This window comes from Microtetraspora sp. AC03309 (assembly GCF_020826795.1).
Classification (GTDB): domain Bacteria; phylum Actinomycetota; class Actinomycetes; order Streptosporangiales; family Streptosporangiaceae; genus Microtetraspora; species Microtetraspora glauca.
On the sequence record NZ_JADDIL010000051.1, the window covers coordinates 1 to 57,125 of the forward strand.

The window sequence follows — 57,125 nt, forward strand, 5'->3', positions numbered from 1 at the left end:
CGCGAGCGGAGCCGACGCGGGAGAGAGAACGCGGGGAAGGGAACGCGGGGAAGGGAACGCGGGAGAAGAGGACGCGGGAGAGAGACGGAGAGCGGCGACCCGGACCGGGCTCTGGCGACGCAAGGCAGCGGTCCGGGAGACAAGGCAGGCGGCGGGCCGGGAGAGAAGGTGGGCGGCGGGGCGAAGGCGGGCGGTGCACGTCGACGAAGGGCTGCGGCCAAATGTGGCGCGGCGGAGCAAAGAAGATCTGCAGGGCGGGCGGCGGGAGCGGCAGGCGCACGACAGCGGCCGCGGCCTCGTCGGCAAGCGGCAGCAGATCGGCCCGAACGTGAAGCTTATGGTGCCCAAGACACGGACGGGGATCGCGGTGCGCAAAGCCGTCGCCCGGCTGCCGCTGCTGCGTGCCGCGGCCGCGGTCGAGCGGCGCTACCGGACGCAGGCGCCGACGCTGCCGCAGTACGCCCCAGCGCACGATCATTCCGCGTGACGGGTGCCGCGGCGCAGCCGCCCGACAGCGGGGTGAGGAGGATCCGCGACGGCTGACCACACCGCTTACGGATCAGGCGCCGAATTCCGTGCGGCAGGCGTCGAGGCCGTGGATCTCGACGGGCACGGGGGAGACGAAGTCCTCCCGGAAAAGCCGGAACCGCTGATCGGCGATCCGCCGGCCGCGTACGGCGACATAAGCGAACCCGTTGGGCCGGTAGCCGAGTTTGCGCGTGACGGTGAGTGACGCCTCGTTGCCGGTCAACGCCGAGCTGGTCGCGCTCTCCGCCCCGAGTCCCGCGAAGGCCAGATGCAGTACGGCGGCGCGCATCTCGGTGCCGATGCCCTTGCCCTGGTACGCCATGCCGATCCAGGAACCGGTGCTGACCTCACGGGTCGTCGCGAAGTCGGTCGCTCTCAGCCCTTGGGTGCCGACGACCTTTCCCTCATGGACGACCACGAAGTTGCAGCGCCAGTTGTCGGGCGTCCAGTTCGCCAGACAGGCGAGCTGGTGCCGGATCACCTGTGCGGGCAGTTCATCGGTCGGCCGGTCGGTCCAAGGGACCAGGAACGGCATGAATCCGGGGTCGTGTACTCCTTCGATGGCGCGGTCCGCGAGTTGGTCCAGGTCATCGCGGGTAGGCAGTCGGAGTTCGAGGCGAGGTGTCGTCAGGCGGAGATCAATGAGCGGCCAGTGGCGCATGCCCCGGGATTGTTCCGGAAAGTGGACATGACGGCACCCGAATTTCTTTCTATCGTTGCTCTCTGGATGCCGAGCGCACCGTCGTACCTCCGAGGACCGATGTGACCACGAGCAGCACGCCGTCACCGTTCGCGGCGGGGGAGACCTCGCTCATCGTCAAGATGCCCGAGGCGGAACCGATCGTCAGCCGCTGGCGCGAGCGCTTCGACCCCTCGGCGGCGTACGGCGTGCCCGCCCACGTCACGATCCTCTACCCGTTCCTGGAGCACGCCCGGATCGACGGGCGGGTCGTGACGGAGCTGCGGGAGCTGTTCGCCGCTCACCCGTCGTTCGAGGCGCGGTTCGTCCGTTGCGGGCGCTTCCCCGGCATCCTGTACCTCGTTCCCGAGCCGGAGAGGCGGTTCATCGCTCTCACCGAGGCCGTCGTGGCGCGCTGGCCGGAGGCCCCGCCGTACCGGGGGCAGTTCGACGAGGTGATCCCGCACCTGACCGTCGCCGACGGCGACGACCTCGACGCGATCGAGGCGGAGATCGCCGCCCGGCTCCCGGTCGTCGCGCGGGCCCGCTCCGTGTCGCTGGAGGTCTTCGACGGGGAGACGTGGCACCGGCACGCCGTGTTCCCACTGCGCTGACGCGGCACCCCGTAGGTCACGGCGTGGCCCGCCGATAGCGGTCGGCCAGGTCGCGGAGATGGGCGACGAGCTCGGGCGGTTCCGTGACGCTGAAGTCGAATCCCAGCATGCCCAGATAGACGGCGAGGGTTTCGAGGGAGTCGGATCCGGTGTCGAGTACGCAGGTCCGCTCGTCCACCGCCTCGACCGTGCCGACGGCCTCCCAGACGCGTTCGGCCACGGTCTCGGCGGGGGCGTGCACGACGACCCTGGCGCGGTACCGCCACGCCGCGCTGGAGACCCGCCGCGAGACGTAGGCGGCGACGTCCTCCTCCGGCAGCTCCCGGGGAGCGAACCGGGGCCCGGTCGGGGTACGCGGCTCGATCCGGTCGACGCGGAAGGTCCGCCAGTCCTGCCGGTCGATGTCCCACGCCACCAGGTACCAGCGGCGGCCCCAGTTCACCAGCCGGTGCGGTTCGACGGTGCGGGGGCTCGCCGTGCCGTGATGGTCCCGGTAGTCGAAGCGCAGCCGCTCGTGGTCGCGGCAGGCCCCGGCCAGCAGGGTCAGTGTGTTCGGATCGACGCGGGGACTCGTGTCGCCCCACCGGACCGGGACGGTGTACGACTGCAACGCGTTCACTCTGCGGCGCAGCCGGGAGGGCAGCACCTGCTCCAGCTTCGCGAGCGCGCGGAGCGAGGTCTCCTCGATGCCGGAGATGCCTCCTCCCGCGGCCGTGCGCAGACCGACGGCCACCGCGACGGCCTCCTCGTCGTCGAGCAGCAGGGGCGGCAGCGCCGCGCCCGCGCCGAGCCGGTAACCGCCGATCGCGCCGCGGGTCGCGTGCACGGGGTAGCCGAGGGTGCGCAGGCGCTCGATGTCGTTACGGACGGTTCTCGTGCTCACCGACAACCGTTCGGCCAGCTCCGAGCCGCTCCAGTCGCGGGGGGTCTGCAACAGTGACAGGAGGCGCAGCAGCCGCGCCGAGGTTTCCAGCATGCCATCCAGTCTGCCGGTTCAATAGGAACGAAGTCTTCCTATTGGCTGTCTAGTGTTCACGGCATGGCAGAGAACAGCGAGATCCGCCCCTTCCGCGTCGACATCCCCGAGGCCGACCTGGACGACCTGCGGGACCGGCTGGCCCACACCCGTCTCACGGGCGAGCTGCCCGGCGCGGGCTGGGACTACGGGGTTCCCGTCGACTTCGTCACGAGGCTCCTGGCGTACTGGCGGACCGGTTACGACTGGCGCGCCTGGGAGGCGAGGATCAACGCGTACCCGCAGTTCACGACCGAGATCGACGGGCAGAACATCCACTTCCTGCACGTACGGTCGCCGGAGCCGGACGCCACCCCACTGGTCCTGACCCACGGCTGGCCGGGCTCGATCGTGGAGTATCTCGACGTGATCGGCCCGCTCACCGATCCCCGGGCGCACGGCGGCGATCCGGCCGACGCGTTCCACCTGGTCATCCCCTCGCTGCCGGGCTTCGCGTTCTCCGGCCCGACGCGGGAGAGGGGCTGGAACCGGTACCGCGTCGCCCGCGCCTGGGCCGAGCTGATGCGCCGCCTCGGTTACGACCGGTACGGCACGGCAGGCAACGACGGCGGCTCCTTCGTCTCTCCCGAGGTCGGCAGGGTCGCTCCCGAGCACGTGATCGGGGTGCATGTCACGCAGCTGTTCTCGTTCCCCTCGGGAGACCCGGCCGAGTTCGAGGACATGAGCGAGGAGGACCTGGGCAAGGTGCGCTTCCTGCAGTGGTTCTGGGACACCATGGGCGCCTTCAACAAGGTCCAGTCGCAGGCGCCGCAAATCCGCCGCTTCGCCGAGCGCGACCACAAGAACATCGTGTCCTGGAACACCTACGACAGCGGCGGGCACTACGCCGCGCACCAGGTGCCCGGTCTCCTCGTCGAGGACATCCGCGGCTTCTTCCGGGAGCTCTCGTGACGAGCGTGCTCGGCAGGCGGGCGCTCAACCGCGCGACCCTGGAACGGCAGCTCCTGCTGCGCCGCCACGACCTTCCGGTGACCGGCGTGGTCGAGCATCTCGTCGGCATGCAGGCGCAGACCACGCACAGCTGGTACACCGGGCTGTGGTCGCGGATCGAGGGATTCCGGCCCGAGCACGCCTCCGACCTGCTCGCCGGCCGAGAGCTCGTGCGTGTCGCGCTCATGCGGTCGACGATCCACCTGGTCACCGCCGGCGACTGCCTGGCGCTGCGGCCCGTGGTGCAGCCCGCCATGGACCGCGACCTGTACGCCAACAGCACCATGCGGCCGGCCCCCGGCCTGGACGTCGCCACGGTGGTGGCCGCCGCGCGGGAACTCCTCGACGAGCGGCCGCGCACCACCGCCGAGCTGGGCGCGCTGCTCCACGAACGGTTCCCGAAGGGGCGGCCCACCCCGCTCGCCTATGCCGTACGGAACCTCGCTCCGCTCGTCCAGGTGCCGCCCAGGGGGATCTGGGGAGCGAGCGGGCAGGCCCGGCACGCGACCGCGGAGACCTGGCTGGGCCGGCCGCTCGACCCCGCTCCGTCCGTCGAGAGGACGATCCTCCGCTACCTGGGGGCGTTCGGGCCGGCCACGGTCAAGGACGTCCAGACCTGGTCCGGGCTGACCCGCCTCGGTGAGGTGATCGACGGCCTCCGGCCCCGGCTGGTCACGTTCCGCGACGAGCGGGGCCAGGAGTTGTACGACCTGCCGGACGCTCCCCGCCCCGGCGAGGACGTGCCGGCGCCGCCGCGCTTCCTGTACGACTTCGACAACCTCCTGCTGTCACACGCCGACCGGAGCCGCGTCCTCACCGAGGCGTGCGCCAGGACGCGCTCGCACGTCAAGAACGGCTTCGTCCCCGGCACCGTGCTGCTCGACGGGTTCACCGCCGCGAACTGGAAGATCAGCCGGGGCAAGGAGGGAGCCGTCCTCGACATCTGGCCGTTCGCCGCGCTGTCGCGGCGGGACGCCGAGGCGGTCGCGGAGGAGGGTGCCCGGCTGCTCGGCTTCGCCGCCGACGCCCGGGCGCACGACGTCCGGATCCTGCCCCCGCTCGGTGAATGACCCGGGTCAGGGCTTGCGCCCCACCGCGCAGAACTCGTCCACCTCCCGGCCGGGGTTCAGCGCGACGGCGGGCCGCCAGTACGGGCACGAGACGACGCCGGGTGCGACGAGTTCCAAGCCGTCGAAGAAGCTCGTGATCTGCTCCGGGGTGCGCAGGTTGTACGCCACGGACCCGGCCGAGTTCCAGATCGCGATGGCTTCGTCGAACTCCTTGCCCTTGACCACGTTGGTGCCGTCGGCGATCGCCAGGTGGCTGCCCGAGGGCAGGGCGGCCAGCAGGCGGCCGGTGATCGACCGGGCCTCGGAGAGGTCGCCGACGTGCCCCAGGATGTTCATCAGCATCAGCCCGACCGGGCGGGTGAGGTCCAGGGTTTCCCCGGCAGCCGCCAAGATCTTGTCCGGATCGTGCAGATCGGCGTCGATGAACTCGGTGCCGCCCTCGGTGTGGCCCACGAGGAGGGCTCGGGCGTGCGCCAGCACCAGCGGGTCGTTGTCCACGTAGACGACCCTGGAGTCCGGGGCCACCCGCTGGGCGACCTCGTGGGTGTTGTCGCGGGTGGGCAGGCCGGTGCCGATGTCAAGGAACTGGCGGATGCCCGCCTCCTGGGCCATGTACTCGACGGCACGGGTCAGGAAGCCGCGGGAGGCCCGCGCGATGTCCACTATTTCGGGGAAGATCCCGCAGAACTGGTCGCCGATCTCGCGGTCCACGGCGTAGTTGTCCTTGCCGCCCAGCCAGTAGTTCCAGATGCGCGCCGAATGGGCCGTCGTGGTGTCGATGCCGTTGGACGGCACCTGGCCGGGGACGTTGGGGGAGGGGTCAGGCACAGGCGGCCCTTTCTGTTGCGCGCGCCTTTCTGTTGCGCGCGGAGCTGGATGATCACATCCTGCCGGTACGTCCCGATATATGGGGGCGATTCCCGCGAGCGGTTAGCCTGCAAGTCACCCCCGACGATCCGGAGACGAGGTGCCATGGGCGTCGCTGAGCAGGCGGACGGTGTGAACGGCGCGGACGGCTGGCCGGACCTGGTCCGCCGGGCGACGGAGCTCGTCCGCGCCGCCGGTACGGATGGCCGCCCCGCCGTACTCGGGATCACCGGAAAGCCGGGAGCGGGCAAGTCGACGCTCGCCGCCGCGCTCACCGCGGCCCTGAACGCCGAGCGGCCGGGCGTCGCGGTGCTCGCCCCCATGGACGGGTTCCACCTGAGCAATGAGGTGCTCACCGGCCTGGGACTCCGCGATCGCAAGGGCGCGCCGGAGACGTTCGACGCCTGGGGATACGTCGCCCTCCTGGAGCGGATCAAAGGCGGGCGGGAGCCCGTCGTGTACGCGCCGACGTTCGACCGGGCGATCGAGGAGCCGGTCGCCGGGGCGGTCCCCGTCCCCCGGGACGCCGCCCTGGTGATCACGGAGGGCAACTACCTGCTGCTGGACGAGGAGCCATGGAGTCTGGTCCGCGCGCTCCTCGACGAGGTCTGGTACGCGGAGGTCGCGGACACGCTCCGGCTGGACCGGTTGACCGCCAGGCACGCGGCCTTCGGCAAGCCACCGGAGCAGGCTCGGGCGTGGGCCACCGGCAGCGACGAGCGCAACGCCGCGCTGGTCGGGCCCACTGCCGACCGCGCTGACCTGCGCGTACGCTTGGACGGCTGGTCGCCGGGACGGCTTGGCCGCGCTACAGGACGTAGTGGACAATAGGCGAGATGTCGGGCGCCCCGTTGATCATCTCTCCTTGATCGACACGCGCGTGCCGGCAGGACGGCGCGGTGGGCGTGACGTGATGGTGGGAGAGGGAGGCGCGACGTGGCGAGGAAGGCACCGGACGAGGACGTCAGCGAGAAGGACCTGGAGGTCGGCCGCCCCAAGGAGTGGGCCGCCGGGATCCCGGCGGTGGCGAAGTCGCTGCGCATGTCCTACGACCAGATGGGCGCCGGACGCACGTTCCTCACCCTGGTCAGGGTCAACCAGAAGCACGGCTTCGACTGCCCGGGATGCGCCTGGCCGGAGGGCGAGCACCGCAGCCCGGCGGAGTTCTGCGAGAACGGCGCGAAGGCGGTGGCCGAGGAGGCCACGACCCGCCGGGTCACCCGCGAGTTCTTCGCCGCCCACTCCGTGGAGGAGCTGGCCGGCCGTACGGACTACTGGCTGGGCCAGCAGGGGCGGCTCGCCGAGCCGATGCACAAGCCGGCGGGGTCGGACCACTACGTGCCGGTGAACTGGGACGACGCGTTCGCCATCGTCGCGCGCGAACTGCGGGCGCTGGCCGGCCCGGACGAGGCCCTGTTCTACACCTCCGGCCGCACCTCGAACGAGGCCGCGTTCGTCTACCAGCTGCTGGTCCGCAGGTTCGGTACGAACAACCTGCCCGACTGCTCCAACATGTGCCACGAGTCCAGCGGCTCCGCGCTCAACGAGACCCTGGGCATCGGCAAGGGCACGGTGTCGCTCGAGGACCTGCACCGCGCCGACCTCGTCTTCGTGGTCGGGCAGAACCCCGGCACGAACCATCCCCGCATGTTGTCGGCCCTGGAGAAGGCCAAGCGGAACGGCGCGCGGATCATCGCGGTGAACCCGCTGCCCGAGGCCGGGCTCCTGCGCTTCAAGAACCCGCAGCGCGTGTCCGGGATGGTCGGGCGCGGCACGACCCTGGCGGACCGCTTCCTGCAGATCCGGCTCAACGGCGACCTCGCGCTCTTCCAGGGGCTGTCCCGGCTGCTGCTCGACGCCGAGGAGGCCGCCCCCGGCACGGTCATCGACAAGCGGTTCGTCGAGGAGCACACCCACGGGTTCGAGGACTGGGCGGCGAGCCTGCGCGACCTCGACTGGGCCGAGGTGGCCGAGGCGACCGGGCTGGACCGGGCCGCGATCGAGGAGACCGCCACGGACGTGCTCGCGGCGAAGTCCGTGATCGTCTGCTGGGCGATGGGCCTCACCCAGCACAAGAACTCGGTGGCCACGATCCGCGAGGTGGTCAACTTCCTCCTGCTGCGCGGCAACGTCGGGCGGCCGGGCGCGGGCGTCTGCCCGGTGCGCGGCCACTCCAACGTCCAGGGCGACCGCACCATGGGCATCTACGAGAAGCCGGGGAAGGCGTTCCTCGACGCGATCAGGGACGAGTTCGGCTTCGAGCCGCCCCGGCACCACGGATACGACACCGTGGAGGCGATCAGGGCGCTGCGCGCCGGGCAGGCCAAGGTGTTCTTCGCGATGGGCGGCAACTTCGTCGCCGCCACGCCCGACACGGAGGTGACCGAGGCCGCGATGCGCGGGGCCAGGCTCACCGTCCAGGTGTCGACCAAGTTGAACCGCTCGCACGCCGTGTGCGGCGAGGAGGCGCTGATCCTGCCCACGCTGGGCCGTACGGAACAGGACGGCGACAGGTTCGTCACCGTCGAGGACTCCATGGGCATGGTCCACGCCTCGCGCGGACGGCTGCGGCCGGCCTCGCCGCACCTGCTTCCGGAGGTGGAGATCGTCTGCCGGCTGGCCCGCGAGCTGTTCGGCCGGGACGACCATGTGCCGTGGGAGGAGTTCGCGGCCGACTACGGCGCGCTCCGCGACCGGATCGAACGGGTGATCCCGGGGTTCGACGACTTCAACGCCCGCGCGCTGGACGGGTTCGCGCTGCCCAACGCGCCGCGCGACGAGCGGCGCTTCCCCACGGCGACCGGCAGGGCCAACTTCACCGTGAACACCCTGGAGGTGCTGCGCGTCCCCGAGGGGCGGCTGCTGCTGCAGACCGTGCGCAGCCACGACCAGTACAACACCACGATCTACGGCATGGACGACCGCTACCGCGGCGTGCGCGGCGGTAGGCGCGTCGTCTTCGCGCACCCGGACGACCTCGCGGAACGCGGCCTGGCCGACGGCGACATGGTGGACCTGACCAGCGAGTGGCCCGACGGCGAACGCCGGGCCGAGGCGTTCCGCGTGATCGCCTACCCGACCGCGCGCGGGTGCTGCGCCGCGTACTTCCCCGAGACCAACGTGCTGGTGCCGTTGGACTCGGTCGCCGAGACCTCGGGCACCCCCACGTCGAAGAGCGTCGTGGTACGGCTCAGCCGGTCGTCACTGTGACCGGGAACGGCGCAGCCCCGCCACGCCGACGGCGGTGCCGGCGAGACCGACGACGATCCCGATCGCGCCGATGAGCCGCGCGGTGCCGTCGGACGCGTCCGATGACGACGCCGCCGCGTCGCTCACGGCGGCGACCGACGGCGCGGCGGCGGACGGGGACGACGCCGTGTGGCCACCGGCCGTGTCGTCGCCCGCGGCGACCAGCTTCAGGGTCGGAGCCGGGTGGTCCGGCTCGGAACCGTCCGCCTTGGCGGGGTCGGCCCACGTCACGACCTCGCCGCCGGAGTAGGTCTGGGCGGTCGGGAACGTCAGCTCGTCCACCTTGGTGGGCAGCGGGCCGACCGACGCCTCGAACTCCTGGAACTGGCCCGGGTCGATCTTCCCGCCGGTCCAGGTGATCTTCAGGACCGACTCGGTGATGGTGTCGCCCGAGTCGGACACCACGGGAGCCGGGAGCTTGCCCTGGGTCACCTTCACGTCCCAGCCCGGAACCGGCCGTACGGACACGAAAGGCAGCGGGTTGTCGGTCGGGAACTCCACCTCGACCTTGGTGGTGGAGGCGTTGTCCCGCTCGTTCGGGACGCGGAACGCGAGCTTGGACCAGGAGCCCTTCACCGCGGTTCCGGGGTTGACGGTCACATGGGCGAGAGCGGGTACGGCGAGGCCCAGCGTGAGGGCGAGGGCACCGGCGGTGACGGCCACGGTGCGGCGAGCTGCGGTGCTCAGTGTCATGGGAGGTTCTCCAGTCGTCTGCGTGATTGCCGGAAGAGCGCGAGCCGCAGGCCGGACGGGACGGGTACCCGGTCCGGGAGGTAGAGGTCGCGGTCGCGCGCGGAACGTCAGAAAACGGGGAAAACCGGTGGGCCGCGCCGTACCACCGCGTGCCTGAGCACCCTGCCGGTCCGGCGGACGGGGACGGCGGCAGTGATCCCGCCGAGCGGGACGACCGGCGCGGGGGGCAGGTTCCCGGCGACCAGCAGGCGAAGCGCGGACGCGCCGAGCCTGCGGAGCAGGGACCACAACGCCGTCTCGCCGCGGGCCAGCCACCACCCGGTGATCAGGGTGGCGGTGAGGTGCGCGACGAGCATGCCGACGTCCACGCCGAGGCGGTGCGTGTGCGGCGGGACCGCGACCGCGTCAGGCGCGGCGCCGAGGCTGAGCAGCAGGTGCAGGAAGAGCTGCGCTCCGGCGAGGAGGCCGGTGATGGTCTCGCGGGACCGCTCGCGCCCGGCCAGTACGGCGGACGCCGCCATGACGGCCGCGCCGCCGAAGGCCAGCGTGCCCGGCGTGGGCCCGGCCCCTCCCGCGAACCTGTGCGCGAACACGCCGAGGCCCACGCAGACGGCCGAGAAGGCGGCGGCGCGGGCGAGACGCAGGGGGAGGCGGGCACGCATGACGCCCAAATGCTCTCACAGGGAACCCTCGGCCCGGCTCCTCCGTGAAGGTTTCATCTCGTACGCGGAAGGGGGCCTGTTTCGCGGTGACGCTCTCGTCCTGAAGGAGATGTACGGACATACTCGGACTCGAGCGGATCTCGTGGCGAGGACACCCTGAGTGGCGAGGAAACCATGACATTTCCCCCTGCACGTCTCCAGGAGCATCCGCGGGAACATCCCGACGTGGGGCCGGGTGTGCTGACCGTGGCCCTGTTCGCCGTCGCGGCCTTCGGCGTGCTCGGTCTGGCCCTGTGGTTCGGCGGCGGCACGCCCCGGCCGGCGATCGAGGGGCTGCCCGCGCCCGACGTGGTGACGATGGTGGGACTCCCGGCCGTCCGCCTGCTCCACGACGTCTGCGCGGTCGCGACGGTGGGAACCCTGCTCGTCTCCCTGTGGGCGCCGGCGGAGCGGGCGGGCCGGATCGCGCGCTCCGCCGGGCCGTGGGCGCTGGGGTGGGCGGCGAGCGCGGCGCTCACCGAGGTCCTCACACTGTCGGACTTCCTGGCCCTGCCCGTCTCCGAGACGCTGAGTTCCGGCGTGCTGCCCACCTTCGTGTTCCACATCCCGCAGGGCCAGGCGTTCACGCTGGTCGGCCTGCTCGCCCTGGTGATCGCCGCCGGCGCCTACCTGCCGCTGGGCACGGGGGCCCGCGCCGGACTGGCCGGTCTGGGGGTCCTCGCCGTGCTGCCTCCGGCCTACGTGGGCCACTCGGCCTCGGCCGCGGACCACAACCTCGCGGTCTCCAGCCTGATGCTGCACATCGCCGCGGTCACGCTGTGGGTCGGCGGCCTGTACGGCCTGGTCACGCGGCTGCGCGGACCGGTGGCCGCGGTGCGGAGGTTCAGCGCCCTCGCCCTCTGCTGCTTCACGGCCGCCGGATTCTCGGGGCTGGTCAACGCCTGGATCCGGGTCGGGGATCCGACCCAGCTCTGGCAGTCCCGGTACGGCCTGCTGGTCCTCGCCAAGATCGCCGCGCTGGCCGCGCTCGGCTGGTTCGGATGGCGGCACCGTCGCCGGACCATCGTGGCGCTGGAGAGCGGTGGCGGCTCCCGGCCCTTCCTCCGGCTGGCGACGGGCGAGATCGGGGTGATGGCCGCGACGCTGGGCCTCGCGGTGGCGCTGTCGCGGACGGCGCCGCCGGAGGCGTCGGGCGGCGTCGGGCACCAGCACGAGTTGCTCGGCTACGTCCTCGCGCCGTTCACGCCCGGCGGTCTGCTCACCGTGATCCGGCCGGACCCGATCGTGCTGGTCGCCGTCGTGGGAGCGGCGGTCGCCTACCTGGTCCGGGTACGGCGGCTCGCCGGCGGATGGCCCGCAGGCCGGACCGTCGCCTGGCTGGTCGGCTCCCTTGTCCTGCTGTACGGCCTGGCCGGAGGGGTGGCCGCGTACGGGCCCGCCGTCTTCTCCGGTCACGCGGCGCAGTACGCGCTGGTGGGGACGGCGGGACCGGCCCTGCTCGCTCTGGGCGCCCCGCTGTCCCTCCGCCTCGCGGTCGTCTCCCGGCCGCTGTCCCATCCGCTGACCGCTCTGGGCCTCTACGCCGCGCCGTACCTGCTCCTCTATCTCACCGGCTGCTTCGACCTGGCCCAGTCCAGCCTGGCCGTACGGCTGGTGGCGCAGGCCGTCGTCGTGGTGACCGGGACGCTGTTCTTCGCGGTGGCACTCGGCGTCGATCCGCTGCCCCGGGCGATCGGTGTGGCGATCCGTGTCCGGATGTTGCTCGGCGCGGCCACCCTGCAGGTCTGGATCGCCTTGCTGCTGTTCACCGGGCCGCCCCAGGGCGCGGAATGGTACGCGCTGCTCGACCTGCCCTGGGCGCCCGAGCGCGCGGGGGACCAGCGGTTCGGCGCGCTGCTCGGCCCCGGGATCTCCCTGGTCGTGATCATCGCGCTGCTGGCGCTGCTGCTGGGCCGGAGCCGGGCCGCCCGGCGCCGCCTCGCGGACCAGAAGGGTGGATGACCCGGGCTGGACCCGATCCGTACGCGTATCCGTCACCGGCCACAGGAGTGGTGAACGTATGATGATGTGAAAAATTCTTCAATTGAGGACCACTCTATGCCGGTGCTCCGCCGTCAGACCATGGCCGCGCTCCTGCGCGGGCTGCGTCCTGCCATGACCAGGGTCGGGGGACTGCTCCCCACACGCGCCGACTGGAGGCAGGCGCGCCGCAGTCCGGGACGCGACCTGATCGCCGGGCTCACGGTGGCCGTGGTCGCCCTGCCGCTCGCCCTCGCGTTCGGGGTCAGTTCCGGGCTCGGCGCCCAGGCCGGCCTGGCCACGGCGGTGGTGGCGGGCGCGCTGGCCGCCGTCTTCGGCGGCAGCAACCTCCAGGTGTCCGGCCCGACCGGGGCGATGACGGTCGTCCTGGTCCCGATCATGCGGCAGTACGGCGCGGACGGTGTCCTCATGGTGGGGTTGTTGGCCGGGGTCGTGCTCGTCGCCCTCGCGGTCGCCCGGGTGGGGCGGTTCGCCCGCTATATGCCGATGCCGGTCATTGAGGGGTTCACGGCGGGCATCGCTGTCGTGATCGCCCTCCAGCAGATCCCCGCCGCGCTGGGCGTCGCCGGCGCCACGGGCGACCGGGTCTGGCAGGTGGCGGCCGACGCCGCCGCCCGGTTCGCGGGCGATCCGCGTCCCGCCGCGCCGCTCATGGCGCTCGCGGTCGCGGGGGCGATGCTGGTGGGGGCACGCTACCGGCCCGCGGTGCCGTTCTCGCTCCTCGCGGTGGTGGCGGCCACCGTGGTCGCGCAGATCACCGGGCTGGACGTCGCACGGATCGGCGCGCTGCCCGCGGGGCTGCCCGCGCCGTCCCTCGGCTTCGCCGACCCCGGCGCCGTCAGCGCCCTGCTGCCCCCTGCCCTCGCCGTCGCCGCGCTCGCCGCGCTGGAGAGCCTCCTGTGCGCGTCGGTCGCGGACGCGATGAGCGTGGGCGAGCGGCACGACCCCGATCGGGAACTGTTCGGCCAGGGCATCGCGAACCTGGCCGCCCCGTTGTTCGGCGGCATCCCCGCGACCGCCGCGATCGCGCGTACGGCGGTCAACGTGCGGTCGGGTGCCCGCTCGCGCGTGTCCGCGCTGACCCACGCCGCCGTGCTCGCCGTGATCGTGTTCACCGCCGGGGGACTGGTCGGGAGGATCCCGCTCGCGGCGCTGGCCGGGGTCCTGCTCGCGACCACCGTACGGATGGTCGAGGTCGGCTCCCTGCGGGCCATCGCCCGATCCACCCGGAGCGACGCCGTCGTCATGGTCCTGACCTTCGCCGTCACGGTCGCCCTCGACCTGGTCACCGCCGTGATGGTGGGTGTGGGCGTCGCGATCGTGCTCGCGTTGCGCGCGGTGGCGCGCAGCGTCCGGGTCGAGCGGGTGCCGCTGGAAGGCGATCAGGGTGACGCCGCCGACCCTGCCGCCGACCCTGCCGCCGACCTCGCCGCCGATCAGGACGCCGAGGAGCGGCGACTGCTCGGCGAGCACATCGTGGCCTACCGCTTCGACGGTCCGCTGTTCTTCGGCGCCGCGCATCGGTTCCTGCTGGAGCTGTCGGAGGTCGCCGACGTACGCGTGGTCATCCTGCGCATGTCCCGTGTGTCCACCATCGACGCCACCGGAGCGAGCGTGCTCGGAGACGTGATCACCAGGCTGGAGCGCCGGGGCATCACCGTGCTGCTGTCCGGCATCCGCCAGGGGCACGATCAGGTGCTCGCCGCGCTCGGCATCGCCGATCACCTTCGGAGGGACGGCCTGGTCTTCTCCGACACGCCCGCCGCGATCACCTGTGCCCGTACACTGCTGAACCCGCCCACCGGATCGCCCCTTCTGGGGGATCGTGCGAAGGCGGCAATTTAAGACTATCCTGGTAGGGATTTATCGAATAGCGCCGTCACGGAGAGGATGGTGCACCAGTGAGCCCTGGACCGCGCGCGGAGACGCCGATGACCGCCGCCATCATGGCGGCGCGCTGGGTCCGGTCGGCCGCGGCCGACCGCCGGCACTGGGAACCCAATCCCGATCCGCGCGGCCGGTCCGCGATGGCGGGAGACCAGGCCTCGCTGTACTCCGGGGCCGCGGGGATCGTGCTGTTCTTCCTCGAGCTCGCCGCCGCCACCGGCCACGAGGAGTACCTGGAGGACGCCCGCGCCGGGGCGCTCCACCTGGCCGCCACCTGGAGGGAGCGGACCGACCTCTCGCTCTACCACGGGCTGGCGGGCGTGGTCTTCGCCCTGGGCGAGGCCGGATGGGCGACCGGCGACGAGCGGATCGGCGCGGCGGCCCGCGCGGGGGCCGACCATCTCGCCCGCGCCGTACGCCGGATGGACGGCGGCGTCGGCTGGACCGGCGACCCCGCCCAGCGCGGCGACGGCGGGATCGTCCTCGGATTGCTGCACGCCGCCGGGATGCTCGGCGTCCCGCTGTACGAGGAGGTCGCCGTGGCCGCGGGTGAGCGCATCGCCGGGCTGGCGGTGCCCGGCCACCGCTTCGGCGGCGACTCGTGCGCCGGCCTGCCCACCGACGCCGTCACCCCCGGGTTCCTGTCCGGCACCGCGGGGACGGCGTTCCTGCTGGCCCGCCTGTACGGAGTGACCCGCGACGAGCGATACCTCGCCGCCGCCCGCCGGGGCGCGGACTTCGTCCGCACGGTCAGCGTGGTCACCGACAGGTGCGCCTTCGTGCCGCACCACGTCCCCCAGGGGCGAGGGCTGCACTACCTCGGTTTCTGCTCCGGCTCCGCGGGCGTAGCCCGGATGTTCTACGAGCTGTACCGCGTGACCGGTGACCCCGGCGACCTCGACTGGGTCGAGCGACTGGCGCACGGCATCGTCCAGAGCGGCGTGCCGGGACGGCAGACGGCCGGCTACTGGAACGTGGCCTGCCAGTGTTGCGGCACGGCCGGGCTCCTCGAACTGTTCGTCGGCCTGTGGGCGGCCACGGGACGCGAGGCGCACCTCGACTTCGCCCGGTCCCTCGCCGGCAACCTCATCGGCCGCGCGACCGGGCACGACGGCAGGGGATACCGCTGGTACCAGGCGTATCGGCGGCTGCGGCCGTGGGAGGTCACCGCGGACACCGGCTACATGGTCGGCGCCGCGGGGATCGGCGCGGCGCTCCTGCACCTGGACGCGGCGGGGCAGGCGAGCTCGCCCCGCCGCCTCATCATGCTTCCGGACAACCCGTTTCCCGCGATCCCCGTGCCCGCCGCGCTGCTGCGCGAGTCCTCGTAAGCGCCACCGGGGGATCAACGCCTGGGGCGGCGGCCCTTCAGCGCGGAGGCGACCCGCGAGAGGACGCGGTCCCACTCCGAGCCGAACGGGTTGTCCTGGACCAGATACGTCCACGTCGCCGTGGGCCGTCCCAGCCCCTGGTCGGCCAGGTCGCGGCTGACGTCCACGGTCTCGAACGTCTCCTTCGACCGCCGCCCGATCTCGTCGAGCAGCCGCCGGTAGGCGGGGACGGCCTCGCGGTTGAACTCGTCGAGCGGGTTGAGCCGGCCGAGCGCCCGGAGGTGGATGCCCTCGCGGACGTCCGCCATGTGGGCGAGGTGCTCGGTCCAGCAGCGGTCCAGGTGGTAGAGCACGATCTGGCGGGCGGCCCGCTCGACGGCTGCCTCCCCGGCGGACGCGCACAGCTCGGCGTATCGCTCGGGGCAGGCGGCCGCGAGCGCCCGGCCCCCCGCGTCGCCGTGCAGGATCCGGTCACGCTGTTCGAGGAGCTGGGCCCGCTGCCGTTCGAGCAGCCGGGTGTAGCGCCAGGTGTTCCTGTGGATCTCCAGGTGGACCCCTTCGGCGACCCGCTGCGCGTGGCCCACCGTCCACCCGCCGTGCGGGTGCCGTACGACACCGTCGGGGTCGGCGGCGGGTAGCGCCAGGTCCGGGGCGTAGGCGGTGATCAGCTCGTCGTCGCCGCTGACGAAGAACACCGAGCCGCCGGGGTCGCCCTGCCGTCCCGAGCGCCCGCGGAGCTGGTCGTCGAGCCGGCTGCTGTCGTGGCGGCCGGTGCCGATCACGTACAGGCCGCCGAGGTCCTTGATCAGCTGTTCCGACTGGTCGTCGGTCGTACCCACGCCGCCGAGGCGGATGTCGGTGCCGCGCCCGGCCATCTGGGTGGACACGGTGATCGCGCCGCGCGCCCCGGCGCGGGCGATGATCGCGGCCTCCTCCGCGTCGTTCTTGGCGTTGAGCACGACGGGGGTGAGGCCCCGCGCGCGCAGCCGCAGGTCCAGGCGCTCGGACTCGGCGACGTCCAGGGTGCCGACCAGGATCGGACGGCCGGTGGCGTGCTGGGCGGCGATCTCCTCGACGATCGCCCGGATCTTGTCGTCGGAGTCGGCGAAGATCCGGTCCGGCTCGTCCGCCCTGACGCAGGGGCGGTTGGGCGGGATGACCGCCACCTTCAGGTCGTAGAACTCGCGGAGCTGGTCGCCGACGGCCACCGCCGTACCCGTCATGCCGCATATTTCGGGATAGCGGGTGAGGAGGCCCTGGATCGTGATCGAGTCGAGGATCTCCCCGGTCTCCGACGGTGCCAGCCGCTCTTTGGCCTCGACGGCCGCCTGGAGGCCGTCCGGCCAGCGCTGCAGCAGCGCGACCCTCCCCCGCGAGGGATTGATCAGGTGGACCCTGCCGTCCCTGACGATGTAGTCCACGTCCCGGGTGAGCAGCGCGTGCGCGTGCAGCGCGAGGTTGACCTCGGTCACCGTGCCCGGGTGGTCGTAGAGGTCGATGCCCAGGGCCTTCTCCACGGTGTCGGTGCCCTTGGGGGTGAGGAAGACGTTGCGTCCCTCGTCGTCGATCTCGAAGTGGTAGCCCCGGGACAGCCTCCGTACCAGGGCGGCCATCTCAGGCGCGGCCTGGCCGGGATCGGCGGCCCCGGCGAGGATCAGCGGCACGCGGGCCTCGTCCACCAGCACCGAGTCCGCCTCGTCGACGAGCGCGACCTCCGGCGCCGGGACCAGGAGGTCGGCCGGGTCGGCGCGCAGCCGGTCGCGGAGCACGTCGAACCCGAGTTCGCTGACCGCCGCGTACGTCACGTCCCGGGAGTACGCCGCGCGACGCTCCTCAGGGGTGGAGCTCTCGCCGATCCAGCCGACGGTGAGGCCGAGCGACTCGTACAGCGGCCCCATCCACTCGGCGTCCCGCCTGGCCAGGTAGTCGTTGACCGAGATCACGTGGACCCGCCTGCCCCGCAGTGCGAACCCGGTCGCGGCCAGCGCTCCTGACAGGGTCTTGCCCTCGCCGGTCGCCATCTCGGCGACGTTGCCGTCCAGCAGGGCCAGCACGCCCATGAGCTGCACGTCGTACGGGCGCTCCCCGAGGGTCCGCCGGGCCGCCTCCCGGACCACCGCGCAGAACTCGGCGGTGCCGACGGTGTGCCCCTCCGGAGGTGTCAGCTCGGCGCGCGACTCCACCTCGGCTTCCAGTCGTGCCGCCTCGGTGACGACCGCCTGGAACCGCGTCAGATCGACGCTTCCCGGCTTTTCGAGGAAGCGTCTGATCATCTGCGGCATCCAGGCCATGCCTGCTCCAACGAGTTGTTTGCCGGACTGGGTTCCCTCTGTCCGGTTTCCCGGTGCCATTCAAACGCAACGATCATCCCATTGCGAAACGTTCATGACACGACCTGACAGGTATGGCGGGCAGAGTGAAGGCCATGACAACCATCGCGAAACTGCTCGCCGTGACCATCGACTGCGCCGAGCCGAAGCGGCTCGCCGACTTCTATTCCCAGATCACCGGCTTCGAGGTCCAGTATGCCGAGGAGGAGTACGCCGGGATCGGCGACGGGGCCACCAGCATCTACTTCCAGCGGGTCCCCGACCGGAAGCCCGGTTCGTGGCCCGGCCCGGACAAGCAGTTCCACCTCGACTTCCGCGTCCCCGACGTGGCCAAGGCCGTCCAGGAGTACGTCGATCTCGGGGCGAGCAAGCCGGAGTTCCAGCCGGGCGACGGATGGGTCGTCCTCGCCGATCCGGAGGGACACCTGTTCTGCGTCTGCCCGGAAAGATCCTGACCTCCCGGAAGGCCGCGCTCCCGGGGGTGGCGGGGGAAGTTGATTTTGTCCCTAAGCTGACGTGGTGACATCGCACGTTGAACGACTCCCCGGCCGGTGCCCATGATCTGGGCGGGAGTGATCATCGCCCTTGTCGGCGCGCTCGGATACGCGCTGGGCGCGGCCCTGCAGCAGTTCGAGGCGGTCCGCGATGGAGCCACGCTCCAGCTGGTCAGGCGTCCGCGCTGGTGGATCGGCGGGATCATCGGCTTCGCCGGCGCCAGCCTGCACGCGGTGGCGCTGAGCATGGCGCCGCTGGTCGCGGTGCAGCCGGTCAGCGTCGCGACGCTGGTCTTCGCGGTGCCGTTCGCGGCCATGCTCCACGGCAGGCGGCCGCACAAGGCCGAGATCATCGGCTCCGTCGCGGTGGCGGCCGGGTTGCTCGGCCTCATGCTGCTGGTGCCCGCGCACAATGTCACGCCGTCGCTCTCCGACGGGGCCGCGCTCGGCCTGATCGGATGCGTCGGCGTGATCGTGGCGGTCAGCTTCGGCGTCGCCCGGTTCCTGCGCGGGCCGGCCAAGGCTCTGGCGATGGCGGTGGGCGCCGGCTCGGTCACCGCCACGGTGTCCACCTTCGTCCGGGTCGTGGGCGGCGGGCTGCACGGCGACCTCTCCCGGCTGCTGCACTGGTTCACCCTGGCGATCCCCGTGCTGCTCGTGTGCGCCGTGGTCCTGCTGCAGAAGTCGTACGCCGTGGGCTACTTCGGCATCGCCTACGCCGGAGTCCAGGTGATCGACCCCATCACCTCGGTCCTCGCGGGAGCCATCCTCCTCGGAGAGTCGCTGCCGACCGGGGCCGGGCAGGTGCTCCCGGCGTTGCTGGCCGCGGCCGTCCTGATCGGCGGCACCGTGACGCTGGGGCGGCTGGCGCCGGACCATTCCCGCAAGGCGCCCGCCGCCGTCCCGGTCAGCTCGTCGGCGGCCGCCAGTTGAACACCGCGTCCGCCTGTCGCAGGGCGGCGGTCGGCCCGGTCAGTCCCGCGAGGGAGAGCACCGTGTCGCGCGCGAAGACGGCGGCCGGGCTCACCAGCCGGGTCAGCCGGGCGATCGAGGCGGAGCGCCGGACGATCGCCGTGGTCCTGGGCAGCCGGTCGCGGGTGTAGGCGGCGAGGCCGTCCTCGACGGACGCGCAGTCGCTCGCATGGTGCGCCAGGACGATCGCGTCCTCGATCGCCTGGCAGGCCCCCTGGCCCAGGTTCGGCGTCATCGGGTGGGCGGCGTCGCCGAGCAACGCGACCCGACCCCGATGGAACGCGGGGAGCGGCGTTTCCATGGAGAAGACGTCGCTGCGTATCACCCGCGCCGGGTCGGCGCGCTCCACCAGCGCGGGGATCGGGGCGTGCCAGGTCCGGAACCGTCGCAGCAGCTCGGCCTTCTCCTCCGCCGGGTCCGCGTGGCCCCGCCCCGACGGGACGGCCGCGGTGGCGTAGCAGTACACCTCGTCACCGGCCAGCGGCATGACGCCGAAGACCAGCCCGCGGCCCCATGTCTCCGCTCCGGTGGCCCCGCTGCCGGGAACGATGAACCGCCAGGCCGTCACGCCCGAATAGACCGGCTCCGGGTGACCGGGTAGGAGGGCGCGGCGTACCGCCGAGCGGATGCCGTCGGCGGCGACGACGAGGTCCGCTCGCAGCTCACCCGCGTCGGTGCGCACCCGCCCCGAGGAGGCGTCCACGTCGTGGACGGCGGTGTTCAGGCGCAGCGCGCCGGGCGGGAGCAGGCCGGTGAGCAGTTCCACGACCGTCGCGCGGCGCAGGAGCACGATCGGGTCGCCGTACCGCGCCTGGGCGGCCTCGGCGCTGGTGCGGGACAGCCAGCCGCCGGAGGTGCGGCGTATGCCGGCCACGCCCTGCAGCGCCGCGAGTTCGCGCACCCGGTCGCCGATGCCGATCGTGTCCAACGCCCGCAGCGCGTTGGGCGCGATCGCCAGACCGGAGCCGACGGGCTCGACCGAGGGCGCCCGCTCGCACACCGTCACCGTCCAGCCCCGCGTGGCCAGGGCGGCCGCCGCCGTCAGTCCGCCGATCCCCGCACCGATCACCAACGCGTCGCCCATGACAGCCTCCGTCGCTCACTACATCTGTAGTCGGAGCATACTACGGCTGTAGTGAGGGCGACTACGGCTGTAGTATCCAGGCATGTCGAACCAGCGGGTGACGCGCGTCGCGGACGCGGCCATCGAGATCCTGGCCGAACGGGGGATGCGCGGCCTCACGCACCGCGCGGTGGACGAGGCGGCCGGGCTGCCCGCGGGATCGACGTCCAACCATGCCCGCACCCGGGCCGCGCTTCTCGCGCTCACCCTGGCCCGGCTCACCGAGCTCGAGCAGGCGATCTTCTCCGACCTGTCGCCGGAGCCGGGCGGTTTGGTGGAGACGCTGGCGCAGATGATGCATCGCGCTCTGCACCGCGACCGGCACGTCACGATCGCGCGCTATGAGCTGGCACTGGAGGCGACCCGCAGGCCCGAGCTGCGCGAGATCTACGACCAGGCCGGGCGCGGATTCCGCGAGCCCGCCGTCGCGCTGTTCGCCGCCGCCGGGTCCTCCGACCCCGTACGGCACGGCCGCCAGGCGGTGGCGTACGCCGAGGGCATCCAGTTCGACGCGGTGGTGGGGGCGGGATCCACCCCCAGTCTCGACGATCTGCGCGCGGCCTTCACCGAGTTTCTCCGGGGCGTCCTCTCGGGAAACCCTCCGTAGGGCCGGTCAGCGCGAGACGAGGCAGGCCCGGTTGGCGGGCCACTCGTCGTCGAGGATCGAATAGTAGGGGCTGTCCCGCCAGGTGCCGTCGGCCCGGCGGTACTGCCGCCGCAGGATGCCCTCCAGCACGCCGCCGATCCGCTCGATCGCCGCGCGGGACCGCAGGTTGAGGATGTCGGTCTTGAGCACGACCCGGTTGAGGCCCAGTGAGCCGAAGGCGTGGTCCAGCAGGAGGATCTTGCACTCGGTGTTCACACCGGTGCGCCAGTACGCCCGGCCGTACCACGTCGAGCCGATCTCCACGCTGCCGTCGAAGCCGCTCACGTTCCAGAAACCGGTGGAGCCGACCGCCCGCCCGGTCTCCTTGAAGATCACGGCGAACTGGGTGGTCTCCGGATTGTCGCGCAACCGGAGGATCATGTGCCGCATGTCGGCCTCCGACCGGGGCATGGCGCCCGGCCGCCACCGCCAGACCTCCTCGTCGCCGCCCAGCGCCGCGAGCAGGTCGGGCGCGTGGTCGAGGGTGATCGGCTCAAGCCGGACGACATCCCCGTCGAGCACGACGGGTTGGGGCATCTTCGCTGTCATGCGTGCAGGTTAGCGACCTTGGGCCGTGCCGCCGCGGGAAGGTCGGGCACGCGGTGTCGACACACATACCGTCTGGTCGGTACGCTTCCAGGCGTGAACGCAGACCCGCCCGGCCTGGACCTCGCCCGCCTCTCCCGCTACCTGGAAGGTGAGGGCCTGACCCACGGACCGCTGCGCGCCGAGGTGATCCACGGAGGCAAGTCCAACCTGACCTACGTCGTGCGCGACCAGGCGCGGACGTACGTGGTGCGCCGCCCGCCGCTGGGCCACGTCCTCGCCACGGCGCACGACATGGGCAGGGAGTACCGCGTCATGACCGCGCTCCGGGACACCGGCGTCCCGGTGCCCGTGACCTACCACCTCTGCCAGGACCCCGACGTCGTCGGCGCGCCCTTCTACGTCATGGAGTACGTCGAGGGCGGCCAGCCGCCGGTCACCCCGGAGATCGCGCGTGACCTGATCGCGGTGCTGGCCACGCTGCACTCGATCGCCCCGGACAACGTCGGCCTCGGCGACTTCGGCAGGCCGGACGGCTTCCTCGAACGCCAGGTCGGCCGGTGGAAGCGCCAGCTCGACGCCTCGCGCAGCCGCGAGGTGCCGGGCATCGACGACCTGTACGCCCGGCTCGCACGCGCCGTGCCTGAGTCCGGCTCCCCGGCGATCGTCCACGGCGACTTCAAGCTCGGGAACACCCTCATCGCGGGCGGCCGGGTCAGGGCGGTCCTCGACTGGGAGATGTCGACGCTCGGCGACCCGCTCACCGACCTCGCGCTGTTCCTGCTGTACGGCGAGTTCGCCACGCTCGACAGCGGCCGCAACTCCGGGGTGGTCGACTCGCGGGAGCTGGCCGGGCACTACGCGGCCGTGTCCGGCCGTGACCTGTCCCGGCTCGGCTGGTACGTGGGGCTCGCCTGCTTCAAGCTCGCGGTGATCGCCGAGGGCATCCATTTCCGGTACACCAAGGGGCTCACGGTCGGCGACGGCTTCGCCGAGATCGGAGACCAGGTGGCCCCGCTGGTCGCCCGTGGACTCATGGAGGTCTGACCGATGGATTTCGGGTTCGACGACGTCACGCTGGAGCTGCGCGAGCGGCTGACCGCGTTCATGGACGAGTGCGTCTATCCCGCCGAGCCCGCCTTCGCCGAGCAGGCGGCCGCCGGAGGCTGGTCCCCGCCGCCGGTGCTGGAGGGCCTGAAGGCCGAGGCGCGGCGCCGCGGCCTGTGGAACCTCTTCCTGCCCGGCGAGGAGGGCGCGGGCCTCACGAACCTCCAGTACGCCCCGCTCGCCGAGGTGATGGGGAGGTCACCGGCCATCGCCCCCGCGGCCACCAACTGCGCCGCGCCGGACACCGGCAACATGGAGTTGCTCGCGCAGTTCGGCAGCGACTGGCAGCGCGAGCGGTACCTGGAGCCGCTGCTCGACGGCCGCATCCGGTCCGCCTTCGCGATGACGGAGCCCGACGTCGCCTCCTCCGACGCGACCAACATCTCCACATCGATCACCCGGGACGGCGCCGAGTACGTCGTCAACGGCCGCAAGTGGTTCATCACCGGCGCGATGAACCCGAACTGCGCCGTCTTCATCGTGATGGGGCGGACCGACCCGGAAGCGCCGTCGCACCGCAGGCAGAGCATGGTCCTGGTCCCGCGCGACACCCCCGGGCTGACGGTCCGGCGGGGGATGACGGTCTTCGGTTACGACGACGCCGACCACGGCGGCCACGCCGAGATCCTCTTCGAGGACGTACGGGTGCCCGCCGACCACCTGATCGGCGAGGAGGGCGGCGGGTTCGCGATCGCCCAGGCTCGCCTCGGGCCCGGTCGGATCCACCACTGCATGCGCCTGATCGGCATGGCCGAGCGCGCGGTCGAGATGATGTGCCGCCGCACGCTGGCACGTACGGCGTTCGGCAAGCCGATCGCCCAGCAGGGGGTGGTCCAGGACTGGATCGCGGAGTCCCGGGTGAAGATCGAGCAGCTCCGGCTGCTCGTGCTGAAAACGGCCTGGCTGATGGACACCGTGGGCAACCGCGGAGCCCACACCGAGATCCAGGCCATCAAGATCGCGACGCCGGTCACGGTCGAGTGGATCCTCGACAAGGCCATCCAGGCGCACGGCGGAGGCGGCGTCAGCCAGGACTTCCCGCTCGCGGCCCTGTGGGCGGGAGCCAGGAGCCTGCGGTTCGCCGACGGACCGGACGAGGTGCACAAGCGTTCCCTGGCGTACCGGGAGCTCAAGAAGCACATGAGCCCCGCTGAGTAGAGGGATATCTCATGACATGGAGTGAAACGACGGTGAAGGAGCGCGTCCGCGCGTTCCTCGCCGCCCACGACCCCTCGGCCATGGACCGGCTGGACTTCCTGCGGGCCAGGTTCGACGCAGGGCTCGCCTGGGTGCACTTCCCCGAGGGGCTCGGCGGCCTCGGCGCCCCGCGCGACCTCCAGTCCGTCGTCGAGAGCGAACTGCGGGGGACGCCGGACAACCGGCCGAGCCGGATCGGCATCGGACTCGGCATGGCGGCTCCGACGATCCTCGGCTTCGGCACCGAGGAGCAGAAACGCCGCTTCCTGCGCCCGCTCTGGACGGGGGAGGAGGTCTGGTGCCAGCTCTTCAGCGAGCCCGGCGCCGGATCCGACCTCGCCACGCTCGCCACCCGCGCGGTCAGGGACGGCGACGAATGGGTGGTCGACGGGCAGAAGGTGTGGACGTCCAGCGCCCACACCGCCCGGTGGGCGATCCTCGTCGCCCGCACCGACCCGGACGTGCCCAAGCACCGCGGGCTCACCTACTTCGTCTGCGACATGGAGGCGCCCGGCGTCGAGGTGCGGCCGCTCCGGCAGATCACCGGTGAGGCCGAGTTCAACGAGGTGTTCCTCACCGGAGTCCGGCTCCCGGACGCGCTCCGCCTCGGCGCGGTCGGCGACGGATGGCGGGTCGCGCAGACCACGCTGATGAACGAGCGGGTCGCCATCGGCGGCACGCCGGGCCGCCGCACGATGATCGGCACGGTCTGCGAGACCTGGCGGACCCGGCCCGAGCTGCGCACCCACGACCTGCACCAGCGCCTGCTCCGGCTGTGGGTGGACGCCGAGGTCCTGCGCCTCACCGGCGCGCGGCTCCGCGAGCAGCTCGCCGTGGGCCGCCCGGGGCCCGAGGGGTCGGGCATGAAGTTGTCGTTCGCGCGGCTGCACCAGGAGCTGTCCGGCTTGGAGGTCGAGTTGCTGGGCGAGGACGGCCTGGCCTACGACGACTGGGCCTTCCGCCGCCCGGAGACGGTCGACTTCGTCGGACGCGAGGCGGGCTACCGCTACCTGCGGGCCAAGGGGAACTCCATCGAAGGTGGCACCTCCGAGATCCTCCGCACCATCATCGCCGAGCGGGTGCTCGGCCTTCCCGCCGAGCCGCGAGCCGACAAGGACATCCCCTGGAAGGACCTGCCCCGATGACGACGCCACCGGTCTCACTGCTCTACACGGAGGTCGAGGAGGAGCTCCGGGCGGCGGTCCGGTCCCTGCTCGCGGACACGTGCCCGCACTCCGCGGTCCTGGCGCGGATCGAGTCGGCCACGCCGTACGACGGGGACCTGTGGAAGGCGCTCGCGCGGGACATCGGCGCGGCGGGGCTGCTCGTCCCCGAGGAGCTGGGCGGAGCGGGCGCGTCGGCCCGCGAGGCCGCGGTCGTGCTGGAGGAGCTGGGCCGGGCCGTCGCGCCCGTCCCGTTCCTCACCAGCGCCGTGCTCGCCACCCGTGCCCTGCTCGCCGCCCGTACGGCGGGAGGCGGCGAGGTGGCCGACGACCTGCTGGAACGGCTCGCCTCGGGGGAGATCACGGCGGCGCTCGCCGTGTCCTTCGCGGCGTCGCCGTATCGGCCGGCGGGAGGCGAGGTGACGTTCGAGCCGGGTGACGGCTCCGACGGCGGCGGCTCCGACGGCGGCGGCTCCGACGGCGGCGGCGAGGTCGTGGTGAGCGGGCGGGTGACGGGCGTCGCCGGGGCCGACGTCGCCGACGTGCTGCTGGTCCACGCCCGCGTGCCGGGCATGGACGCGAGCGCGCTGATCGCCGTCGGGACGCGGGAGCAGGGCGTCCAGATCACCCCGGTGACGTCGCTTGACCTGACCCGGCCGGTGGCCATGGTGTCCCTCGGCTCGGCCCGGGGCCGGGTCGTCGCCCGGGGAGAGGGGCCGGACGGCGCCGACCTGGTCGCGTCCATCGTGCGTGACGCCCTCGCGTTCGGGGCGGGACTGCTCGCGTCCGAGCAGCTCGGGCTGGCCGAGTGGTGCCTGACCGCCACGGTGGAGTACGTCAAGGAGCGCAAGCAGTTCGCCCGCCCGGTCGGCTCGTTCCAGGCGCTCAAGCACCGGCTGGCGGATCTGTGGCTGGAGATCGGCGGCGCCCGCGCCGCCGCCCGCAACGCGGCGGGTGCCCTCGCGGCCGGCGACCTGCCGGGCGGGGCGTCCGGGGCGTCCGTGGCGGTCGCGGTGGCGCAGGCCCACTGCGGGGACGTTGCCGTGCACGCCGCCGAGGAGTGCGTCCAGCTGCACGGCGGGATCGGGATGACATGGGAGCATCCCGCGCATCTCTATCTCAAGCGGGCCAAGGCCGATCAGATCGCCTTCGGCGCTCCAGGAGAGCACCGGAACGCCCTCGCGCGTCTCGTGGACGTCCCGGCGCCGTTGGGAGAGCCGATCAGCAGGACCTGAGCTTGTGGACGACCGGGGGGCCGGCGCCGCCGGGGCCGTGCGTCAGGACTCGGGGCGGAGCGAGGCGAGGAGGAGGTCGGCGAAGTGGCGGCCGACCTCAGGTCCCGTGAGCGGCCCGTCGGGGTGGTACCACGTGCCGAGGTGGTGGACCGAGCCGAAGAAGAAGTCGACCACCATCTCGGCCGGGATGTCCGCGCGGAACACGCCGGTCCGCTGGCCCTCGGTGACCAGGTCGCGGAAACACTCGTGGTAGCGGCGGCGCTCGGCCCTGACCGTCTTGCGGGTGTCGGGGGCGAGCTGGTGCATCGAGCGAAAGAAGATCTTCGAGTCGTCGAGGTTGTCGACCGTGGTGACGACCACGTCCATCGCGGCGTCGTGCAGCCGCTCGGCGATCGAGCCCTCCGCCTGGGCGAACGCCATCAGGCGGTCCATCTGCAGCCGCAGGACCCGGCCGTAGATCTCGTGGAGGAGATCATCCTTCGAGGCGAAATAGTGGTACATGGCGCCTTTGGTGACCCCGGCCGCCGTGACGATCTCCTGGACGGACGTGCTCTCGAAGCCGCGGTCGGCGAACAGGCGCGTGGCCTCGGCGAGCAGGCGATGCCGTACGGGCTCCTCGACCGTGGCTCCGCTGCGCGCCATGGTGACCTCCCTGGTGTGGTGGGCCCCCAGCATACCGACTGGTCGGTTGCGGAAATGTTTCCGGGTATGCCTATTCGTTGTTGAAATGCGGCTTTTTGAGATCTGGAGCTCCGTTTCCGAGACCTGGAGCCCCTGCTCGGTTTAGCGTGTGCAGAGCAGTCCTGATCTCTCGGGGAGCATCCGGTGCCAAGCGGGTCCATCTATGTGCCGCGCGACGAGAAGTTTACCGGCGCGTCGCCGCAGAACCTTTACGTGACCTTCTGGTTCGCGGGCCGCAAGAGCCGGCTCTGGACGCGTGGGGTCATCGGCGTGGCGGGGTTCGCCGCCGGAAGCCTGCTCGCCGCCCGGTTCGGCTGGGCCGACACCCTGCTCGTGGGCCTCGTGGTGGGCGCCCTCGCCGCGCTCGCCGACTTCCTCGTCGCCTGGCGTTCCTACGCCCGGACCGCCGTGTGGCGGGGGCAGAAGCGCGGGGAGGTCCGCACCGGCCGGTTGTTGCGCCACGGCCTGACCCGGCACGGCTACCACGTCATGGACGGCCGTGCCGTACCCGGAGAGGCGTCGATCGACCACCTCGTCATCGGCCCCGGCGGGGTGTGGATCGTGGACAACGAGGCGTGGGCGCCGGACACCCACATCGCCAGGTACGGCGAGCGCCTGTTCTTCGACGAGAAGTACGGCACCTCGGTCGCGAAGGGGCTGATCGGCGCGGCGTCGGCGCTGGCCGGGCTGCTGTCCCGCGAGACGGGGATCGACGTCACGATCTCGCCGGTGCTCGCCGTTCACAGCGGCAAGGTCGAGGGGCGCGGCGGGACGCTCGTAGGTGAGGGCCTGACCGTCGCCTATCCCCACAAGGTGGCCCGCTGGATGCGTGCCTCGCCGAACGGGTCGCTGACGGCGGAGCAGGTCGAGCTGCTCTCCCGGACCGCCGCCCGCGTTCTGCGCGGCGGCGGGCTGCGCTTCTAGGTTCTCCGGGTCCCGGACCTAGGCGAGGTCCTCGATGAACGCGGCGAGTTGAGTGACGTTCCGGCATTCGTGCATCGGGACGATCCCGGCGTACGAGGTGGCGACGGAGTCCCCGGTGTCCCACTGCGGCCGGGGTTCCGGGTTGAGCCAGTAGGCGTGCCGTGCCTCCCCGGCCAGCCGGCCGAGCGTCTCCAGCGCGGGCGGCTGGTAGTTGGACCGGGCGTCGCCCAGGATCAGCAGCGACGTCCTCGGCCCGATGGCGTCGCCGTAGCGCTCGGCGAACGACGTGAAGACATGGCCGTAGTTCGTCCGCCCGAATCGGGTGATGTCGGCTTCCTTCGTCAGCCGGAGGACCGCGTCCAGGACGTCGGCACCCGGGTGGAAGAGCGTGGTGATCTCGTCCACGATGTCCACGAACGCGAACGCCCGCACCTTGGTGAACTGCTCGCGCAACGCGAACGTCAGCAGCAGCGTGAAATGCGAGAACGCGGCGACGGAGTCGCTCGCGTCGCACAGGATCACCAGTTCGGGCTTGTGCGGGCGGCGTGGCCGCAGGTGGGTGGTGAGGGGCACGCCGCCCGTGGAGAGTGAGGCCCGGACCGTGCGCCGGAAGTCGAGCCGTCCCCGATGTCCTCGTTTCTGCTTGACGGTGAGCCGGGTGGCGAGGCGGCGGGCGAGCGGGTAGACCTCCCGGCGCAGCCGGGCCAACTCGTCCTTCGTCATGCGGAGGAAGTCCACGCGGTCGATCGGCGGCGCGACGGTCGCCTTCGCGATCTTCTCGGTGCCGGACTCCTCAGCGATCCGGCGCCGGACGTCGGACGCGACGGCTTCCTCGAACTTCCTGATATTTCGGGATATCTGGTGGCGGGCCAGCTTCTCCGGCAGGCCGCCCCGCTCGGCTCGGCCCTGCTCGGCGAGCAACCGGTCGAGCATCCGCGCGATCAACGTCTGCGGGGACAGTGCGCGCAGCACCGGATACGAGAACCACGACTGCCGGTTCCCCGCGGCCCGGACCTTGCCGAACCTCTCCACCATCGACCGGGCGAACGCCCGGAACGCGGGATCGTCCGGATCGCCCATCAGCAGGTCGGCCAGTCGCTCCCGCAACTCGGCCAGCTCGGACGGGTCGGGAGGCGCGGACGCCTCGGACGGCTCGAGCGGCGGGGGACGCTCCGCGGGGCCGCCGCCCGGCGCCGGCCGTGCCGTGCCGTACCCGTCGGAGATCACGGGCGGGAACCACAGGTCGAAGAGGGCGTCGAAGCCGGGCCGGTGCTGGAGGCGCTTGACCAGCGTGGCCGCGTACGCCTCGCGGAGCGTCTCGCGCTCGGCCAGGTCGATCACGGTCAGCGCCTTCGCGGCGTCGAGGCCCTCGGCCAGGGACACCGGCAGCCCCGCCTCGCGCAGCGCGTGCACGAACGCGACATGCCGGTCGAGCAGCGGTCCGCCCGTGCCGTCCTGTTCGATCATGGCCGGGACAGCCCGAGCTCCTTGGCGGCCCGGATCTGGTCGGAGTTGTGCTTGAGCACCACACCGAGCGTCTCGCCGAGCATGCCCTCGTCCAGGTCCGTACGGCCCAGCGCCAGCAGGGTGCGCGCCCAGTCGACGGTCTCCGCGATCGACGGCGACTTCTTCAGCTCCAGGCCGCGCAGCGTGGCGACCATTCGGGCGAGCCGCTCGGCGACCTGGCCGGGCAGCTCCGGCACCTGGGTCAGCACGATGTCGCGCTCGCGCTCCGGCGTCGGATAGCCGAGGTGCAGATAGAGGCAGCGCCGCTTGAGCGCCTCCGACAACTCGCGCGTCGCGTTCGAGGTGAGCACGACGTACGGCCGGCGGGTCGCGGTGATCGTGCCGAGCTCGGGGATGGTGACCTGGTAGTCGGAGAGGATCTCCAGCAGCAGCCCCTCGACCTCGACGTCGGCCTTGTCGGTCTCGTCGATGAGCAGCACGGTCGGCTCGTCGCTTCTGATCGCCTTGAGGAGTGGGCGTTCCAGGAGGAACTCCTCGGAGAAGATGTCCTCCCACGCCTCGTCGTCGGCCTGGATGCGGAGCAGTTGCTTCTTGTAGTTCCATTCGTAGAGGGCGCGGGCCTCGTCGAGTCCCTCATAGCACTGCAGCCGGATCAACCGGGCCCCCGTCGCCTGGGCGATGGCCTTGGCCAGCTGGGTCTTGCCCACTCCGGCCGGTCCCTCGGTCAGCAGCGGCTTTCCGAGCGCCCCGGCGAGGAACACGGATGTCGCGATGCCGTCGTCGGCAAGGTAGTCCACGGCGGCGAGCCGCCCCCGGACCTCGTCAGGCGACGCGAACCACATCGGCGCTCCTCATTGATCGAACCGAATTGATCGAACCGAATGTTGTTCTAGTGTAGCCCGGTTTTGACGGGTCTGTGCTGTGCGATAACCTCTTACTGCTCATGCGCCGCTAGCTCAGTTGGTTAGAGCAGCTGACTCTTAATCAGCGGGTCCGGGGTTCGAGTCCCTGGCGGCGCACCAGCGAAAAACCCCAGGTCAGTACCACTGACCTGGGGTTTTTCCATGTGACGACCGTCCCAGCGGTGCCCCGCGCCCGGCATTGATCACGATGGTTGCTCCGTGGCTGCTCGCCTGTCGTGATCTTGTTTCCATCATGATCCATACGCCATTCGCGGGTTCCCTGTTGGGGCCACGTATTGCCCGAGGATGTTTGTCCGGGGCGGGGCGGGTGCGGGACGGGGATCGAGGTGCCATCGGCGGCCGTGTCTGGTGGCGGGCGTGGTGGCTCGCGACAGAATCCCTAGCGTGACCGACGGTCCGGGTAGCCGGAACGATCTACATTCTAATAGGCTAAATGATCAAGGTTTGGGTGGTGTGGGGGCTTTCTCGGCCCAGTCGTTCAATCCTGCGGTAAGGGCCTCTTCGAGCTTTTCTTTCCCGACGGCCTCCGCAATGTCGGCGAGGCAGTAACAGCTGTTCAGATTCGCCGCGATGATGCAGATGCAGATGCCCATGATGCGGAGCGCGTGGGCAGACGACTCCATGATTTCCTCGCCCGGGATCGGGATCTTCTTGGCGTACTCTCGAAGGATGTCGACGAGGACACGCCCGGCCCGATCGGTGGGCGACTGGCCGACGAGAATGTCGGCTACGAATTCGTGTGCATGATCCTTCGCCTCGAGGAGACGGCGCGCTGCTTGTGCTAACGGGAGGCAGCCTGAGTTCTGGCTGGACTCCACCTGGCCCCAGAGGTCCTCACCGAGCACGTCGGCCCCCTGCTTGGCCACTGACGCTGCCCAGCCGTCCGTGCATGTAGCTGCGACGGTTGCGATGACGGTCTTTTCGGCGGTGCAGCGGCATGACTGGTAGATCTTCGGCTTCGACGTCCGCCATACGAGGGCGCGCGGCCCCGATGGTCGCCGCAGGGAGATCTTCTACGACGCCTACAAGGCCTTCCGGTGCGCGTCTCTGTGGAACCGCAGATCTTGGCCATGAAACGACCATCCGATAGTCCTGGTGATCCGGATACTGTCCAGATGGTCATGCTTTTTGGACGAAGGGGTGGGAGGAGAAACCCTTGCATATTTCGACTCATACGCGCGGGTCCCGTGAGAAAGCCGAATCAGGCTGAACCGTTGTTGCTCGCGGGAATTGGGATAAATCCTCGTCGTCATACGAATGGGCTCAGGCTGCTGACGTTCGCCCCGTCACCGGCGGAGGGGAATCAAGGCTGCTGCGTCTTCGGCGGCCTGGCGGGCCAGGTCGGGCAGTACCGAGGTGTAGGTGTCGGCGGCGATGGTGATGGAGGACAGGCCGAGGGTCTCCTGAACGACCTTGAGATCGTGTCCAGCAGCGAGGATGAGGGTCGCGGCGCCGTGGCGGAGGTCGTGCAGCCGTACGGGTGGAAGGTTGGCCTGGTGGGCGAGCCGCTCGAACTGGTCGGTCACATGGGCAGGGTGGAGGGCCGCGCCGTTGCCTTGGGTGAAAACGAAGTCGTTCTCCACCCGGTCGCCTCCCAGTACGAGACGTCGCCGCCGCTGCTCCTTTCGGTAGGTACGAAGCACCTTGATGGTCTCGCTGTCGAGGGCGACGTGGCGTTCGCCTGCTTCCGATTTCGGCTGTCCTTGATCCGTGGCCCAACCCAGCTGAGTGATCTGCCAGCGCACGGTGACGATCCCGGCTTTGAGGTCGACATCGCTCCACCGAAGTCCACATGCTTCACCGCGTCGCAGCCCTCGGAGGGCGATCAGGTGGTACAGCGCGTACAGCTCGTGGGCGCGGGCGGCGGAGAGGAAGGCTCCCGTCTGCTCCGGCGTCCACACCATGACGGCCGAGGGACGGGGCGTAGAGATGTAGATGTCGAGCGAACGCTTGCCACATGGCCGCTGATGCTCGGTGGCGAGCCGTTGCACGTAGTCGGCGCGCCAAGCTCGTACACGCTCGGGTGTCCAGATCAGTGCCTTTGGCCGCCTCCCGGACGGGAGTTCCACGAGGGCGGCGACGTTGATGTCGATGAGCCGCTGCTTGATCGCGGCGTTGAGCGCGGCCCGCAGCGTGGCGCGGATCCGCTGTTTGGAGGCTGCTCCCACCGGTCGGCGTCCCTTGACCAAGGCTCGGGTAGCCGTGTCGCCGGTCCTTCGGGCCTGTTCGACGGTGTCGTTGAGCTCGTCGATGGCGTCGAAGACGCTTGCCACATCGGAGACCTGGAGGCGATCAAGACGGATCCTGCCGATGTGGGGAAGGTAGTAGAGCCGGATGTGGCTCTGGTAGCTGCGGTAGGTGTTCTTCCGGAGCCCGATCCGGCTGGTCAGCCATTCGTCCAGCCAGTCACCCACGGTGAGACGCCGAGTGAGGTCGCGGCCGCTGCGGACTTGGCGGCGAAGCGCATCGGTATCCGGTAGCTGATGCGCCTCCTTCAGGCTGGTCAGGATGGCGTCGGTGATCTGGTTCAGGGTGTGGATGTCGTCAGGGTCGGCGAGCGCCAGGAGTTTCCGGGCGTGATCCATCTCCTGTTGGGCTGTGCCCTGGCTGTCGAAGCCGCCGCGTCGTAGCGGACTACGTCGCTTGCCATCGAGGTTCGGTGGCAGTTCCAACTGGTAGTGCCAGGTCCCATGTGTGGCGCTCCAGGCTCCGCCGATGCGGCGGAGCCTGGAGCACTTCTGGCCCAGTCGTCGGCCGTCTTCATCGCGGCAGCCGCACTGCTTGTAGGTCTTACCGGTCGCCATCGGCGCCCGCCTTCCTGCCCGATCCGTCGTTCTGCTGGAGGCCGAGCAGGGCGAGCAGGTCGGCGGTGGGCACCAGGTAGGTCTTGCCGATGCGGATGATCCGGCAGGGGAACTGGCCGGTTTTGGCCAGTTGGTAGCTCTTGGTGCGTCCCAGTCCGAGGGCTCGCCCGGCGGTGACCAGATCGATCACCGCCGGGAGCTCGGCCAGCTCCGTCAGGGACATCCCGTTCCTCATGCCGACACCCGAAAGTCGGTGGCACGGGCGGCCCCTGCCGGGGTGGTTGATCGACGCTCGGCTCCATGCCGGTGGTCAAGTGAAATCCGCTGGACCACCAGGGAAAATCCGCTGGCACCGGCGGCGGGGTTCCCCCTGATAGGCGCGCTGAGAGCGGTGGTCATCGCGCATCACCATCCGCCGCGGTGTCGCCGGTCGGGGTGGTGAAGATAAGCAGGTCCTCGTGGGCGATGGCGTGGACGGGGACACCGCGGGACTGCGCCCGGCGTGCCTCCTGGAGCTGGAAGAACGACGCACGAGACACGATCCGGTCATCGCGGACTCCGCACAGCAGGGCCGCGATCCGGTCGATCAGGACGAGCCCGGAGTGCTCGGCGACGTCGAGTACCTGTCCGGGCAGGTCGATCAGCTCGCCGCGCAGGCGGATCGGCCGGATGGTGATGGCCACGATGCCGCCGGGCCGCAGTAGATGCCGGCAGCCAGTGAGGATCTCGCCGAATCCCTCCATCAGGGTGACGAGATCGCGGTGGGCGAGGTTGCCCGGGTTGTGGCTGTAGCGGTGGTTCCACTTCTTGATTCCCGGCTCGCCGGAGTCCCGGGTGGAGCGGATATGCCCGTGGGTGGAGGAGCCGTACGGCGGTGAGGTCAGCACCAGAGCCACGCGACCCGCGCGGTCTCCGAGAAGGACGCGGATGCGGCGTGAGTCGCCGGCGATCACGCGGCTGGTGCCGGTCGCGCCTTGGCGGTGGGCGTGCAGCAGGTTTGCGACGGCGAGGTTCGCCCAGCGGGCCTCGTACTCCACGCCGACCGCCTCCCGCCCGAGGTGGACTGCCTCCACGAGGGTGGTTCCGATGCCGCACATAGGGTCGAGGACCAGATCGCCGGGCTGGGTGTAGGTGGCGATGACCTGGGCCGCGATCGTGGGCAGCATCTTTGCCGGGTGATCCATCGACGCGGGCAGGTAGCGGCCGGTCCGCTGGGTGCGGGAGGTCAGGTTGCCCGTCGCCCACACCGAAGGCATCGTCATCGTGTACCTCCATCGCTGGCGACCTTCGTGAACAGCAGGACGTCGGCATGTACGCCGACCGTCACGGGCGGCGCAGGCCGCCGGACGTCGTAGAGATGGCCGAGGCCTTCAGGAGCGGCCTGGACGACCAACTCGCCCTCGCGTACGGGAACGCGCAGCGCGATGACGTGCTGGGTGTAGGCGAACCCGACGGCGCGGGCGGCTCGGATCAGAGCGGGCGCCTGGTCGTATAGCTGTTCGCCTTCTCTGTGGGGTGCGGTGACGACGGCAAGGTGTCCGCCGTCGCCGAGGACCTGCCATGCGCCGCGCATCACGGCGGGCCGTTCGTTCGCGGAATCTCCGCTTTCCGGACAGGCGGGGCACTGCCGCCCGGAGTGGCATGGCGGCGCGTAGATCACCAGTCGGGCCGCTCCGGCCTGTTTGGCCAGTGCGGCATCCATCTGCTGAGGCGAACATGGCCGCAGGCGTACGCCGGTCAGCTCCTTGGCGGGGAAGATCTTCTGGAGCTGGGCGCGGATGGCCTGGGCGTGCGCGACCTTGGGCACGAGAGCGATTGCCTTCCGCGCTTGCAGTGCGGCGCAGGCGAGTGTGGCCGCGTTGATCGGGTGCGTCTCGACGATCAGCTCGCCGGGCTTGGTGCACGCGGTGATGAGGTGGCGGGCGAGCTCGATGCCGACCAGCGTGTTGCGGCGCGGACACCCGGTGGTGGCCTGGTCGCGTTCGGGCTGCTCGTCGGCGCAGAGCCAGACCGACAGCGGCAGGAGCTGTCGACCAGAGGTGGACGGTTTTGTCATTGCATGGTGACCCGAGGCGGTCACCGATCCCCAGCTACACCAGGAAATACCTCATGTCGCCCGCTCGATCGGACACCAAGTCGGCGAGTTATTGCCTTACGAGGAGCCCGACGATGGTGCAGATGTGGCCTCGATGACAGTCCTCGACAATGATGCTGTCCTACCCACCCCGACACCGGTGTGACCCAGCCCCGCTGGGTCCCGCGACTCCGCGCTGGCGACGCCGTCCGTCCAGGCACCATCACCGAGGGCATCGATCTGAGCTGGAGACTGCGGGACCTCGGGTGCACCGGTTGGTACGCCCTCGGCATCCTCATCTACCATTTGGCCACCGACCCCGCCCGGAACGCCCCCTTCTGTCGCCTTGTTGTGACCGCAACCGCGTCTGGCTCGCCTACCGGCGGCTGTCTTCCCTGCTGATCCCCGCCTATCTGGCGGCCTGGACGCTGGTAAGCATCGCCCGGGTCCGATCCCGTACGAACCCCGCCAGCTGGTCCCCGCTCTATGGGAAGGCATGAAGGGCGGGCACGGACAGCGCCAGCCGATGTTCTGGTCCACCGTGCTGCGGCTGACCTGGCCGGCCGATCGTGTGAGCCCTTTCGCATTGTCCGCGGAGAAACAAAACTGGCGACGTAAGGATCTCGTCCGTAGGTTCGTGGCGGTGCCATCATCGCCTGGACGGTCTCGGCGCAAGGGGACGTCTCCCGGTGGCATCCGTGCGCCGAAACGATCCGTGAACTGCCGAGCTGATTGCAGAGGTGGAGGGGCATGCGTCATCCAGGAACCATCCCTCAGTTGCCTGAGGCGTTTCGTCCGGGTGACTACGTTGAGATCGCCGTTGATCAGTACGGCGCTGATGTGGCCGGATCGGACGTGCGGTTCGCGCGCGTGGAACGGTGCGAGCACCTGCCGTCGGGAAGCATTGCCACATCTTTCGGCGACCAGCCCTGCGTCGCAATCCTCTGCCATGGGATGCCGGGGCCGCTGCTTCTCCACGGAGGCGATCACCGCATGCTGGCGCAGATCGATCCTGCGCGCGAAGAACACGACCGGCGGAGCCCTTGGTGGCAGCTCGACGGCGCACCGTTCTTCGCGGGTGCCAGGATTCGCCAGCTTGGCGATGGTGACGACTGGCGGTGCAGGGTCGACCCTGCCTCGTTTCGTACCGTCGCTTGGCCGAGCCGGGATGCGCCGCCACGTTCGCCGCGCCGCGCCGCCACCGTCACCATGCCCGCCAGCGCCCTGGCGCCCGGCGACTACCTGGAGGCGATTGGGGTTCGCTACCCGGAGGGCGACCGCACCGCCGATGAGGGGTTTGTACGCATCCAATGGGTCGGCGCCTTGGACCGGGATCTGGCCGCTCAGCTCGTCGCCCGGCCCGACTGGCACAACGATCGACTGGTGTTGGTCACCATGCGCGGCTCAGCCGATGTGCTTGTGCTGCGGCCGGACCACGAGGTGCGCATCCTGGCTTGGGTCAATCCCGAGCGGGCCGCCTGGGAAGGTAGCCTGGATGCGGAAGGTGAAGGTCCGCCTGGGCTAGTGAGCATCCAGGGCCTCCAGGCACCCACTCCCGCCGAGCTCGAACACGCCGCAGCTATCCGGGCTCAATGCCAAAGCCGCGTCCAGGTGCCGGACGATGAAATCAGTCTGTACCCGCAGCGCTACACCGATGCTGCTGAGCGACGCCAGCTGCTGGAGGGCGTCAACGGCGTGCGGATGGTCCCGCTGTCCGCTTTACCCTGGCCGCACAACCTCTTCAAGTGCGCGCATCGGCAACGAGCCGACGACGTCTTAGCCAGTTACCCAGCACCCGACCGTGACGGCGGGGCCGAGCAGATGTCGCAGGCCGCGCACGCCGAACTGTTCGGGCAAATGACCGCGGAGGATTTCGCCGCCTGCCTTTATCATCAGGTGAACTGGCAGGCCATCGGGGAGGTAGCCCGCCGGGCCGTGGAGCAGCACGACGGAGACTGGGAGGCCGCACTCGCGCGGTCAGACTCGCCCGCACTCACCGATGACGATACGACGTGGCTGAGCTACCTGTTCGCCGATCCGCTTTGCTGGAACGATGGAGAGGACAGCTTCGTCAACGGCCAGCACCGCGCGTGCGCGCTTCGCGTGGCAGGCGTGCCAGCGTGTCCAGTCGATGGCCGCTACATCCCCACCGACTCCTACCCTTCAGCATTACCCGCACGCGATCATGCCCAGCAGTTCGTGACGCAATTCTGGTTCGCCTACCTGAAGAAGCGCCTGAAAAGCGACGCCCTTGTCGCGGTGGCTGCACGGTTCTTGATCGCACGACCAGCCCTGCGTCGCCTCCTCTTCGGAAACCCGACCACGGCAGGCTCCCGGCCTGGTAGGAGCAGGCGAGGAGCCTCCGGGCAGAATTGAACGGCAATCGGGGACGAAACGCCCGGGCTTGCTTGGGCCTCAGCATGTACTCAAACCTGCTGCGGGACCTGACCGTCACGTTCTCCTCACGCACATCCCACAGCGCGGCGTGACAGTCGCTTCCTCGGGCCCGACTGATTCTTACCATCTCGCCATCGACAGTTCCGAGAGAGTGTGCCGCAGCCACGCCTTCCTTCACGGAACCGGAACCGGAACCGCCGGAGAGTCATCGCGATCGCTGGGCCGCGCTCAAGACCGCCAGGCACAGGGCCATCGCCGTGGCGAACGCCCCACCGCTCACCAGCGCCGATTCGGCGAGCCCCGCCCCAGTCTGGCTTTTCAGTATGCCCGCGACCAGGGCGACCACCAGGGAGAAAAGCGCGGCGACCGCCAGCCACAGGGAGCGAGCGGCACCCGGCTCGGGGGGAGGTTGCGAGTCCACGTGGAGATTCCTTTCTTGAAGATGGGTTCACGCCAGGTCAAGCGTGAGTGCACCGCTCATGAGGCCCTTGGTCAGCAGAGCGCGGGCGTCGGTGGCGGCGGTGACCAGCTGCCTGTGGAGTGAGATCTGCAGGTCGAGGTCGTGGAGCAGGGCGGCGACGCGCCGCTGTACGGCCATCGGGGGCAGCACTACCGGTAGCTCCCCGAATGAGCGGGCACTGATGGAGGGCGCTCCTGCCGCAGCCGAGCGGTTACGTACCCAGTCGAGTGCGTACGGCTGCGACAGGAAGGCCAGCAGATAGAGCGGATCAAAGACCTCCGGCCGGCGTGCACGCAGCCGGAACAGGTTGTGGTGCGGCAGCCACCCGTGCTGCCCGTCGCGCACCAGTGCAGGAGAGGTCAGCGCGCCGGACCGGATGCAGATGATGTCGCCGCCTTGGAGCAGGTATCGCTCGTGCGTCGCGGCGAATTCAGCCGAGATCTTCTCCTGGTCGGAGCCGGTGATGTGGCCGTCCCGCAAGTGTCTGGGCCGTACCAAGGGGACGGCACCATCGGATGAGCGCCGCTCGTCGCGTAGTTGCGCATACGAGGGACCCGCCTGGATCTCGCACACCTCAGCCAGCGTCGTGCGCGTCCAACCGTTTGGGAGCGGGGAGAGCGAACCGCCGGTCCCCTGGGCGAGCGCCGTAACGTGGACGCTAACCGCGCGGTCCGCCTCGTTCGCCTGCGCCCGCACATTGGCCAACCGCTCGAATGCGTCGATGGCCGCGCTCAACTCTCCGGCCGTACCTTCCGGCGGGTCGTCCGCCAGATAGTCGGCGGGGTTGAGCGAGAAGTCGTTGGCGCGGATGTCGCGGGGCGAAACCGCGATGCCGAGGCTGTCGCCTGTCGACTGGCAGTCACACCACTGCCGATATGTGGTCACGATGGCGTCCCGGTCGTCCGGGGGTAGCCTCCGGTGGTTGCGGGATTTCTCTGCTCGTTCTCGCGCGTCTATAAAGAGCACCGGCGCGCCGGGACTGCCCGGTCGGCGCAACAACCACACCGATACGGGCACATCCGTGGCGGGGAACAGCCTGCCCGGCAGGGCGATTATGCACTCGACCACGCCCGCGTCCACCATATTGCGGCGAATGTCCCGCTCCGCCTTGCTGGCCGATGTCCCAGCGCTCTGCGGCATGATCACGGCTGCCTTGCCGCCGTCTTCCAGCGATTGCAGGATGTACTGCAGCCAGGCGAAGTTGTCGTTTCCCACTGGCGGCACTCCGTATGGCCACCTCGCCGGGTTTCTGTCCCGCATCGTCGAGCCCATGTTGAATGGAGGATTCGTGATGATCACATCCGCCCGAACACCCGGCCGGCTCCCGTGAGCCTCCCATGGGGCGGCAGTTCCGACCTCCAGGCTCGCATCCGCACCGTCTAGAGCCAGATTCATCATGGCGTACCGGAGGGTTTCCAATCGGGGGCTCTCGCCGCGCACGCTCGCGCCCACGCCTGCCGCCTTGGCGGTCGCGACCAGCAACTCGCCCCCTCGAGCGTACGGGTCGTAGATGCGCTTGATCCCGTCTGCTCGGGAGACGACGAGGTCGGCCATAAGCCTGGTTAGCGCGCGAGGCGTGAAGAACTCACCACTGCGCAGCGCGACCTGTTCCTCGTACCTCCGAAGAAGCTGCTCGTACGTCTCGCGTCCGAGGTCGGCCGAAAGGCGAACGACCTCCCTGAGCTCCTGGACAGTGCGTGGAGTCAGCCGCACCAAGGAGTCCTGCAGTCCAGGGGGCACGCCACGTCGGCGCAGGGCCTCGTCCGCTGCGTGCCCGATGTCGCGGAGTAGTTCCTTGGCCCGCTTTGCGCTGTCGGTGCGCATGGCCAGCTCGCGTAGCCTTGTCCAGCGGTTTCGCTCGGCCACCCACAGGAAGTTGAGCGTGAGCAGCAGGGTCAGGTAGTCGGCCATGGCGGCAGAGCCCCTGACGCCGTCCGCTAGCGCCAGCAGCTCGTGCAGCCGTCGTACGTGCCCGCGGCTGGGCGAATCCCCGACTGCAGGAAGCGGCTCATCATCGGGCAGATTGCGCCGGACCCGGTCACCGTAGGTGGTGCCGAGAGGCTCATCATCGATCAATCTGTTGACCGGGACGCGCCGCTTATCCAGCCAGGTGAGCACACTCTCGAGCTGGAAGTATTCCGCCTCCCCTGCCGACACCGGCTTGGGAAAGGCCAGTTTCTTCTCCCAGTTTGTGACAGCCGGGCGTGTCACTTTGGCCCATTCCGCGATCTCCGTCCGGGTGATCAGCCGCCGGGCATTCCTCTGCTCCACCCGCATCTCTCGCTGCTGTGCCATGAGAACGACTGTAGAGGGAGCAACCCGGCTATCACCCCGTGCGCACCACCGGTGCGCATCCTAGGACTCCGCCATGCGTGGAGCCGTGCGTGAGCAGCCAGACCTGTCCTAATGCCCCTGATCTGCAGAAAAAACCATCGGTCGGCCTTCGTGTTGATCTTTGGTGATGTAGTAGTCGCCAAAAAGTGGGTTAACAGATTTCTGTGACGATCAATGATGGGGATAGCTTCCCTACCCACACTTCGCGAGGTGCTTGGTCGACTATCAAGGGCAGAGTAACTCCTAGAGGCAGCGGGCCGGTCTTGGGAACCTCGGCCGCGGCGACCACGGTAGGCATCGTCGACGTCACTCTGCCAGGGCAGCAGAAGGATTGGCACGTCCATGGGGGGTGCGTCGGGCCAGCCGGGGCGCAGGCGGGCGACAGGCCGCCAGCCCCCGCTTCGTGGAGCCGTTCGAGGGCCCAGGAGGCAAAGCTCGATGGGTGCCCTCTGCTGTCGGAGGCATCTCGTTCGCTCTCACGCGAGCTATGTGGGATTCGCTTCTAGGTGACGAGCCTCGCGTCGGGGCTCCCTGATCAGGTGATATTCGGGAATGCATCGTTGCAGTGCTCGCATCGCCGTTCGGCGAACCTCTCAAGGTTTCCCGCCTGTGCCCGCAGGGGATTCTCTGGGCTGATGCTGGTCCAGAGGCCTAGACGAGGTTGGGGGACCCGCCCCCAGTCGCGCTCCATGATCTCCTTGACGGCCGTGTGAGCGCACCCTCCCGGCAAGTGAGCGAACCGGTTGGGGGAGATCAGAATCTCGAAGGGGGCGAATGTCCTCGTTGGTCCGCCCGAGCAGGCGCAGCCCAGGCCCACGATAAGACCACATCGCTCGCAGAGGGTTTCCTTCATATGGACATTATCGGGAGCGGTGTCGAAGCTTTTGTGCGCTGGGACGGACAGTCCACAATTTCGATCGATGGTCTGATCGTCGAGGTCCCCAATTCGGTTGACATGCGGCGATTTGTGAAGATATGGGCCTATTGTCGGTTTTGGGCTGTTGGTCTCGTTGTCCTCATCTCACCCCTCGAAGTCTTTACTTGCTTATTGATCACCCCCTAGTGGAGCGCATTTCTCCAGGTGGGAGCGTGTTTTGGGGTGGCGTTCGATTCCTCCCGATTTGAGCATTCCGGAGTTGTTCTCGCAGGTCAGCGCGATTCGATACACGTCCGGGACGGCTTTCGGATGCCGCCCTGGAAGCGCTGGTCCCAAACTGTTTCCGAATTCTCCCCAAACCAGATGAGTGGCTGGACGTGTCCTGATCCATTCGGGCACGTCAACGGGGGTTCACATGCCACGAATCTCGTACGACCGGCCAGAAGCGCACCCGACCATCGCGCGGACGATCACCTGGGACCCGAGCCTGCTCGACACGGTCGAGCGGACTCTCAGGCAACTCTGCGAGGGCCCCGATCCGCTCGCCATCGACGGCAAGGCGATCGGGAACGGTCTGCCCGCCCGGCTCATCCCGCTCACCGAACTCCGCGCGATCCTGCTGCACCCCTCGGCCGACCGCACCACCCGCGACGCGGCCTGGCGTGAGCTCATCACCCAAGCCAGGACATACGGCGACGCCTGGACGATCGGCTGCGTCGGCGTGGCCCTGCCCGGCCTGCGACGCGTGATCTCCACCCTCTCGCGCGCACCCTCGGCAACTGACAGGGCGGACATCACCGCCGAGGTGGTCGTCGGCTTCGTCCACGCCCTCGACGACATCGACCTGGACCGGCCCCGCATCATGCTCCGGCTGTGCCGTATCGCGCGAAAGGCGGGGCAGCGAGCGCGCCGGGCCGACGTGGTTCCGGTTTCGCCGGACACGATCCTGCGGCCGATGTCGGCACCGCCCAGCGGCCACCCCGATCTGCTGCTCGCCGACGCCGTCGAGCAGGGGATCATCACGAGGTTCGAGGCCCAGCTGATTGGAACAACCCGCCTCGAAGATGTGAATCTGACCGACGTCGCGGAGACGCTCGGTCTCGGCTACGACGCGCTGCGCAAGCGCAGGAGCCGCGCCGAAGCCCGCCTGCGGGACGCGATCCTCGACGGCCGGGTCAGCACCAAGATTCACGACTCGATGTCCGATCCGGCCTTCTGATCGGCGTATTTCCCGAGTGTCAGAGGTCCGCACCGGCTGGCGAAGGCCAGGGCGGTCCACCGGTCCCCAGCCGCACCCGCCACCCGTATCCCGCGAAGGAGGAAACCCAGCGGCCCCGCCGGTCGAGTGCGGACCTCTGGCACCAGCGCCCGCTGTCATCGAGGAGGCTTTCATGCCCACGCCATCGCGCTCGGGACACCGCCGGATGGGCATCACCTGGACCCGCTGCTGGACCTTCGCGCTGATCGCCGTCGCAATCGTGCTTTGCACGTCGCCGGCCTGGGCCGCGGATCTGCTCGCCGCTCCGTCCTCGTTGAATCAGGTGATCGACAACCTGCGCAACGTTATCGTCGGCCTGCTCGTCGGGCTGGCCACGCTGTTCCTGACTATCGGGGGCGTCCGCTACATGCTGGCCGGAGGCGACCCCGGTGAGGTCGAGGCCGCCAAGAAGACGCTCCGGTACGCCGCCTTCGGGTACGGGATCGCCGTCTTGGCGCCGCTTCTGGTCAACATCCTCAAAGGGATCGTGGGGGCGTAGTGATGCTTCGTCGTCGTTCCCCTACGGCCCGAGGCGGAGATCCGCGGCTCGCGGTCGGCGTCTGTGTTCTTCTGGCGGTGTTCATGGCCGGCCTGCTGGTTCTTGCGGCTTCGCCGGTCGCCGCCGCATCTCCTCGTCCCACGCCGTCACCGCAGGTCGGTCGGGCAACGCCGTCCACAGGCTGTGGGTGGCTGGACATGGGCTGCAAGGTGAACGAGGCGGTCAACGGCTGGTTCACCAGCCTGGTGCGGGACGCGGTCAACCCGGCGTTCCGGCTGGTCGGGCAGAGCCTGCTGTCGTCTCCTCCGCCGTCGATGCTCGCTCGCGTCCAGGAGTTGGCCGGTCACGTCGCCCTGGTTGCGAACGCGCTGCTGGTGCTGTTCGTGCTCGCGGGCGGGCTGATCGTCATGTCGTACGGCAGCGTGCAGACCTCTACCACGGTCAAAGAGGTCGCCCCTCGCCTGGTGGTCGCGGCCATCCTCATCAACGGCTCGCTACTTGTCTGCGAGCAGGCGATCGAGCTGGTCAACGCGTTGGTGGAGGGCCTGCTCGGCGACGGCGTGAACCCGCAGCGCGCCGGCGATCTGCTGGCGAGCAAGGTCCTCGCCCTGGTCACCAACCCGTCCGGCGCGGTGATCTATCTCGTGCTGATGGCCGGTACGGCGGTGCTGATGGGCACGATTCTCGCGTTCATCGCCGTCATCCGGATCACGCTGCTGCTGTTCCTGATGATCGCCGCGCCGCTCGCGCTGCTGTTCCATGCGCTCCCGCAGACCGAGGGCATCGCCCGGCTGTGGTGGCGCTGCTTCTTCGGAGTGCTGGCGATCCAGGTCCTGCAGGCGCTGGTGCTCATCCTGGCGTTCAAGGTGCAGCTCACCCAGCCCGAGGCCCGTCCTGGTGAGGCCGCTCTTTCGAGTGGTGCTGCGCCGGTTGCGCAGGCGACCGACGTGTTGATCCTGATCGGCCTGCTGTATGTACTGATCCGGATCCCTGGCTGGGTGGCCCGTACCATCTGGCAGCAGGCGCAGCCCCGCCTGGCGATGCGCCTGGCCCGTACGTTCCTGATGTACAAGACGCTCGGCGTCGTCGGTGGCCTGTTCCGCGGCTCCCGAGGTGCCGGAGCCGCAGCGCGGCTGGGATCGGCTCCAAAGTCCAGTACGAGCGTGAGCCACATGGGGGGACGAACCAGGCCGGGTCTCGCACTGGCCACCAGCTCAGGCCCCGGCGGTTCGGGGGTTGCAACTCAACCCGCGTCCGGCCCCGGTTCAGCTCACGTCCAGACCTCGCATGCAGGCACAGGCCGCAGTCCGGCAGCGGCTTCCTCGCCCAGAGGGCAGCAGCTCACGTTGCCGATCCCGCTTCCTGCGAGCCGGGGCAGGCAGGGGACACAGCTTGCCCTGCCGTTCCCGGTCCAGCGCGTCCCCCGGCCGCAGGCCCCACCCATACCGCGCCCACGGCCCACAACCTGGGTCCGGCCCAAGCCGCCATGGGTGCAGGACCGGCTGCCCGGTATGCCAACCCGCCGCTCACGCCCGGTCCAGCTCCGGCTTCGTCTGGACCCTCCACCCGACCGCAAGGGAGGTAGGCGATGACCGATAGCGAGCCCCTGATCGCGCGGATACCCGCAGATGTGGACCGGCCCGACAAGGTCGTCTCCGGGCTCACCGCACGGCAACTCCTGATCCTGACCCTCACCGGCGGAATCGCCGCCGTCATCTACTGGACGGCGGGGAAGCTTCTGCCGATCGTCGTACTCGCCGCCACGCTGCTGCCTCTCGTCGCGGTCGGTATCGCGGTCGCGCTCGGCCGCCGCGACGGGCTCACCCTGGACCGGTACGGCCTTGCCGCGCTCCTCCATTGGCGTTCGGCCAAGGAACTGGTCACCGCCCCCGAGGGAGTGCCCGTGCCGCCGCGCTGGTGCCGCGTGCGCGGACGCCTGCCCCAACCGTTGAAGCTGCCGGTCCGTGCCATCCGCACCGACGGAGTGCTGGAGCTGACCGATGGCGGCGTCGCCGTACTGGTCGAGGCGTCCACGCTCTCCTTCCACCTGCGCACGGCGGACGAGCAGGCGGCGCTGGTCGGAGCGTTCGGGCGATGGCTCAACAGCCTCGACGCCCCGGTGCAGATCCTCGTCCGCGCCCGCCGTATCGACCTCAGCGGCCAGATCGACGCCGTCGAAGGGCACGCTGCGACGTTGCCGCATCCGGCGCTGGAGGAGGCGGCTCGTGAACACGCCGCCTTCCTGGCACAGCTCAACGCTGCACGCGACCTGCTGACTCGGCAGGTGCTCATCGTCATCCGCGAGAACTCGCCCACGACGGGGCGACGCAGAGCCGTACGAGACGCGGGGGCGGCCGTGGTGCTCCGCCGGGCCGCCGAGGCCGGACGATCCCTGGCAGCGCTTGGCCTCACCGCACACGTGCTCGACGCCGAAGCCGCACACCAAGCGCTGGCCGAGTGCCTCGACCCCGGCGGCGACATCATCAGCGAAACCTTCGCGGAGCCCGTCACTGGCAGGGAGGAACGATGACACTTCGGCACGGCACATTCACTCACCCGGGCGCGCTGCGGATCGGTGCCCGCAGCCTCGCCCTGCCTCACGGGGTTACCGCGTCGTTCGCGGTGACCGGGTACCCGCGCGAGGTCGGGGCGGGCTGGCTGGAGCCGCTGGTGACCTACCCCGGACGGCTGGACGTCTCGCTGCATATCGAGCCGATCCCGAAGGCGGTGGCCGCGATGCGGCTGCGCCGCCAGCTCGCTCGCCTGGAATCCACCAGCCGCGCCGACGCAGAACACGGCCATCCCGAAGGCGGTGGCCGCTTGCAGGACTTCGAAGCCGAAGCCGCGGCCGATGACGCCACCGATCTGGCCGCCAGCCTCGCGCGTGGACACGGTCGCCTTTTCCGGCTCGGCCTCTACCTCACCGTCCACGCCGCCGATGAGGACGAGCTGGAGGTCGAGGTCGAACGCGTCCGCACGCTCGCCGCGTCCCTCATGCTGGAGGCGCAGCCGACGACCTTCCGCGCCCTGCAGGGCTGGGTGACGACCCTGCCGCTGGCCACCGATGCGATCCGGCTGCGCCGCAGCTTCGATACCACCGCGCTCGCCGCCGCTTTCCCGTTCACCTCACCTGACCTGGCGGGCACTGCCAGCGGCACGGCCGTGCTGTACGGGGTGAACGCCACCAGCTCCGGGGCGGTGCTGTGGGACCGCTTCGCCCAGGACAACCACAACTCCGTCGTCCTGGCCCGCAGTGGAGCCGGCAAGAGCTTCTTCACCAAGCTGGAGATCCTCCGGCTGCTCTACCACGGAGTCGAAGTCGCGGTCGTCGACCCCGAGGACGAGTACGCGCGCCTCGCCTACGCAGTCGGCGGGACCCACCTTCGCCTCGGCGCGAGCGGCGTGCGCTGGAATCCTCTCGACCTTCCGGCAAGCCACGGACCGGAGGACGACGTCCTCGCCCGCCGTGCGCTGTTCCTGCAGACGCTGATCGCGACGATGCTCGGTGAACCCCTCGACGCGCATACCCGCGCGGTGCTCGACTCGGCGATCCTGACCACCTGCGCCAAGGCAGGCATCACTCGCGACAGCCGTACCTGGCACCGGCCCGCGCCGCTCCTCGCCGACCTCGTCGCCAGCCTGCAGGGCGAGAACCTCGCGAGCAGGCTCGCGCCGTACGTGACCGGCTCCTACCGGGGACTGTTCAATGGGCCGACCACCACCCACCCCTGCGGTCACCTGATCGTGTTCTCGCTGCGCGACCTGCCCGAGGAGTTGAAAGCGGTCGGCACGCTCCTCGCGCTGGACGCTATCTGGCGCAGGGTCGCCAACCCTCGCGATCGGCGCCGACGCCTCGTTGTGGTGGATGAGGCGTGGCTGCTCATGCGCGAAGCCGAAGGTGCCCGTTTTCTGTTCCGGATGGCCAAGGCCGCCCGCAAGCATTGGGCCGGACTCGCCGTCATCACCCAGGACGCCGCCGACCTGCTCGGCTCCGACCTGGGCCAGGCCATCGTCGCCAACGCCGCCAGCCAGATCCTGCTCCGCCAGGCTCCACAGGCGATCGACGCCGTTGGCGACGCCTTCGACCTGTCCGACGGCGAACGGCAATTCCTGCTCACGGCGGAGCGGGGCGAGGCGCTCATGGTTGCCGGCCCCGCCAACCGGGTCGCCTTTCAGGTTGTCGCCTCACCCGCCGAAGCGATGCTGGCCACCAGCGATCCAGCGCAACTCGCCGCTCTCGACACCGCCGAGCCACCTCCGCTCCGGAGCTTGGACGAGGAGGGCGACCCGCTGTGAACGACCTGCCCAGGCTCCTCGACGAGCTGCCGCAGCGGTTGCCCGAGCTCATGTGGACGTACGGCTGGCGCGTCGCCGTCGTGGCCTTCGCATTCGCGAGCTTGCTGGCGGTTGTACGCCGGTTGCTTTGGCGTCTTCGCTACGTACGGCTGGCGCGGGATGCGCGGCTCGTGGAGATCTCCTGCCCGCCCCAGGCCGACCTCGCCGGTGCTGTCGCGCTGTGGTCGCATCTGGTCGGGCTGCTGCGGCCAGCCTGGAAGCGGTTCCTGCTCGGCCAGCCGCACCTCGTGTTCGAGTACGTTGGCGACGCCGCCGGAGTGCGGATCCAGGTGTGGGTGCCCGGATGCGTTCCGAACGGGATCATCGAGAAGGCCGTGCAGTCCGCCTGGCCAGGGGCAACGGCCACGACCAGGCCTGCCGTACCGCCATTGCCGCTCAATGCTGGCGCCACGGGTGGTCGTCTTGTCCTCGGCAGCGCTGAGCACTTCCCGCTCAAGCACGACCACGACGCCGATCCGCTCCGGGCGCTGCTCGGTGCGATGTCCGGACTTGGTCGCGGTCAGCACACGGTGGCGCAGCTCCTCGCCCGGCCCGCAACCGGAGCCCGGCTCGGACGCGCTCACCGAGCAGCGGCCTTCCTGCGAGGCGGACGCTCGACGCACCCGTTGGGGGAGTGGTTCGACCTTGTCACTCCCGGCCACGGGACGATGTCCGGCGACGGGCACCCCGCCGAGCTGGCCCGCATGTTCCCCGAACGCGCCGAGCAGGTCAGGGCGATCCTGGCCAAGGCGAGCCAGCCCCGCTACGAGGTCGCCATCCGGTACGGCGTGGCCACCACATCCGGTGCAGACGGCTGGCTGCGAGGCCGCGCCCACAGCGTGGCGTCGGTCTTCGCGCTGTTCACCTCCGGCCACCAGTACCTGCGGCGACGCCGCCTCTGGCGTCCGGCCCGCGCACTGGCCGCGCGACGACTTGACCGGGGTTACCTGCTGTCGGTCGCCGAGCTGGCCGCCATCGCCCATCTGCCACTGGACGCCGACGCCCCCGGCATCACCCGCGCCGGAGCGCGTCCCGTCGCCCCGTCACCGGCTGTTCCGTACGACGGGCCGGTTCGGGTCCTGGGGGACGCAGACAGCGGCCCACAGCGGCCCGTGGCCCTGTCGATCGCCGACGCCCGGCACCACATCCATGTGGTCGGGGAAACCGGCGTCGGGAAATCGACCCTGCTCGCGAACATGATCCTCGCTGATGCCGCGGAGGGCCGCGGCGTGCTGGTCATCGACCCCAAGGGAGACCTCGTCGGCGACGTGCTCGCCCGGCTGCCCGAGTCGGCCATCGGCCGTACCGTCGTCTTCGACCCCGCCGACTCCGGCAGGCCGCCGAGCGTGAACGTCCTCGCCGGACCGGATCCTGCCTTCGCCGTCGACTCGATCGTCACCATCTTCCACCGTTGCTTCTCCTCCGCCTGGGGACCGCGAGTGGATGACCTGCTGCGTTCGGCCTGCCTGACGCTCACCACGGTGAACGGCCCGCGCGCCACCCTCGCCCAGGTGCCACGCCTGCTCACCGAGACTGGCTACCGCACCCGCGTCGTACGCCAACTGAGCGACGAGCTGCTGATCGGCTTCTGGCAGGCGTATGAGGACCTCACCCCAGCCGGGCGCTCGGCCGTGATCGGGCCGGTGATGAACAAGCTCCGCGCGGTGCTGCTCCGCCCGTTCGTCCGAGATGCTCTCGCGAGCCCCGTTTCATCGGTCGACCTCGGCCGGCACCTCGATGAGGGAGGCATCTGCCTGCTCCGCGTCCCCAAGGGAGTGCTCGGCGACGACGCCTCGCGGCTGTTCGGCTCGGTGCTGCTCGCTCACACCTGGCAGGCCGTCACTCGCCGCTCCCGCCAGGCGCAGGCCGTACGGCACGACACTGCGATCTACGTCGACGAGTGCCACAACTTCCTCAACCTGCCGGGCAGCATCGCCGATGTCCTGGCCGAGGCTCGTGCGTACCGCCTGTCGCTTGTTCTGGCCCATCAGCATCTCGCCCAGCTTCCCAAGGACTTGCGCGAGGCGATCTCCGCCGACGCCCGCAACAAGCTGTTCTTCGCCGTCTCTCCCGAGGACGCCGCCGACCTGAAAGCGCACGTCGGGCCCGTGCTGTCCGCGCACGACCTCACGCACCTCGGCGCGTTTCAAGCCGTCGGACGCCTGGTCGTCGACGGAGCAGCGACGCCTGCCTTCACCTTCCGCACCCGCCCGCTGCCCGCCGCCGTCCCCGAGCGAGAGGCCCAGGTACGGCAGGCCTCCCGCGCCACCTTCGCGACCACTGGAGGACCGGTGAAACCACGTAACTCGGCCAGAGCGAACGACGAACGCCTGTCCGGAAGGGCTCCCAGCGGGGGAGCGGCATGACGCGCCCAAGCACCCGGCAGCGCGCCAGTCGTACCGTGCCACCCCGGGCATCCCGCGCGGTCATCGCCGAGCTCGCGGCCCGGCTCACCCCACGTGACTGGCAGATTCTGGAGCTCGCCCACGAGCATCGCGTACTGACTACCCACCAGCTCGCCCGGGCGTACTTCACCTGCTCGGACAAGGCTCGTCACCGGTTGCTGGATCTCTACCGGCTCGCGGCCCTTGACCGGGCCCGCCCCTGGACTCCGATGGGATCGGCTCCTTGGCACTGGGTGCTTGGCCCGGCGGGGGCTGCCGTCCTGGCCGCACATCGAAGTATCACGGTGCGGGAACTGGGCTACCGGCACGACCAGACGCTGGCTGTCTGCCATTCCGCCACGCTCGGCCATCTGATCGGTGTCAACGACTTCTTCACCCGGCTGAAGGCCGAGCAGGAGGGCGAGCTGACGGCCTGGTGGGGCGAACGCCGCTGCACGCAGCTCTGGGGCGACATCGTCCGCCCGGACGGGTACGGCCGGTGGGCCGAAGGCGGCGTCGAGGTTGACTTCTTTCTCGAACACGACACCGGCAGCGAAACCCTGGCCCGGGTGGTCGCCAAGCTAAGCACGTACGCCGAACTTGCCGAGGCCACCGGCATCAGCACACCGGTGCTGTTCTGGCTCCCGAGCACTCGCCGGGAGCAGCACCTCCGCGCTGAGATCGGCACGCCTGAGGCGCCGGCCGCCACCGCGGTCCAGACGACCTCCGGGCCACGCGAGGCGGTGTGGCTTCCGATCGACTCCGCCAGACGCCGGCTGCGGCTGATCGAACTTGCGGACCTTTGGCCTTCCTCACGAGGAGGGGACTCGTGCGTGGAGTGATGGCGGCGGTGGCCGGAATGGTGCTGGTCGTCGTTCTGCTCACCGGCGTTACTTCCGCCCTGCTCGACGGGCCGCTACCGGGTGCGCAGACCGGTCGGCCGAGGGACATCCCGCCCCGCTATCTGGCGCTGTATGCCAAGGCAGCCAAGACCTGCCCAGGCCTGGACTGGGCGCTGCTGGCCGCCATCGGAAAGGTTGAATCCGGCCACGGGACCAACACCGGCCCTTCTTCGGCTGGAGCACTCGGGCCGATGCAATTCATGCCCGCGACCTGGAAGACGTACGGCATCGACGGGGACGGCGACGGCCTGGCGGACATCACGAACCCCGCCGATGCCGTGTTCTCGGCGGCCCGCCATCTGTGCGCCTCCGGCGTCGACCACGATGTCCGCCAGGCGCTCTTCGCCTACAACCACTCCTGGGAGTACGTGGATCAGGTGCTCGCGGTGGCGGAGCGGTACCGGCGAGCATCTGCGGTCGCGCTTCCGCCGTCGGCGGTCGCCGCCCGGGTGATCGCCTACGCCCGAGCCCAGCTCGGCAAGCCATACCGGTGGGGAGCCGATGGCCCAGATGCCTTCGACTGCTCCGGGCTTACGATGCGCGCCTACCAGACCGCCGGGATCACCATCCCGCGCGTCACCTATGACCAGTGGCGTCATGGCGTACACGTCCCGCGTGGGCAGGAGCAGCCCGGCGACCTGGCCTTCTTCCGCATGGAGCCCAGGGGCCCCGGCCACGTCGGCATCGTCATCGGCGGCGGTCAGATGATCCACGCCCCCCAAACCGGCGATGTTGTCTCGACTGCCTCCTACGCCCACCGGACGGATTTTGTTGGCTTCGCACGGATTATCTGGAGACCTATCAAGTATCGGGAGATGCGCCTTTGAAGAACGTAATAGCATGATTACAGGGATGCATCAGTGACACAACGCCAACGGCCGCGACGCATCCGCTCGCCTCAGTCGGCCACGATCTGATCATGATCTCGCCAATGAGATCCGCCGACTATTCGCGCTGCCGACCCGGCTACCCATAGACGGGTCGCACATCCAGCGCTGGTCACTATGGCGGCTACGCTGCCAGACGCAAGCGCGACGATCCCACTAGCAGCGGCAACGAATCAAAGATTGCTAGGTGCAACTGTCCTATTAAGGACACGGTTCTTTCTGGCGACATGGCCACATGTCTATAACCCACAGCGAGCGGACGTTCTTGTCCTTTCTGAATCGTCGAACAACTTGCGGGGATGCCTCCTGAATTAAGCCGTAGATCTGACTCTCTTGGGCAACAGCCCGAAGCGAGTTGAGTGAGATTCCAAACTTATCCAAGATTGGTCTGTCTTTATCAGTCAGCCGCTGAACCCAGCTTCGAAAGGTCTCGACTGCGGAATTGCCGTGGCAGGCAGGCTTCACGGGCGGTGGGGGGCAGCCGATATCTCCCCCCCAGTATATCGGTCGGTCGTTCCCGGATCCGCGGGAGAGAAAGAATCGATTGGATTGATAATCCCAGACAAGATTCTTTTCGGCTATTGGGTTCTTAAACTCCACCAACGCTCTCGCTCGGATGCCGGTCGGGAGTCGAGGTAAGATCCAGTCACTCCCGTCTCCCGAGCCTCGACTAAAGTATCTAAGCGCACTATCCAGCCTATTAAAGGGTAGTTTCGAGATGTCCTTGATATTTCCAGTGCTGTCCAGAGTGACCGTAATGGGATAGTCGATATCCATGATCGGTGTACTGCTTTGATAGTATCCCGACCACTCCTCTCCGGCCACCCTGAACTCGTACCCGCCGGGGACTTGCTGAAGCCTGGAGTCGCTGACTAGTAATGGTGTACCTGGATTGCTGATCACGATAGCGCCGCGAAGGACGGTCTCCAGATGTGCCGGCGAGAATCTGTGACTTGATTGGGACGGCTGCTCTGTGGTTGCTCCACAAGCAAGACCTGTAGACGCAATAGCCAACATCGAGGTGTAGATCTTTATCCGCTTCATGGTTGCTCCTCTTCAATAAGGTGTAGACGCGGGTCGTGGTGGCGCCAGGACCCCACTCTGGCGCCACCACGACTATTGACTCACGGACGGCGACACGAGGCGGCGGTTTTCGCTCAGCTTCGCACCATCAGAGCTGATGTTTGACCGTGTCTCATCACCGGAAACAGGTCTTGTATATCCTGTCGCAATAGTAGGCATAGCCCAACCAGTCACTTGTCGGCGACAATTTCAGATGCGCATCCACTCCCTTGCTCTTTGCGAAGTTGAAGGTTCCTGTGGTGCTCTGGCGGTAGAGTCCGACGTTACACCATACGCCGGAGGTGGTGAAGCAGGTGGCGATTGCCGAATTATTGACGCTCCACATGGAGGTGCGGAATGTGACGCTGGCATTAGGGCCGCCTACTCTGCCAACGGCTTGGGCCGTCGCCCCGCAGTCCTTTGCAGCGCTTGCGGACATAGTAACGCCGGCGGCACCCGAAACATTTATGGCAGCAATCGGGATTCCGAATTCTCCGCCCACCCCTATTTCGAAGTTTGGCGTCACCTGACTCTGATCCACGCGGAAGCAGGCGGTAGTAGTTAGCTCTACATTAGACCACTTTCGAATGTAGTCATTGCGCTTTTTTGTAGCTTTGTCTGCAACCAACTTCCCGTTCTTCTTGATCTTAGGATTACGGAACGAGGAGTTCGTATAGACAGTGGTGACGGCGCCGATCTGGTCGACATTCCATTCATGGATATCCGGGCGAGGCTTGCATACCACCCAGCGGGAACCGCCGACAACTTCTAGCAGCATTCCCTTGGCAAGGCCCTTGCTGAGCTTGCTGGTGATCTTAATTCCTGTCCAGTACCGGCCTTGCGGACAGGTGGTTGCCGCGGATGCGGAGGTTGATTTTGCGGCCGAAGTGGCAGCCAGCGACGATGTTGACGAAGCCCCGAAGTATCTACCTAGGACGTCAGCGCCATCTCCAGTAGACGAACCGGTGCCAGTGTCGACGTAATCGCTGGAGTCTTCATTCTGGTCAGACGTCTCAAGCGTCACATTGAGACGATCGCAAGGATCGAAGGTGTACGTGACGTTTTCACTACTGTCACGGGGCTCGACCTGGCCTGGGGTACCGTTCTCGTCCTGCGTCTGAGCAGATTTCGCGCTAACTGATGCACCAGATGCCGCTGCGGAAGTTGTTTCTTTCCACGTGCGTTCCACCGTGGCCGACACTTGAATCTTGCCGTCTGCCGACGGAGACACGACTACGTTCTTCAACGTGACCGCAGAGTCGCTGCGCGTAATTCCCGCTTCGCTGAGTGACTGGAATTCCTGAGTTAGCGGGGCGTTCAAAACGGAGACAGCCCCCGCGACCCGGGAGTTCGGAGTCATCCCCGACACGCTCCACACGTCCGCCGCCTGGCCCTCAAGGACCGCATCCTGAGCCTGGTAGTAGCTCACGATCGCGTCGGTGTAGGTGGAAGCACCGCAGCCAGGTGGGGCCTTCGGCGTCACCGTAGTACTCAACCAGGCGCTTTCGCCAAAGCGCGTACGGGAGCGAACACGTACTGTGTACGTCGCGTCGTTCGTAAGACCGTCGATCCCGATCGTCGCGTCCTCAGTCACCTCGGAATCTACGAGAGCGCTGGTGGCGTCGAGGACTTCCACGTCATAGCCGTCCAGGACCGACATCGATCCGTTCGACTCAGGCACTCCCCAACTCACGGTGGCGGAACCGTCACCCGGGCCGGCCGCGAGATTCAAGACCGGACTGGGCGGTCCCGGAGGCACGTAGCTGATCTTGACCGACGCCGGTACATTCGCCGCCGCCTCTCCGAAAGTCATACGACCTGCGCGGCTGGTCTCAACCAAGAACCATGCGTAGACATCGTCCGTGACATCCACCTGCGGATTGGCGACGGTGGCCGTGTAGGTCGTCGCCACAGCCATGCCTGCCAGATCCGAAGCCTTGGTCTCAGAGGTTACCGAGTCGGAAAGGGGACGGAGAGAGATAGCGGCATCTGTCGGGCAGGTATCGTCTTCGCACGTCGCCGACCCCAGATCCAACAATGCACCATCGATCATGGATCCGTCCGGAATATCGGACAGATTGATCGCTAATGCGGTCACGGTAGCGTCGCCCGAGGTTCCATCCACATGGATGGTGTTTGTGTCAGTCAAGGGGCACGGTGCGCCGTTGCAGCCAGTCGGACTACTCTTACCAGATTTCAGATACAGGTGATCCTGCGCAAGCGTCACTGTCTGCATGAGGGGTGCTGTGTTGTCTTCGCCCTCAACCGGGTCCACTGTGAACGTCTCCGGCTCGCTCTTCGCGGAGCAGATTTCCTGGACGCACGTTTGGACCTGCCAAGAATACGTCTGTCCGCCCTGCACGGTTCCCTCGGGGACTTCGAGGGAGACGCGTTCCCTGCCAGGGACGGTCCGCTGGGCCAGCGGTACGGATCCGACAGGCTGTCCGAGACTGTTGGTGAGGTAGAACTTCGCGGTGACTGGACCGCCGGATGGCCGGGCAACCATCGCCGAAAGGATGGGAATCTGCGGATTGCCGAGGTTCGTCCCGGTTTCGGTGGGAGCGTACGGCGCGTCGGTTGTAATGCGGTAGTACGGGGTCTCGTTGCACATCCGCGGGGTGATGCCGGTCAGGCAGGCCTTGACCTTGAACTTGAAGCTGTCCGGGCTGCCCAGGTTGAACTCGTTGTTGATCACCTGGCCGGAGTCGGCGCCGGCTATCGGCGGGAACAGTTGCGCGGAGGTGAGCGCCGAGACCTCATTGGAGGCGGCACCGGTCTGGCCGGCGCCGTCGACGGCGATCACGCGGTAGTAGTACTGACTCTGGACCATGCCGCTGTCGCTGTAGGCCAGGTCGCTGACGGTGGCGACGCGTGTCTCCGCGGACGGCGTGAACCCGGCGGTCTTCGACCGGTGCACCTGGTAGGTGACCGCGCCTCGGTCGTCGGTCGCCGCGCCCCAGGACAGGTTAACCGTGTCGGGACCGGCCACGGCGTCCAATGTGCCGGGGGCGGACGGCGGGTCATCAGGGGCGGGAGCGCCTCCAACCGCAGTGTTCATGTCGCTCTGGATCTGCGCCTGGGTCAGGGCGACGTTGTAGACCCGGACCTCGTCGATCAGGCCTTTGAAATAGGTGCCTGCGATGGTGTCGGCGCCGATGCGGAGCGGCGATGTGCTCGTGTCGATGGCGCCTGAGACGTTGGTGCTGGCGACTTGGGAGCCGTTCACATAGGTCTTGATCGTCGCGCCGTCATAGACGCTGGCGATGTGGCTCCACGACCCGGTCGCCAGGGAACTGGTTCCGGTGGCGTAGAAGCCAGAGCCGCTCTGCTTCACCTCTGAGCTGGGAAGGTAGCTGTACGTGGGCGAGAACCAGCACACGAAGGGGTCAGCAGTGCAAATCTCTAGCGCCGGGAACAGTCCATATACGGATTCCGAGGCCGCTTCCTTCACCAGAGCGGGACGCTCGGCCCCCAAGGCGGCGGGCTGTACCCATGCCTCCAGCGTCAGACGGTTGGTCATCCGCAGGGAGGCCGAGTCCGGGACTGTGACCTGGCTGGACGTGCCGTTGAAGGACAGCGCTTGACCGTACTTGCCGGTTGCCCAGCTCGTGCCGCTCGCCGTGCCGGTGTTCCCCGTGCCGGAAAGGTCGGCCACCGTCGTGCCGGTGCCCTCGTTCAAACCGTACGCGGCGACCAGACCTGGGATGGCCGTGGGCGACGGGCTCGGCGAGGCGGTGGGAGTCGGGGATGGAGACGGGCTGGGCTCGGTGGTGGGGACGGGAATCGGCGTGGTCGGGTCCGAGATTGACACCAGGTAGTCGATCTTCTTGCCGTCGATCGAGGTGGACTTGTAGTTCACCTTCACGTCACTGGACCGTGAGATCGCGTCATTGCCGACGATCGAGTCGATGGATTCGCCCGTGACGGTGGGGATCTCGGGCGGGAGCAGGTAGTTGACCGTCAGCTTGGGAGGCGACTGCCCGGATTCGACAGAGTTGAAGGTCCAGTACTGCGCCGTGACCGGGTTGGGGTCGTCCGGCCAGCTGGAGCGCGGGTCCTCTGTCGACTTCAGCTCTACCCCGAAGCTGGCGGAACCCGTGGCCCAGTTCCTCGCCATCTGCGTGACGTTGAAGCTGGTGACTGTGCTGGAACTGCAACTGGGTGTGATCGTGACCGCGCCGGTGCTCGTGGTGGGCGGCAGGCTGCTCCACGACAGTGAGCTTGTCGACCATGATGAGGTGATCGGCGAGGCGGTGAGCGTACTGGAGGTGCACGGTCCGGCGTAGGAGCCGAGCAGCTGAATCGTGGCGGAGTCGACGTACTTTCCGGAGAAGCCGCTGGTGTCGCCGAAGCCGATGTAGCCGCGCAGGAAGTTCGGATAGATCTTGTTCGTGTAGGTGCAGACGGTACCCGTGCACACGCGCTCGGACTGGTAGTAGGTGCCGGTGCCGATGTTCA

General features: G+C 69.2%; 46 protein-coding genes and 1 tRNA gene (1 of these 47 running past the window's edge). 27 read left to right on the forward strand and 20 right to left on the reverse strand.

Annotation, left to right across the window (positions count from 1 at the left end):
• Positions 1-193: 193 nt before the first annotated feature.
• Complete coding sequence (locus IMZ11_RS26715) at positions 194-487, forward strand: hypothetical protein (RefSeq protein ID WP_228645189.1); 294 nt, start codon at positions 194-196, stop codon at positions 485-487.
• A 72-nt stretch (positions 488-559) separates the two neighbouring features.
• Here IMZ11_RS26715 and IMZ11_RS26720 read toward each other — a convergent pair whose 3' ends face one another.
• Positions 560-1,189: a GNAT family N-acetyltransferase gene (locus tag IMZ11_RS26720; RefSeq protein WP_228645190.1), complete on the reverse strand. Its 630-nt coding sequence runs from the start codon at positions 1,187-1,189 to the stop codon at positions 560-562.
• Positions 1,190-1,290: 101 nt separating this feature from the next.
• Between IMZ11_RS26720 and IMZ11_RS26725 the strand changes: the two genes are divergently transcribed.
• A complete protein-coding gene (locus IMZ11_RS26725; RefSeq protein WP_228645191.1) occupies positions 1,291-1,821 on the forward strand; it encodes a 2'-5' RNA ligase family protein in 531 nt (176 codons plus the stop codon).
• Positions 1,822-1,837: 16 nt separating this feature from the next.
• On the opposite strand, the gene IMZ11_RS26730 is transcribed toward IMZ11_RS26725, so the two are convergent.
• Positions 1,838-2,797: a YafY family protein gene (locus tag IMZ11_RS26730; protein ID WP_228645192.1), complete on the reverse strand. Its 960-nt coding sequence runs from the start codon at positions 2,795-2,797 to the stop codon at positions 1,838-1,840.
• A 63-nt stretch (positions 2,798-2,860) separates the two neighbouring features.
• Between IMZ11_RS26730 and IMZ11_RS26735 the strand changes: the two genes are divergently transcribed.
• Complete coding sequence (locus IMZ11_RS26735; RefSeq protein ID WP_228645193.1) at positions 2,861-3,748, forward strand: epoxide hydrolase family protein; 888 nt, start codon at positions 2,861-2,863, stop codon at positions 3,746-3,748.
• Positions 3,745-4,857: a winged helix DNA-binding domain-containing protein gene (locus IMZ11_RS26740; RefSeq protein ID WP_228645194.1), complete on the forward strand. Its 1,113-nt coding sequence runs from the start codon at positions 3,745-3,747 to the stop codon at positions 4,855-4,857. Before IMZ11_RS26735 ends, IMZ11_RS26740 begins: the two co-directional genes overlap by 4 nt.
• Positions 4,858-4,863: 6 nt before the next feature.
• Here IMZ11_RS26740 and IMZ11_RS26745 read toward each other — a convergent pair whose 3' ends face one another.
• Positions 4,864-5,685 carry an SAM-dependent methyltransferase gene (locus IMZ11_RS26745; protein WP_228645195.1) on the reverse strand — a complete coding sequence of 274 codons (822 nt, stop codon included), beginning with the start codon at positions 5,683-5,685 and terminating at the stop codon, positions 4,864-4,866.
• A gap of 144 nt (positions 5,686-5,829) precedes the next feature.
• On the opposite strand from IMZ11_RS26745, the gene IMZ11_RS26750 reads away from it, so the two are divergent.
• On the forward strand, positions 5,830-6,555 hold the full coding sequence (locus IMZ11_RS26750) for a nucleoside/nucleotide kinase family protein (RefSeq protein WP_228645196.1): 726 nt from the start codon (positions 5,830-5,832) through the stop codon (positions 6,553-6,555).
• Positions 6,556-6,660: 105 nt separating this feature from the next.
• Complete coding sequence (locus IMZ11_RS26755) at positions 6,661-8,934, forward strand: FdhF/YdeP family oxidoreductase (RefSeq protein WP_228645197.1); 2,274 nt, start codon at positions 6,661-6,663, stop codon at positions 8,932-8,934.
• Here IMZ11_RS26755 and IMZ11_RS26760 read toward each other — a convergent pair.
• On the reverse strand, positions 8,926-9,666 hold the full coding sequence (locus IMZ11_RS26760; protein WP_228645198.1) for a YcnI family protein: 741 nt from the start codon (positions 9,664-9,666) through the stop codon (positions 8,926-8,928). The genes IMZ11_RS26755 and IMZ11_RS26760 overlap by 9 nt on opposite strands.
• Before the next feature lie 107 nt (positions 9,667-9,773).
• On the reverse strand, positions 9,774-10,328 hold the full coding sequence (locus IMZ11_RS26765) for an MFS transporter (protein ID WP_228645199.1): 555 nt from the start codon (positions 10,326-10,328) through the stop codon (positions 9,774-9,776).
• 174 nt (positions 10,329-10,502) lie between these two features.
• On the opposite strand from IMZ11_RS26765, the gene IMZ11_RS26770 reads away from it, so the two are divergent.
• From IMZ11_RS26770 to IMZ11_RS26780, 3 genes are all read left to right on the forward strand, one after another.
• Positions 10,503-12,329 carry a bifunctional copper resistance protein CopD/cytochrome c oxidase assembly protein gene (locus IMZ11_RS26770; RefSeq protein WP_228645200.1) on the forward strand — a complete coding sequence of 609 codons (1,827 nt, stop codon included), beginning with the start codon at positions 10,503-10,505 and terminating at the stop codon, positions 12,327-12,329.
• Positions 12,330-12,482: 153 nt separating this feature from the next.
• Positions 12,483-14,213 (forward strand): SulP family inorganic anion transporter, encoded by a 1,731-nt coding sequence (locus tag IMZ11_RS26775; RefSeq protein ID WP_228645247.1) that lies wholly within the window; start codon positions 12,483-12,485, stop codon positions 14,211-14,213.
• A gap of 86 nt (positions 14,214-14,299) precedes the next feature.
• The gene (locus IMZ11_RS26780; protein ID WP_228645201.1) at positions 14,300-15,586 is read left to right on the forward strand and encodes a lanthionine synthetase LanC family protein; all 1,287 of its coding nucleotides are present in this window, start codon (positions 14,300-14,302) and stop codon (positions 15,584-15,586) included.
• A 14-nt stretch (positions 15,587-15,600) separates the two neighbouring features.
• Here the strand turns inward: IMZ11_RS26780 and secA2 are convergent, their stop codons facing one another.
• The gene (gene secA2, locus IMZ11_RS26785; RefSeq protein ID WP_374462801.1) at positions 15,601-17,868 is read right to left on the reverse strand and encodes an accessory Sec system translocase SecA2; all 2,268 of its coding nucleotides are present in this window, start codon (positions 17,866-17,868) and stop codon (positions 15,601-15,603) included.
• 143 nt (positions 17,869-18,011) lie between these two features.
• Here secA2 and IMZ11_RS26790 point away from each other — a divergent pair, with 143 nt between their 5' ends.
• Positions 18,012-18,371 (forward strand): VOC family protein, encoded by a 360-nt coding sequence (locus IMZ11_RS26790; protein WP_228645203.1) that lies wholly within the window; start codon positions 18,012-18,014, stop codon positions 18,369-18,371.
• Between the two features lie 102 nt (positions 18,372-18,473).
• Positions 18,474-19,343, forward strand: a complete 870-nt coding sequence (locus tag IMZ11_RS26795; protein WP_228645248.1) for a DMT family transporter — start codon at positions 18,474-18,476, stop codon at positions 19,341-19,343.
• Here the strand turns inward: IMZ11_RS26795 and IMZ11_RS26800 are convergent.
• Positions 19,318-20,466 carry an FAD-dependent monooxygenase gene (locus IMZ11_RS26800; protein WP_228645204.1) on the reverse strand — a complete coding sequence of 383 codons (1,149 nt, stop codon included), beginning with the start codon at positions 20,464-20,466 and terminating at the stop codon, positions 19,318-19,320. The genes IMZ11_RS26795 and IMZ11_RS26800 overlap by 26 nt on opposite strands.
• 82 nt (positions 20,467-20,548) lie before the next feature.
• Here IMZ11_RS26800 and IMZ11_RS26805 point away from each other — a divergent pair, with 82 nt between their 5' ends.
• Positions 20,549-21,112 (forward strand): TetR/AcrR family transcriptional regulator, encoded by a 564-nt coding sequence (locus tag IMZ11_RS26805; protein ID WP_228645205.1) that lies wholly within the window; start codon positions 20,549-20,551, stop codon positions 21,110-21,112.
• A gap of 6 nt (positions 21,113-21,118) precedes the next feature.
• On the opposite strand, the gene IMZ11_RS26810 is transcribed toward IMZ11_RS26805, so the two are convergent.
• On the reverse strand, positions 21,119-21,700 hold the full coding sequence (locus IMZ11_RS26810; RefSeq protein ID WP_228645206.1) for a GNAT family N-acetyltransferase: 582 nt from the start codon (positions 21,698-21,700) through the stop codon (positions 21,119-21,121).
• A gap of 93 nt (positions 21,701-21,793) precedes the next feature.
• Between IMZ11_RS26810 and IMZ11_RS26815 the strand changes: the two genes are divergently transcribed.
• The 4 genes from IMZ11_RS26815 to IMZ11_RS26830 are packed head-to-tail and all read left to right on the forward strand — an operon-like array spanning position 21,794 to position 26,399.
• Positions 21,794-22,744: a phosphotransferase family protein gene (locus tag IMZ11_RS26815; protein WP_228645207.1), complete on the forward strand. Its 951-nt coding sequence runs from the start codon at positions 21,794-21,796 to the stop codon at positions 22,742-22,744.
• 3 nt (positions 22,745-22,747) lie between these two features.
• Positions 22,748-23,962, forward strand: coding sequence for an acyl-CoA dehydrogenase family protein (locus IMZ11_RS26820; protein WP_228645208.1), 1,215 nt, complete (start codon positions 22,748-22,750; stop codon positions 23,960-23,962).
• An 11-nt stretch (positions 23,963-23,973) separates the two neighbouring features.
• Positions 23,974-25,146: an acyl-CoA dehydrogenase family protein gene (locus IMZ11_RS26825; RefSeq protein WP_228645209.1), complete on the forward strand. Its 1,173-nt coding sequence runs from the start codon at positions 23,974-23,976 to the stop codon at positions 25,144-25,146.
• Positions 25,143-26,399 carry an acyl-CoA dehydrogenase family protein gene (locus IMZ11_RS26830; protein ID WP_228645210.1) on the forward strand — a complete coding sequence of 419 codons (1,257 nt, stop codon included), beginning with the start codon at positions 25,143-25,145 and terminating at the stop codon, positions 26,397-26,399. Before IMZ11_RS26825 ends, IMZ11_RS26830 begins: the two co-directional genes overlap by 4 nt.
• A 42-nt stretch (positions 26,400-26,441) precedes the next feature.
• On the opposite strand, the gene IMZ11_RS26835 is transcribed toward IMZ11_RS26830, so the two are convergent.
• Positions 26,442-27,041 carry a TetR/AcrR family transcriptional regulator gene (locus IMZ11_RS26835; RefSeq protein ID WP_228645211.1) on the reverse strand — a complete coding sequence of 200 codons (600 nt, stop codon included), beginning with the start codon at positions 27,039-27,041 and terminating at the stop codon, positions 26,442-26,444.
• A 183-nt stretch (positions 27,042-27,224) separates the two neighbouring features.
• On the opposite strand from IMZ11_RS26835, the gene IMZ11_RS45525 reads away from it, so the two are divergent.
• Positions 27,225-28,004 (forward strand): nuclease-related domain-containing protein, encoded by a 780-nt coding sequence (locus IMZ11_RS45525; RefSeq protein WP_228645212.1) that lies wholly within the window; start codon positions 27,225-27,227, stop codon positions 28,002-28,004.
• A gap of 18 nt (positions 28,005-28,022) precedes the next feature.
• Here IMZ11_RS45525 and IMZ11_RS26845 read toward each other — a convergent pair whose 3' ends face one another.
• On the reverse strand, positions 28,023-29,471 hold the full coding sequence (locus tag IMZ11_RS26845) for a VWA domain-containing protein (protein ID WP_228645213.1): 1,449 nt from the start codon (positions 29,469-29,471) through the stop codon (positions 28,023-28,025).
• Positions 29,468-30,313, reverse strand: a complete 846-nt coding sequence (locus tag IMZ11_RS26850) for a MoxR family ATPase (RefSeq protein WP_228645214.1) — start codon at positions 30,311-30,313, stop codon at positions 29,468-29,470. Before IMZ11_RS26850 ends, IMZ11_RS26845 begins: the two co-directional genes overlap by 4 nt.
• A gap of 103 nt (positions 30,314-30,416) precedes the next feature.
• On the opposite strand from IMZ11_RS26850, the gene IMZ11_RS26855 reads away from it, so the two are divergent.
• Positions 30,417-30,493, forward strand: a tRNA-Lys gene (locus IMZ11_RS26855).
• A gap of 338 nt (positions 30,494-30,831) precedes the next feature.
• Here the strand turns inward: IMZ11_RS26855 and IMZ11_RS26860 are convergent.
• The 5 genes from IMZ11_RS26860 to IMZ11_RS26880 all read right to left on the reverse strand — a co-directional run bounded on the left by IMZ11_RS26860 (position 30,832) and on the right by IMZ11_RS26880 (position 35,254).
• Positions 30,832-31,260: a hypothetical protein gene (locus IMZ11_RS26860; protein ID WP_228645215.1), complete on the reverse strand. Its 429-nt coding sequence runs from the start codon at positions 31,258-31,260 to the stop codon at positions 30,832-30,834.
• A gap of 420 nt (positions 31,261-31,680) precedes the next feature.
• A complete protein-coding gene (locus IMZ11_RS26865; protein WP_228645216.1) occupies positions 31,681-33,198 on the reverse strand; it encodes a tyrosine-type recombinase/integrase in 1,518 nt (505 codons plus the stop codon).
• A complete protein-coding gene (locus IMZ11_RS26870) occupies positions 33,185-33,421 on the reverse strand; it encodes a helix-turn-helix domain-containing protein (protein WP_228645217.1) in 237 nt (78 codons plus the stop codon). The genes IMZ11_RS26865 and IMZ11_RS26870 overlap by 14 nt, the downstream gene beginning before the upstream one ends.
• 172 nt (positions 33,422-33,593) lie before the next feature.
• Positions 33,594-34,460, reverse strand: coding sequence for a TRM11 family methyltransferase (locus IMZ11_RS26875; RefSeq protein WP_228645218.1), 867 nt, complete (start codon positions 34,458-34,460; stop codon positions 33,594-33,596).
• A complete protein-coding gene (locus IMZ11_RS26880; protein ID WP_228645219.1) occupies positions 34,457-35,254 on the reverse strand; it encodes a hypothetical protein in 798 nt (265 codons plus the stop codon). Before IMZ11_RS26880 ends, IMZ11_RS26875 begins: the two co-directional genes overlap by 4 nt.
• 768 nt (positions 35,255-36,022) lie before the next feature.
• Here IMZ11_RS26880 and IMZ11_RS26885 point away from each other — a divergent pair.
• Entirely contained in the window at positions 36,023-37,648 is a 1,626-nt protein-coding gene (locus IMZ11_RS26885) for a hypothetical protein (RefSeq protein ID WP_228645220.1), read from the forward strand.
• A gap of 226 nt (positions 37,649-37,874) precedes the next feature.
• Here the strand turns inward: IMZ11_RS26885 and IMZ11_RS26890 are convergent, their stop codons facing one another.
• The gene (locus IMZ11_RS26890; RefSeq protein ID WP_228645221.1) at positions 37,875-38,090 is read right to left on the reverse strand and encodes a hypothetical protein; all 216 of its coding nucleotides are present in this window, start codon (positions 38,088-38,090) and stop codon (positions 37,875-37,877) included.
• Between the two features lie 27 nt (positions 38,091-38,117).
• Positions 38,118-40,424 carry a type I restriction-modification system subunit M/S gene (locus IMZ11_RS26895; protein WP_228645222.1) on the reverse strand — a complete coding sequence of 769 codons (2,307 nt, stop codon included), beginning with the start codon at positions 40,422-40,424 and terminating at the stop codon, positions 38,118-38,120.
• Positions 40,425-41,755: 1,331 nt separating this feature from the next.
• Here IMZ11_RS26895 and IMZ11_RS26900 point away from each other — a divergent pair.
• From IMZ11_RS26900 to IMZ11_RS26935, 8 genes are all read left to right on the forward strand, one after another.
• A complete protein-coding gene (locus tag IMZ11_RS26900) occupies positions 41,756-42,559 on the forward strand; it encodes a hypothetical protein (RefSeq protein WP_228645223.1) in 804 nt (267 codons plus the stop codon).
• A gap of 172 nt (positions 42,560-42,731) precedes the next feature.
• Positions 42,732-43,097 carry a pilin gene (locus IMZ11_RS26905; protein ID WP_228645224.1) on the forward strand — a complete coding sequence of 122 codons (366 nt, stop codon included), beginning with the start codon at positions 42,732-42,734 and terminating at the stop codon, positions 43,095-43,097.
• Between the two features lie 197 nt (positions 43,098-43,294).
• Positions 43,295-44,689 (forward strand): hypothetical protein, encoded by a 1,395-nt coding sequence (locus IMZ11_RS26910; protein ID WP_228645225.1) that lies wholly within the window; start codon positions 43,295-43,297, stop codon positions 44,687-44,689.
• Complete coding sequence (locus IMZ11_RS26915) at positions 44,686-45,627, forward strand: PrgI family protein (protein WP_228645226.1); 942 nt, start codon at positions 44,686-44,688, stop codon at positions 45,625-45,627. The genes IMZ11_RS26910 and IMZ11_RS26915 overlap by 4 nt, the downstream gene beginning before the upstream one ends.
• Positions 45,624-47,393 carry a VirB4 family type IV secretion system protein gene (locus tag IMZ11_RS26920; protein ID WP_228645227.1) on the forward strand — a complete coding sequence of 590 codons (1,770 nt, stop codon included), beginning with the start codon at positions 45,624-45,626 and terminating at the stop codon, positions 47,391-47,393. The genes IMZ11_RS26915 and IMZ11_RS26920 overlap by 4 nt, the downstream gene beginning before the upstream one ends.
• Positions 47,390-49,798 carry a helicase HerA domain-containing protein gene (locus IMZ11_RS26925; protein ID WP_228645228.1) on the forward strand — a complete coding sequence of 803 codons (2,409 nt, stop codon included), beginning with the start codon at positions 47,390-47,392 and terminating at the stop codon, positions 49,796-49,798. Before IMZ11_RS26920 ends, IMZ11_RS26925 begins: the two co-directional genes overlap by 4 nt.
• A complete protein-coding gene (locus IMZ11_RS26930) occupies positions 49,795-50,658 on the forward strand; it encodes a replication-relaxation family protein (RefSeq protein WP_228645229.1) in 864 nt (287 codons plus the stop codon). Before IMZ11_RS26925 ends, IMZ11_RS26930 begins: the two co-directional genes overlap by 4 nt.
• Positions 50,658-51,545: an NlpC/P60 family protein gene (locus IMZ11_RS26935; protein WP_228645230.1), complete on the forward strand. Its 888-nt coding sequence runs from the start codon at positions 50,658-50,660 to the stop codon at positions 51,543-51,545. The genes IMZ11_RS26930 and IMZ11_RS26935 overlap by 1 nt, the downstream gene beginning before the upstream one ends.
• A 261-nt stretch (positions 51,546-51,806) precedes the next feature.
• Here the strand turns inward: IMZ11_RS26935 and IMZ11_RS26940 are convergent, their stop codons facing one another.
• Complete coding sequence (locus tag IMZ11_RS26940) at positions 51,807-52,649, reverse strand: hypothetical protein (RefSeq protein ID WP_228645231.1); 843 nt, start codon at positions 52,647-52,649, stop codon at positions 51,807-51,809.
• 154 nt (positions 52,650-52,803) lie between these two features.
• Positions 52,804-57,125, reverse strand: the 3' portion of a protein-coding gene (locus tag IMZ11_RS26945; RefSeq protein WP_228645232.1) for a LamG-like jellyroll fold domain-containing protein. 1,015 nt of this gene lie beyond the right edge of the window; the window shows 4,322 of its 5,337 coding nt (coding positions 1,016-5,337); its start codon lies beyond the right edge, outside the window; the stop codon is at positions 52,804-52,806.

Bases quoted from the DNA above. Each gene is read 5' to 3' on its own strand.
- IMZ11_RS26720 (WP_228645190.1), bottom strand. From the start codon at position 1,189: ATGCGCCACTGGCCGCTCATTGATCTCCGCCTGACGACACCTCGCCTC.
- IMZ11_RS26730 (WP_228645192.1), bottom strand. From the start codon at position 2,797: ATGCTGGAAACCTCGGCGCGGCTGCTGCGCCTCCTGTCACTGTTGCAG.
- IMZ11_RS26735 (WP_228645193.1), top strand. From the start codon at position 2,861: ATGGCAGAGAACAGCGAGATCCGCCCCTTCCGCGTCGACATCCCCGAG.
- IMZ11_RS26750 (WP_228645196.1), top strand. From the start codon at position 5,830: ATGGGCGTCGCTGAGCAGGCGGACGGTGTGAACGGCGCGGACGGCTGG.
- IMZ11_RS26760 (WP_228645198.1), bottom strand. From the start codon at position 9,666: ATGACACTGAGCACCGCAGCTCGCCGCACCGTGGCCGTCACCGCCGGT.
- IMZ11_RS26765 (WP_228645199.1), bottom strand. From the start codon at position 10,328: ATGCGTGCCCGCCTCCCCCTGCGTCTCGCCCGCGCCGCCGCCTTCTCG.
- IMZ11_RS26770 (WP_228645200.1), top strand. From the start codon at position 10,503: ATGACATTTCCCCCTGCACGTCTCCAGGAGCATCCGCGGGAACATCCC.
- IMZ11_RS26775 (WP_228645247.1), top strand. From the start codon at position 12,483: ATGACCAGGGTCGGGGGACTGCTCCCCACACGCGCCGACTGGAGGCAG.
- IMZ11_RS26780 (WP_228645201.1), top strand. From the start codon at position 14,300: ATGACCGCCGCCATCATGGCGGCGCGCTGGGTCCGGTCGGCCGCGGCC.
- secA2 (WP_374462801.1), bottom strand. From the start codon at position 17,868: ATGCCGCAGATGATCAGACGCTTCCTCGAAAAGCCGGGAAGCGTCGAT.
- IMZ11_RS26790 (WP_228645203.1), top strand. From the start codon at position 18,012: ATGACAACCATCGCGAAACTGCTCGCCGTGACCATCGACTGCGCCGAG.
- IMZ11_RS26795 (WP_228645248.1), top strand. From the start codon at position 18,474: ATGATCTGGGCGGGAGTGATCATCGCCCTTGTCGGCGCGCTCGGATAC.
- IMZ11_RS26800 (WP_228645204.1), bottom strand. From the start codon at position 20,466: ATGGGCGACGCGTTGGTGATCGGTGCGGGGATCGGCGGACTGACGGCG.
- IMZ11_RS26805 (WP_228645205.1), top strand. From the start codon at position 20,549: ATGTCGAACCAGCGGGTGACGCGCGTCGCGGACGCGGCCATCGAGATC.
- IMZ11_RS26810 (WP_228645206.1), bottom strand. From the start codon at position 21,700: ATGACAGCGAAGATGCCCCAACCCGTCGTGCTCGACGGGGATGTCGTC.
- IMZ11_RS26820 (WP_228645208.1), top strand. From the start codon at position 22,748: ATGGATTTCGGGTTCGACGACGTCACGCTGGAGCTGCGCGAGCGGCTG.
- IMZ11_RS26825 (WP_228645209.1), top strand. From the start codon at position 23,974: ATGACATGGAGTGAAACGACGGTGAAGGAGCGCGTCCGCGCGTTCCTC.
- IMZ11_RS26830 (WP_228645210.1), top strand. From the start codon at position 25,143: ATGACGACGCCACCGGTCTCACTGCTCTACACGGAGGTCGAGGAGGAG.
- IMZ11_RS26835 (WP_228645211.1), bottom strand. From the start codon at position 27,041: ATGGCGCGCAGCGGAGCCACGGTCGAGGAGCCCGTACGGCATCGCCTG.
- IMZ11_RS26845 (WP_228645213.1), bottom strand. From the start codon at position 29,471: ATGATCGAACAGGACGGCACGGGCGGACCGCTGCTCGACCGGCATGTC.
- IMZ11_RS26850 (WP_228645214.1), bottom strand. From the start codon at position 30,313: ATGTGGTTCGCGTCGCCTGACGAGGTCCGGGGGCGGCTCGCCGCCGTG.
- IMZ11_RS26865 (WP_228645216.1), bottom strand. From the start codon at position 33,198: ATGGCGACCGGTAAGACCTACAAGCAGTGCGGCTGCCGCGATGAAGAC.
- IMZ11_RS26870 (WP_228645217.1), bottom strand. From the start codon at position 33,421: ATGTCCCTGACGGAGCTGGCCGAGCTCCCGGCGGTGATCGATCTGGTC.
- IMZ11_RS26875 (WP_228645218.1), bottom strand. From the start codon at position 34,460: ATGACGATGCCTTCGGTGTGGGCGACGGGCAACCTGACCTCCCGCACC.
- IMZ11_RS26880 (WP_228645219.1), bottom strand. From the start codon at position 35,254: ATGACAAAACCGTCCACCTCTGGTCGACAGCTCCTGCCGCTGTCGGTC.
- IMZ11_RS26885 (WP_228645220.1), top strand. From the start codon at position 36,023: ATGCGTCATCCAGGAACCATCCCTCAGTTGCCTGAGGCGTTTCGTCCG.
- IMZ11_RS26895 (WP_228645222.1), bottom strand. From the start codon at position 40,424: ATGGCACAGCAGCGAGAGATGCGGGTGGAGCAGAGGAATGCCCGGCGG.
- IMZ11_RS26900 (WP_228645223.1), top strand. From the start codon at position 41,756: ATGCCACGAATCTCGTACGACCGGCCAGAAGCGCACCCGACCATCGCG.
- IMZ11_RS26905 (WP_228645224.1), top strand. From the start codon at position 42,732: ATGCCCACGCCATCGCGCTCGGGACACCGCCGGATGGGCATCACCTGG.
- IMZ11_RS26910 (WP_228645225.1), top strand. From the start codon at position 43,295: ATGGGCTGCAAGGTGAACGAGGCGGTCAACGGCTGGTTCACCAGCCTG.
- IMZ11_RS26915 (WP_228645226.1), top strand. From the start codon at position 44,686: ATGACCGATAGCGAGCCCCTGATCGCGCGGATACCCGCAGATGTGGAC.
- IMZ11_RS26920 (WP_228645227.1), top strand. From the start codon at position 45,624: ATGACACTTCGGCACGGCACATTCACTCACCCGGGCGCGCTGCGGATC.
- IMZ11_RS26930 (WP_228645229.1), top strand. From the start codon at position 49,795: ATGACGCGCCCAAGCACCCGGCAGCGCGCCAGTCGTACCGTGCCACCC.
- IMZ11_RS26935 (WP_228645230.1), top strand. From the start codon at position 50,658: ATGGCGGCGGTGGCCGGAATGGTGCTGGTCGTCGTTCTGCTCACCGGC.
- IMZ11_RS26940 (WP_228645231.1), bottom strand. From the start codon at position 52,649: ATGAAGCGGATAAAGATCTACACCTCGATGTTGGCTATTGCGTCTACA.